This window comes from Acidimicrobiales bacterium (assembly GCA_040219085.1).
In the GTDB taxonomy this organism is placed as follows: Bacteria; Actinomycetota; Acidimicrobiia; order Acidimicrobiales; family JAVJTC01; genus JAVJTC01.
This window is the reverse complement of sequence record JAVJTC010000038.1, coordinates 1-57239: the sequence shown is the minus strand read 5'-3', so window position 1 is coordinate 57239 and position 57239 is coordinate 1. Positions and strand designations below refer to the sequence as shown.

The 57239-nt window shown below is 68.3% G+C and carries 61 protein-coding genes (1 of these 61 running past the window's edge); 38 read left to right on the top strand and 23 right to left on the bottom strand.

Going from position 1 to position 57239, the window contains the following annotated elements:
- The 3 genes in view from RIE08_15995 to RIE08_15985 are tightly spaced (at most 35 nt apart) and all read right to left on the bottom strand, a layout consistent with a single transcriptional unit that may run on beyond the window.
- On the bottom strand, positions 1 to 44 hold the start of the coding sequence (locus RIE08_15995; GenBank protein MEQ8719112.1) for an amidohydrolase family protein. It extends 1144 nt beyond the left edge of the window; 44 of the gene's 1188 nt are visible here — the first part of the coding sequence; the start codon lies at positions 42 to 44; the stop codon falls past the left edge of the window.
- A 35-nt stretch (positions 45 to 79) separates the two neighbouring features.
- Positions 80 to 1270, bottom strand: a complete 1191-nt coding sequence (locus RIE08_15990; GenBank protein MEQ8719111.1) for an amidohydrolase family protein — start codon at positions 1268 to 1270, stop codon at positions 80 to 82.
- A gap of 10 nt (positions 1271 to 1280) precedes the next feature.
- Positions 1281 to 2999, bottom strand: coding sequence for an amidohydrolase family protein (locus RIE08_15985; GenBank protein ID MEQ8719110.1), 1719 nt, complete (start codon positions 2997 to 2999; stop codon positions 1281 to 1283).
- Between the two features lie 321 nt (positions 3000 to 3320).
- Between RIE08_15985 and RIE08_15980 the strand changes: the two genes are divergently transcribed.
- Genes RIE08_15980 through RIE08_15970 form a run of 3 tightly spaced genes read left to right on the top strand, consistent with a single transcriptional unit; the run spans position 3321 to position 6017 of the window.
- A complete protein-coding gene (locus RIE08_15980; GenBank protein ID MEQ8719109.1) occupies positions 3321 to 4763 on the top strand; it encodes a thioredoxin family protein in 1443 nt (480 codons plus the stop codon).
- Positions 4760 to 5302, top strand: coding sequence for a UGSC family (seleno)protein (locus RIE08_15975; protein ID MEQ8719108.1), 543 nt, complete (start codon positions 4760 to 4762; stop codon positions 5300 to 5302). Before RIE08_15980 ends, RIE08_15975 begins: the two co-directional genes overlap by 4 nt.
- Before the next feature lie 4 nt (positions 5303 to 5306).
- Complete coding sequence (locus RIE08_15970) at positions 5307 to 6017, top strand: SDR family NAD(P)-dependent oxidoreductase (protein ID MEQ8719107.1); 711 nt, start codon at positions 5307 to 5309, stop codon at positions 6015 to 6017.
- Here RIE08_15970 and RIE08_15965 read toward each other — a convergent pair.
- Complete coding sequence (locus RIE08_15965; protein MEQ8719106.1) at positions 6011 to 7309, bottom strand: amidohydrolase family protein; 1299 nt, start codon at positions 7307 to 7309, stop codon at positions 6011 to 6013. The two genes, RIE08_15970 and RIE08_15965, sit on opposite strands and share 7 nt — an antisense overlap.
- A 218-nt stretch (positions 7310 to 7527) precedes the next feature.
- Here RIE08_15965 and RIE08_15960 point away from each other — a divergent pair, with 218 nt between their 5' ends.
- The 18 genes from RIE08_15960 to RIE08_15875 all read left to right on the top strand — a co-directional run bounded on the left by RIE08_15960 (position 7528) and on the right by RIE08_15875 (position 24161).
- Positions 7528 to 8301: a glucose 1-dehydrogenase gene (locus tag RIE08_15960; GenBank protein MEQ8719105.1), complete on the top strand. Its 774-nt coding sequence runs from the start codon at positions 7528 to 7530 to the stop codon at positions 8299 to 8301.
- A gap of 170 nt (positions 8302 to 8471) precedes the next feature.
- Positions 8472 to 9305: a mycofactocin-coupled SDR family oxidoreductase gene (locus RIE08_15955; protein ID MEQ8719104.1), complete on the top strand. Its 834-nt coding sequence runs from the start codon at positions 8472 to 8474 to the stop codon at positions 9303 to 9305.
- 323 nt (positions 9306 to 9628) lie between these two features.
- A complete protein-coding gene (locus RIE08_15950) occupies positions 9629 to 10399 on the top strand; it encodes a hypothetical protein (protein MEQ8719103.1) in 771 nt (256 codons plus the stop codon).
- The gene (locus tag RIE08_15945) at positions 10396 to 11361 is read left to right on the top strand and encodes a fumarylacetoacetate hydrolase family protein (protein ID MEQ8719102.1); all 966 of its coding nucleotides are present in this window, start codon (positions 10396 to 10398) and stop codon (positions 11359 to 11361) included. The genes RIE08_15950 and RIE08_15945 overlap by 4 nt, the downstream gene beginning before the upstream one ends.
- A complete protein-coding gene (locus RIE08_15940; GenBank protein MEQ8719101.1) occupies positions 11358 to 12269 on the top strand; it encodes a thiamine pyrophosphate-dependent enzyme in 912 nt (303 codons plus the stop codon). The genes RIE08_15945 and RIE08_15940 overlap by 4 nt, the downstream gene beginning before the upstream one ends.
- Complete coding sequence (locus RIE08_15935) at positions 12262 to 13260, top strand: transketolase C-terminal domain-containing protein (GenBank protein MEQ8719100.1); 999 nt, start codon at positions 12262 to 12264, stop codon at positions 13258 to 13260. Before RIE08_15940 ends, RIE08_15935 begins: the two co-directional genes overlap by 8 nt.
- A complete protein-coding gene (locus tag RIE08_15930; protein MEQ8719099.1) occupies positions 13250 to 13504 on the top strand; it encodes a biotin/lipoyl-containing protein in 255 nt (84 codons plus the stop codon). The genes RIE08_15935 and RIE08_15930 overlap by 11 nt, the downstream gene beginning before the upstream one ends.
- Positions 13501 to 14223 carry a 2-oxo acid dehydrogenase subunit E2 gene (locus RIE08_15925; protein MEQ8719098.1) on the top strand — a complete coding sequence of 241 codons (723 nt, stop codon included), beginning with the start codon at positions 13501 to 13503 and terminating at the stop codon, positions 14221 to 14223. The genes RIE08_15930 and RIE08_15925 overlap by 4 nt, the downstream gene beginning before the upstream one ends.
- Positions 14220 to 15470, top strand: a complete 1251-nt coding sequence (locus tag RIE08_15920) for an amidohydrolase family protein (protein ID MEQ8719097.1) — start codon at positions 14220 to 14222, stop codon at positions 15468 to 15470. The genes RIE08_15925 and RIE08_15920 overlap by 4 nt, the downstream gene beginning before the upstream one ends.
- Before the next feature lie 30 nt (positions 15471 to 15500).
- Positions 15501 to 16250: an ATP-binding cassette domain-containing protein gene (locus tag RIE08_15915; GenBank protein MEQ8719096.1), complete on the top strand. Its 750-nt coding sequence runs from the start codon at positions 15501 to 15503 to the stop codon at positions 16248 to 16250.
- Entirely contained in the window at positions 16243 to 16950 is a 708-nt protein-coding gene (locus tag RIE08_15910) for an ABC transporter ATP-binding protein (GenBank protein ID MEQ8719095.1), read from the top strand. The genes RIE08_15915 and RIE08_15910 overlap by 8 nt, the downstream gene beginning before the upstream one ends.
- Positions 16947 to 17798: a branched-chain amino acid ABC transporter permease gene (locus RIE08_15905; protein MEQ8719094.1), complete on the top strand. Its 852-nt coding sequence runs from the start codon at positions 16947 to 16949 to the stop codon at positions 17796 to 17798. Before RIE08_15910 ends, RIE08_15905 begins: the two co-directional genes overlap by 4 nt.
- Positions 17799 to 18746: a branched-chain amino acid ABC transporter permease gene (locus RIE08_15900; protein ID MEQ8719093.1), complete on the top strand. Its 948-nt coding sequence runs from the start codon at positions 17799 to 17801 to the stop codon at positions 18744 to 18746.
- Entirely contained in the window at positions 18740 to 19987 is a 1248-nt protein-coding gene (locus RIE08_15895) for an ABC transporter substrate-binding protein (GenBank protein MEQ8719092.1), read from the top strand. The genes RIE08_15900 and RIE08_15895 overlap by 7 nt, the downstream gene beginning before the upstream one ends.
- Before the next feature lie 84 nt (positions 19988 to 20071).
- Positions 20072 to 21130 (top strand): 2-dehydropantoate 2-reductase, encoded by a 1059-nt coding sequence (locus tag RIE08_15890; protein MEQ8719091.1) that lies wholly within the window; start codon positions 20072 to 20074, stop codon positions 21128 to 21130.
- Between the two features lie 48 nt (positions 21131 to 21178).
- Complete coding sequence (locus tag RIE08_15885; GenBank protein ID MEQ8719090.1) at positions 21179 to 21937, top strand: FadR/GntR family transcriptional regulator; 759 nt, start codon at positions 21179 to 21181, stop codon at positions 21935 to 21937.
- A 34-nt stretch (positions 21938 to 21971) separates the two neighbouring features.
- Positions 21972 to 23117: an acyl-CoA dehydrogenase family protein gene (locus RIE08_15880; GenBank protein MEQ8719089.1), complete on the top strand. Its 1146-nt coding sequence runs from the start codon at positions 21972 to 21974 to the stop codon at positions 23115 to 23117.
- Positions 23118 to 23258: 141 nt separating this feature from the next.
- Complete coding sequence (locus tag RIE08_15875; protein MEQ8719088.1) at positions 23259 to 24161, top strand: DMT family transporter; 903 nt, start codon at positions 23259 to 23261, stop codon at positions 24159 to 24161.
- Positions 24162 to 24180: 19 nt separating this feature from the next.
- Here the strand turns inward: RIE08_15875 and RIE08_15870 are convergent, their stop codons facing one another.
- The 4 genes from RIE08_15870 to RIE08_15855 all read right to left on the bottom strand — a co-directional run bounded on the left by RIE08_15870 (position 24181) and on the right by RIE08_15855 (position 26966).
- Positions 24181 to 24591 (bottom strand): hypothetical protein, encoded by a 411-nt coding sequence (locus RIE08_15870; GenBank protein ID MEQ8719087.1) that lies wholly within the window; start codon positions 24589 to 24591, stop codon positions 24181 to 24183.
- Positions 24592 to 24681: 90 nt separating this feature from the next.
- On the bottom strand, positions 24682 to 25173 hold the full coding sequence (locus RIE08_15865) for an AbrB family transcriptional regulator (protein ID MEQ8719086.1): 492 nt from the start codon (positions 25171 to 25173) through the stop codon (positions 24682 to 24684).
- A gap of 68 nt (positions 25174 to 25241) precedes the next feature.
- Positions 25242 to 26042 (bottom strand): aldolase/citrate lyase family protein, encoded by an 801-nt coding sequence (locus tag RIE08_15860; protein ID MEQ8719085.1) that lies wholly within the window; start codon positions 26040 to 26042, stop codon positions 25242 to 25244.
- Between the two features lie 3 nt (positions 26043 to 26045).
- The gene (locus tag RIE08_15855) at positions 26046 to 26966 is read right to left on the bottom strand and encodes an amidohydrolase family protein (GenBank protein ID MEQ8719084.1); all 921 of its coding nucleotides are present in this window, start codon (positions 26964 to 26966) and stop codon (positions 26046 to 26048) included.
- Positions 26967 to 27068: 102 nt separating this feature from the next.
- On the opposite strand from RIE08_15855, the gene RIE08_15850 reads away from it, so the two are divergent.
- On the top strand, positions 27069 to 27437 hold the full coding sequence (locus tag RIE08_15850; GenBank protein ID MEQ8719083.1) for an RNA-binding S4 domain-containing protein: 369 nt from the start codon (positions 27069 to 27071) through the stop codon (positions 27435 to 27437).
- Between the two features lie 9 nt (positions 27438 to 27446).
- Here RIE08_15850 and RIE08_15845 read toward each other — a convergent pair whose 3' ends face one another.
- Entirely contained in the window at positions 27447 to 28361 is a 915-nt protein-coding gene (locus RIE08_15845; protein ID MEQ8719082.1) for a diguanylate cyclase, read from the bottom strand.
- A gap of 143 nt (positions 28362 to 28504) precedes the next feature.
- Here RIE08_15845 and RIE08_15840 point away from each other — a divergent pair, with 143 nt between their 5' ends.
- From RIE08_15840 to RIE08_15820, 5 genes are all read left to right on the top strand, one after another.
- Positions 28505 to 29638 (top strand): glycosyltransferase, encoded by a 1134-nt coding sequence (locus RIE08_15840; GenBank protein ID MEQ8719081.1) that lies wholly within the window; start codon positions 28505 to 28507, stop codon positions 29636 to 29638.
- Positions 29639 to 29730: 92 nt separating this feature from the next.
- Positions 29731 to 30087, top strand: coding sequence for a hypothetical protein (locus RIE08_15835; GenBank protein ID MEQ8719080.1), 357 nt, complete (start codon positions 29731 to 29733; stop codon positions 30085 to 30087).
- Positions 30063 to 31142, top strand: a complete 1080-nt coding sequence (locus tag RIE08_15830) for a hypothetical protein (protein ID MEQ8719079.1) — start codon at positions 30063 to 30065, stop codon at positions 31140 to 31142. Before RIE08_15835 ends, RIE08_15830 begins: the two co-directional genes overlap by 25 nt.
- Positions 31139 to 31867 carry a glycosyltransferase family A protein gene (locus tag RIE08_15825; protein MEQ8719078.1) on the top strand — a complete coding sequence of 243 codons (729 nt, stop codon included), beginning with the start codon at positions 31139 to 31141 and terminating at the stop codon, positions 31865 to 31867. The genes RIE08_15830 and RIE08_15825 overlap by 4 nt, the downstream gene beginning before the upstream one ends.
- Positions 31864 to 32547: a glycosyltransferase family 2 protein gene (locus tag RIE08_15820; GenBank protein MEQ8719077.1), complete on the top strand. Its 684-nt coding sequence runs from the start codon at positions 31864 to 31866 to the stop codon at positions 32545 to 32547. The genes RIE08_15825 and RIE08_15820 overlap by 4 nt, the downstream gene beginning before the upstream one ends.
- A gap of 36 nt (positions 32548 to 32583) precedes the next feature.
- Here the strand turns inward: RIE08_15820 and RIE08_15815 are convergent, their stop codons facing one another.
- From RIE08_15815 to RIE08_15800, 4 genes are read right to left on the bottom strand one after another with little or no spacing between them, the layout of a single operon-like run.
- Positions 32584 to 32835 (bottom strand): DUF1876 family protein, encoded by a 252-nt coding sequence (locus RIE08_15815; protein ID MEQ8719076.1) that lies wholly within the window; start codon positions 32833 to 32835, stop codon positions 32584 to 32586.
- 54 nt (positions 32836 to 32889) lie between these two features.
- On the bottom strand, positions 32890 to 33282 hold the full coding sequence (locus RIE08_15810; GenBank protein MEQ8719075.1) for a nuclear transport factor 2 family protein: 393 nt from the start codon (positions 33280 to 33282) through the stop codon (positions 32890 to 32892).
- Between the two features lie 20 nt (positions 33283 to 33302).
- On the bottom strand, positions 33303 to 34502 hold the full coding sequence (locus RIE08_15805) for an MFS transporter (protein ID MEQ8719074.1): 1200 nt from the start codon (positions 34500 to 34502) through the stop codon (positions 33303 to 33305).
- Between the two features lie 44 nt (positions 34503 to 34546).
- Positions 34547 to 35008 carry a hypothetical protein gene (locus RIE08_15800; protein ID MEQ8719073.1) on the bottom strand — a complete coding sequence of 154 codons (462 nt, stop codon included), beginning with the start codon at positions 35006 to 35008 and terminating at the stop codon, positions 34547 to 34549.
- Between the two features lie 78 nt (positions 35009 to 35086).
- On the opposite strand from RIE08_15800, the gene RIE08_15795 reads away from it, so the two are divergent.
- Positions 35087 to 35857: a dienelactone hydrolase family protein gene (locus tag RIE08_15795; protein ID MEQ8719072.1), complete on the top strand. Its 771-nt coding sequence runs from the start codon at positions 35087 to 35089 to the stop codon at positions 35855 to 35857.
- A 101-nt stretch (positions 35858 to 35958) separates the two neighbouring features.
- Here the strand turns inward: RIE08_15795 and RIE08_15790 are convergent, their stop codons facing one another.
- Positions 35959 to 37374, bottom strand: coding sequence for a hypothetical protein (locus RIE08_15790; protein ID MEQ8719071.1), 1416 nt, complete (start codon positions 37372 to 37374; stop codon positions 35959 to 35961).
- A 155-nt stretch (positions 37375 to 37529) separates the two neighbouring features.
- On the opposite strand from RIE08_15790, the gene RIE08_15785 reads away from it, so the two are divergent.
- Entirely contained in the window at positions 37530 to 38636 is a 1107-nt protein-coding gene (locus tag RIE08_15785) for an iron ABC transporter substrate-binding protein (GenBank protein MEQ8719070.1), read from the top strand.
- Positions 38637 to 38643: 7 nt separating this feature from the next.
- Entirely contained in the window at positions 38644 to 40407 is a 1764-nt protein-coding gene (locus RIE08_15780) for an iron ABC transporter permease (protein MEQ8719069.1), read from the top strand.
- Here RIE08_15780 and RIE08_15775 read toward each other — a convergent pair.
- Genes RIE08_15775 through RIE08_15765 form a run of 3 tightly spaced genes read right to left on the bottom strand, consistent with a single transcriptional unit; the run spans position 40350 to position 42605 of the window.
- Entirely contained in the window at positions 40350 to 41456 is a 1107-nt protein-coding gene (locus RIE08_15775) for an ABC transporter ATP-binding protein (GenBank protein ID MEQ8719068.1), read from the bottom strand. The two genes, RIE08_15780 and RIE08_15775, sit on opposite strands and share 58 nt — an antisense overlap.
- A 49-nt stretch (positions 41457 to 41505) precedes the next feature.
- On the bottom strand, positions 41506 to 41922 hold the full coding sequence (locus tag RIE08_15770; protein MEQ8719067.1) for an antibiotic biosynthesis monooxygenase family protein: 417 nt from the start codon (positions 41920 to 41922) through the stop codon (positions 41506 to 41508).
- Positions 41923 to 41936: 14 nt separating this feature from the next.
- Positions 41937 to 42605, bottom strand: coding sequence for a PRC-barrel domain-containing protein (locus RIE08_15765; protein ID MEQ8719066.1), 669 nt, complete (start codon positions 42603 to 42605; stop codon positions 41937 to 41939).
- A 125-nt stretch (positions 42606 to 42730) separates the two neighbouring features.
- Between RIE08_15765 and RIE08_15760 the strand changes: the two genes are divergently transcribed.
- Positions 42731 to 43954: an alpha-hydroxy acid oxidase gene (locus RIE08_15760; protein ID MEQ8719065.1), complete on the top strand. Its 1224-nt coding sequence runs from the start codon at positions 42731 to 42733 to the stop codon at positions 43952 to 43954.
- Positions 43955 to 44187: 233 nt separating this feature from the next.
- Positions 44188 to 45222: a hypothetical protein gene (locus RIE08_15755; protein MEQ8719064.1), complete on the top strand. Its 1035-nt coding sequence runs from the start codon at positions 44188 to 44190 to the stop codon at positions 45220 to 45222.
- A gap of 96 nt (positions 45223 to 45318) precedes the next feature.
- Here RIE08_15755 and RIE08_15750 read toward each other — a convergent pair whose 3' ends face one another.
- From RIE08_15750 to RIE08_15730, 5 genes are all read right to left on the bottom strand, one after another.
- A complete protein-coding gene (locus RIE08_15750) occupies positions 45319 to 45912 on the bottom strand; it encodes a hypothetical protein (GenBank protein MEQ8719063.1) in 594 nt (197 codons plus the stop codon).
- Between the two features lie 76 nt (positions 45913 to 45988).
- Positions 45989 to 46816 (bottom strand): patatin-like phospholipase family protein, encoded by an 828-nt coding sequence (locus tag RIE08_15745; protein ID MEQ8719062.1) that lies wholly within the window; start codon positions 46814 to 46816, stop codon positions 45989 to 45991.
- Between the two features lie 28 nt (positions 46817 to 46844).
- Entirely contained in the window at positions 46845 to 47921 is a 1077-nt protein-coding gene (locus tag RIE08_15740; GenBank protein ID MEQ8719061.1) for a CorA family divalent cation transporter, read from the bottom strand.
- A gap of 52 nt (positions 47922 to 47973) precedes the next feature.
- Positions 47974 to 49128, bottom strand: coding sequence for an iron-containing alcohol dehydrogenase (locus RIE08_15735; GenBank protein ID MEQ8719060.1), 1155 nt, complete (start codon positions 49126 to 49128; stop codon positions 47974 to 47976).
- The gene (locus tag RIE08_15730; GenBank protein MEQ8719059.1) at positions 49128 to 49808 is read right to left on the bottom strand and encodes a ferritin-like domain-containing protein; all 681 of its coding nucleotides are present in this window, start codon (positions 49806 to 49808) and stop codon (positions 49128 to 49130) included. Before RIE08_15730 ends, RIE08_15735 begins: the two co-directional genes overlap by 1 nt.
- A 92-nt stretch (positions 49809 to 49900) precedes the next feature.
- Here RIE08_15730 and RIE08_15725 point away from each other — a divergent pair, with 92 nt between their 5' ends.
- The 3 genes from RIE08_15725 to RIE08_15715 all read left to right on the top strand — a co-directional run bounded on the left by RIE08_15725 (position 49901) and on the right by RIE08_15715 (position 52490).
- Entirely contained in the window at positions 49901 to 50407 is a 507-nt protein-coding gene (locus RIE08_15725) for a hypothetical protein (GenBank protein ID MEQ8719058.1), read from the top strand.
- A gap of 1 nt (position 50408) precedes the next feature.
- Positions 50409 to 51065: a thiamine pyrophosphate-dependent enzyme gene (locus RIE08_15720; GenBank protein ID MEQ8719057.1), complete on the top strand. Its 657-nt coding sequence runs from the start codon at positions 50409 to 50411 to the stop codon at positions 51063 to 51065.
- Between the two features lie 69 nt (positions 51066 to 51134).
- A complete protein-coding gene (locus tag RIE08_15715) occupies positions 51135 to 52490 on the top strand; it encodes a hypothetical protein (protein MEQ8719056.1) in 1356 nt (451 codons plus the stop codon).
- Positions 52491 to 52531: 41 nt separating this feature from the next.
- Here the strand turns inward: RIE08_15715 and RIE08_15710 are convergent, their stop codons facing one another.
- Complete coding sequence (locus RIE08_15710; GenBank protein MEQ8719055.1) at positions 52532 to 53755, bottom strand: MFS transporter; 1224 nt, start codon at positions 53753 to 53755, stop codon at positions 52532 to 52534.
- Positions 53756 to 53952: 197 nt separating this feature from the next.
- Between RIE08_15710 and RIE08_15705 the strand changes: the two genes are divergently transcribed.
- From RIE08_15705 to RIE08_15695, 3 genes are all read left to right on the top strand, one after another.
- Positions 53953 to 55563 carry an alpha/beta hydrolase gene (locus tag RIE08_15705; protein ID MEQ8719054.1) on the top strand — a complete coding sequence of 537 codons (1611 nt, stop codon included), beginning with the start codon at positions 53953 to 53955 and terminating at the stop codon, positions 55561 to 55563.
- A 39-nt stretch (positions 55564 to 55602) separates the two neighbouring features.
- Positions 55603 to 56475 carry an MBL fold metallo-hydrolase gene (locus tag RIE08_15700; GenBank protein ID MEQ8719053.1) on the top strand — a complete coding sequence of 291 codons (873 nt, stop codon included), beginning with the start codon at positions 55603 to 55605 and terminating at the stop codon, positions 56473 to 56475.
- Between the two features lie 249 nt (positions 56476 to 56724).
- On the top strand, positions 56725 to 57239 hold a 515-nt coding region (locus tag RIE08_15695; protein ID MEQ8719052.1), incomplete at its 3' end, for a hypothetical protein.

Sequence of the window (57239 nt, the reverse complement as noted above, 5' to 3'; positions counted from 1 at the left end):
ATGACGTGATCGTCCGCACTGATGATCGTCGGAGCGTCGGTCACAAAGGCCCTCCCTCGGGCAGCGCTGGGCCGGTCCCCTATGAGGTCGCCGGAAGCGGGATCGAATAGAGATCAGCCGCGTTGTCCTGCATGACCTTGCGGATCGCCTCCTCGGAGAGACCCTCCAGGGCGTCGAGCGTCCGCTCGACGGGCGACGGGTAGAGGCATGTCGGGTGGGGAAAATCCGTCTCCCACATGACGTTGTCCGTTCCCAGATAGTCGATGGCGAAGCGCGCTGTGTTCTCGAACCAGAATGTGGCGTAGACGTTGCGGCGGAACTGGTCCAGCGCTGGAAGACGGTCGGGTGGCTCCACGCCAGGAAGCTCCTCGCGGTAGGAGTAGTCGACGCGCTCCAGGACGTAGGGGATCCAACCGATGCCGCTCTCGACGGACACCCATTTCAGGTCGGGCCACCGCTGCACGATGTCGCTCATGATCAGGTTGGTGATGAAGCGGGAGTTCGCCAACTCCGGGGCCACGGTGTTGACGCTGTCCGCTTCGCGTCGTGGCAGTGACGGCCAGGCCTGGGTCCACTCCTCGGTGGCATCGTGATTCGCCGAGCCCACGTGGATGTTGATCGGCAGCCCCAGGTCGGAGAGCACGGCGAAGAGCGGATCCCAGTGCGGGGTTCCCAGATCCGGCAGTCCACCCATGTCGGGTGAGCCCGGCATCGTCACGCCCCGAAGGCCCAGGCCTTTGACACGTTCCGCCTCCTTGATGGCGTCAGTAATGTTCCAAAAGGGCAGAACGGCCTGGGGGAAGAGCCGACCGCGGCTCTCCTCCTGCATCTCGGCACACGCGTCGTTGTAGATGGCGACCACCGCATAGGCGAGATCGCGCTCGACCCGCTGACACAGGACCGGCGCGAGGAAACCGAGCACGTTCGGGTAGATGAGCTGGGCGTAGATTCCCATCTCGTCCATGAGCGCGAGTCGGGCGATCGGATCGAATGATGCGGGATGCATCTCGTCCATCGGCATCGCCAGGCCGATGTCAGCCATTCGGGTCTTGGAGCCGTCCTTGCGCACGTACGAGAACGCAGCGCCGAAGGTCGGTTCACCGGCGAACACGAACTCCGGGTCACCTTTGGCGTTGATACGAGTCCGGGGGACGTCGTCGGCGTAGCGAGCGGGGGCTCGGCTCGTCCACAGGTCGAAGGGCTCTGTCCAGTGCGAATCGGTGTCGATGACGTACAGATCGGTGAGCCTGTCACTCAACTCGGCCGGCATGATTGCTCCTTCACCCGATCTCCATGCTCTGCAGGGAGGTTGCCGTGTCGCGTCCCGAACGGATCACACGACCGGGCCGGGCGTCACGGAACTCGCCCTTCTCGACGACGGGGACACCGTTCACGACGACATGTGAGATGCCGTTCGGCTCGCCGTAGAGGCGGCCGGCGCCGCCGGGGAGGTCGAATTCTGTCCGTGTCCGGCCGGGTCCGATGCGGTCCGGGTCGAAGACGACGACGTCCGCGTGTGCGCCCTGCGCGAGGATCCCGCGGTCGCGCAGGCCATAGAGCCCCGCCGGGCGACCCGTGAGAAGGTGCACGGCCTGCTCCAACGAAACAAGGCCGCGTTCGCGCACGCCTTCGCCCAGGACGACTGTGGTGTAGGAGAACGTGTCGAGCATGTCGAGGTGCGCCCCGGCGTCCGATGCCCCGACGACGACCCGCGGATCCGTCCACAGCGCGGACTTGGCAGCCCACGACCCCTCGTCGGTTCCCAGAGCCGGCAGGATCAGCGTGGTCTTCAATTCGTCGGCGACGACGACGTCACAGAGCGCATCCCACGCCGTGATCCCCCGGTCGGCGGCGATCTCGTCGACGGTCCAACCGTCGTAGCGCGCGGTTTCCGCCGAATGGGTCTCGAGGCGGTAGCCCCCCCAGTTCGCGGCGATGCGCGCCGGGCTCTCGCATCGGCTCGCCGATTCACCGAGCTCCGCGCGACGCACGGGATCGCGCAGATCGGCGAGACGCTGCTCGACGGGTTGGGCCACGAACCGTTGCCAGTCAGGAAGCATGTCGAGGATGAAGCAGGAGAGGAAGGAGAGCCGCGCACGGATCGCGTCGGGAGCGGTGAGCGCCACGACCCGACCACCCCGCTCGGCCGCGAGATCACTCACGGCCAACAGGTCCGGTATCTGTGGAAGCGTCTCGTCGTACACGACCAGCACGTTCCAGTTGAGAGGCCTCTGTGCGGCGGCCGACATGTCCGCCATCAGCTCGACGACCTCGGGATCGAACGGCATCGTCCCGGGAATGAACTCGAGGCTCGTACCGTCGAACTCACCCGTGACGCCGCACAGAGCCACCAACTCGCGCTTGTCCGCCCACCGAGACGGGACCGGAACACCACGGTGGTCCGAGTGGCTCTGCGACCACGTCGACGAGAAGCCGAGGCCCCCCGCGGTCAGACCGGCCCGGAGCAGTTCGCACATCTGCGCGATCTCCTCGTCGGTCGCGGTCCGCTCCGTCGCAGCGTCATGCATGACGACCCGCCGCAACGCCGAGTGGCCCACGAGGAATCCGGCATTGGGCATCAACGTCCCCTCGATCGCGTCGAGGTACTCGGCAGTCGACGACCACGAGAAGGGAACGGCGGCACTCACCACCTCGAAGGGCATCCCCTCGACGCGAGACAACATCCGCGCCAGGTAGTCCGAATCCTCGTCACTGGTCGGAGCCAGCGTGAACCCGCAGTTGCCCGACACGACCGTCGTCACCCCGTGCAGCGGCGACGGGCTCAACGTTCCGTCCCAGAAGACCTGAGCGTCGAAATGGGTGTGGACGTCGACGAAACCGGGTGCAACGACCTGGCCGGTGACGTCTATCTCCCGGGCAGCCGAGGGAACCTCGTCGCCCATCAGCGCGATCCGCCCGTCGGCGATGCCGACATCGCCGACGCGGCCCGGCGCCCCCGAACCGTCCACGATCAGCCCGTTCCGCAGTGCCAGGTCCATCCGAATCCCCCTTGGTCGCGCTACCAGTTGCTCCGAAACACCCGCGAGACCCACCGCACGGCAACCGCTTCGCACACCCGCCCCCTGCATTGCAGTGCCGGAGCCAGGGACCGCACTGAGCGAGCGCAGTGATGATTTCCCCAAGATCTAACGCAGCACGTCAAGATTGGCCTACGCAACCTTGGACTGTCAAGGGACACGCGGGCCACAGCCAGTTCGATACCTGTCGTCCGACGTCAACTCTCTCAGCGCGTCTCCGGAGGGCAGCCTAGAGTCGAGAGCCATGAAGAGCGAGGCACGCACTGTGAGACGATGGACGCCATGACGCCTCTCGCCGACGGCATCTCGGTGTTCGTGCAGATGGCCTGTCCGACCTGTGAGACCATCGGGCCGGTGGTCGATGAGATCGCCCGACGCCTCGAGGCGGACGGAGTCCCGGTCCGCTACGTGTCCCAGGACGGCCCCTATCGCGACGGGGCCGTCGAGGTCGTAGAGGACCGAGACCTACGGCTGTCGTTCCTGGCGGAGATCGAGGCCGTACCGACCCTCGTCGTCGTCGAGAACGGAGCCGAGAGCGCACGGGTCGTCGGTTGGGAGCGCACTGCCTGGGAGGCCGCCGTCGGTCTCGACGGGCTCGGTGACGGGATCGTCGGCCACCGTCCGGGCTGTGGATCACTGTCGGTCGATCCCACGAGGGTCGCGGGGCTCGAGGCCCGCTTCGGCAACCGGATCACCTCGCGCCGCATCGAGATCGGTGCTGCCGAGGACCCCGTCGAGGCCGCCTTCGAACGTGGGTGGACCGACGGTCTCCCCGTCGTGGTCCCGACCGCCGAACGCGTGGCCGCGATGCTCGCAGGGACCACCCGTGCCGCGGACGAGGTGGTCGCCGTCGTGCCCCCGGACCTCGTGGAGTGCTCCGTGGAAAAGGTCGCCGTGAATGCCGTGATGGCGGGGTGTCGCCCCGAGTACCTGCCCGTCGTGCTGACCGCGCTCGAGGCCGTCTGCACCGAGGAGTTCAACATGCACGGCCTCCTCGCCACGACGATGCCGAACGGGCCCGTGTTCGTCGTCAATGGCCCCCTGGCAGAGCGCATCGGCATGAACTCCGGCGCAGGCGTTCTCGGCCCCGGCAACCGAGCGAACTCTACGATCGGCCGGGCGGTCCAACTCGTGATCCGCAACGTCGGAGGTGGTCGTCCCGGCGAGATCGACATGTCGACCCACGGCAGCCCGGCAAAGTACGGCCTCTGCTTCGCCGAGGCGGAGGCCACCTCGCCGTGGGAGCCGCTTTCGGTCGACCGCGGCTTCGAGTCGGGTGTCTCGACGGTGACCGCCTTCGGCGGCGAAGCGCCCCGGGTGATCGCTGACCAGTTGTCCCGCGACGCTGAATCGCTAACCCGGTCCCTCGCCGCCTGCATCAAGGCCGCAGTCCATCCCAAGGTCGGCCTCGTCCTCGACGCGCTGCTCGTCGTTTCACCCGAACACGCCGCCCGCTTCGCCGCCGCCGGATGGTCCCGCCAACGGCTCACCCACGAGCTCACGACACTGCTCGTCATGGACGGTGACGACATGATCCGCGGAGCCGGAGGTATCGCCGAGGGAATGGCTGATACCTTCGCCGGCCAGCCCGTTCCGAAGCTCCGCCCCGGCGGCCTGCTGATCACCCACGCCGGGGGCACGGCGGGGCTGTTTTCCGCCCTGATCCCCAGCTGGGGTTCGGGTCCCGGCGGCACCCAGTTCGTCACGAAGGAGATCCGCCCATGACAGACACGCCCCGCAGAAACCCGACGCTGCTCGTCGACCCGACCTCCGAACGCGAGCCGGTCCACCGGCCCCGCGCCCGGCGACTCGCGCGTATCGAAGGCGCGACCATTGCGCTCCTCGACATCACCAAGCCGCGCGGCGACATCTTCCTCGACGGGATCGCCAGCGGCTTGACCGCGCGTGGAGCGACGGTCCGCCGGTTTGCGAAGCCCACCTTCACCAAGCCCGCCCCGGTCGACCTGCGCCACGAGATCTCGACCACCTGCGACGCAGTCATAGAGGCCCTCGCCGACTGAGGATCGTGTACGTCGTGCAGTGTGCACGACATCGCCGACCTCGAGTCCCGAGGCATCCCGGGGGTCTTCGTTGCGTCCGCCGAGTTCGTCGAAGCGGCCCGCCACCAGTGTGCGGCGCTCGGGGTCGATCCCGCCCGCGTCATCGTCAGGCACCCGATCCAGGACCGTACCGACGTCGAGATGGTCGAGATCGCCGACGCGGCGCTCGACGAGCTGGTTCGAGCGCTCGTCGACGAAGGGTGACGTCGTGAGGGATCGGGTCGCATTGGTGACCGGCGGGGCACGCGGGATCGGGCTGGCCTGCGCGCAGCGCCTCCGCTCCGACGGCCTGACGGTCGCGATCTGCGATCTGGAGTCCGACGACCTCGCGGCGGCAGCCGACTCGGTGGACTCGACCCACGTTCTCGACGTGACGGACTCGGCCGCCGTCACGAGACTGGTCACCGGGCTGGGCGGCGTGGACGTACTCGTCAACTGCGCTGGTGTCGTCGGCCCGATCATGCCGAGCTGGGAGGTGTCCGACGAGGACTGGGCCCGGACCATCGACGTGAACCTGACCGGCACGTTCAACACGATCCGGGCGGTGCTGCCCGGCATGCGCGAACGCGGGTGGGGCCGCATCGTGAACCTCTCGAGCATCGCCGGCAAGGAGGGCAACCCGAACGTGAGTCCCTACGCCGCCAGCAAGGCCGCCGTAATCGGACTGACCAAGTCAGTCGGGAAAGAGGTCGCCACCGACGGCGTCCTGGTCAATGCCATCGCTCCGGCGCTCATTTCCACCCCGATGAACGCCGATGCCGCGCCCGAGTTGATCGAGCACCTGCTCTCGAAGATCCCCATGGGCCGGTTCGGCGAGGTCGAGGAGGTTGCCGAGTTGGTCTCGTGGCTCGCGTCGGACAAGTGCAGCTTCTCGACCGCCTGCGTCTACGACCTCAGCGGCGGTCGGGCCACCTACTGAGCGGGCACGGTCTCGGATGCCCTGATGCGGCGCTCGAAGTCCTCGACTGCGGACTCGGAGTGCCGGTAGAGCGCACACGCGTTCCGATACGCCAACATGCGCTGCTCGTGCTCGGGCAGACCGCCGACCTCGACGCCGATGGTGTCCTGCGTCACCGGCCAGGAAGTGTCCGGATGCGGGTAGTCCATCTCGAGCATGATCCGGTCGATTCCGACCGTGTGGCGCTCCCGGATACCGCAGTGATCTTCGATCGACGTGAACCAGAAGCAGGACTTGAACACCTCGACAGGCGTTCGGTCGACGCCTCGCCACGTGAGCGAAGAGGACAGGAAGCTCTCGATGCGCTTCAGGCGCTCCTGGATCATCGGGACCCAGCTGACGCCGGCCTCCGAGAGGGCGATCTTGAGGGCCGGGAATCGGACGGGAACGCGCGAGTACACCCAGTCCACGCTCGCGTTGATCCCGTTCACGGGGAACAATGTCGCCGAGACGTCACCCGGCGAATCGGAGGACGGACGCGGGACGGCGGACGACGAACCCACGTGGAGATTGACGACGGTCTCGGTCTCCTCGCACGCCCTGAAGAACGGATCCCAATGGTTGGTGTACAGAGACGGAAATCCCAGTCGCTCGGGATTCTCGGAGAAGGCGACGGCCTTGAACCCCCGAGCGGCGTTCTTTCTCACCTCGTCCGCGGCGATCTGCGGGTCAGGGAGCCAGGTGACCTGCTGGGCGATGAAGCGCTCCGGGTTGGTTGCGACCCACTCGTCGATGACCCAGTCGTTGTAGGCGCGCATCGAGGCGAGCCCGAGTTCCGCGTCCTTCATGCGGTAGAAGCGCTGGCCGGCGAATCCGACGAGCACTGACGGAAAACAGAGTGACGCTGCAACGCCTGCGATGTCCATGTCGAGGAGTCGAGCTCGGGCATCGTAGGAACCGCGGCGCATCTCCTCGAAGAGGACGGGCTCGAGCGTCCACTCCGAAGGGGGACGACCGACGACGGAGATCTGGGCCGTGCGGTTGGGCTCCCTGACATCTTCGAACTGCCAGTACTCGATCCCATCCGCCTCCACTATCTGCGGTGCGCGATCTCGCAGCTTGGTGGGAACCCGACTCAGATACACGTCGGGAGGCTCGACCAGGTGATCATCGACCGATACGAGGGGTAGAGCGATCGGCAACGGCTCCGGGTCGGGCAGCAACGTGTGGCGTTCGCGGCGATGGTTGCCACCGAAGGGGTCGTTCCCCTCGAGCAGCGGGTGTTCCTTGGCCACGGCGGGCTTCGTCGTCATTGGGCGCCTTCCGATCGACAACTGCCCCCCAGACAGTAGGGCTCGACGGGCCAGGGCTTCAGAAGTGACTGGTGGCCATCCGATCGGTGTCACCACCGAGCGGGGTGATCGGCTCCGCACCGGTGGGTGCGCGACCGGGACGACTTTGGATGATGAACTCCCGGTGGAGTCTGACGCCCAGCGTCGGGCGGCAGCCAATTCGAGCGAGGAGTCGTGAGTTGAACAGATTCGAGGACAAGGTCGTCATCGTGACCGGGGCTGCAGGCGGAATCGGGAGGGCAGCCTGCCTTCGTTTCGCAGAGGAAGGTGCCTCGGTCGTCGCCGTCGACTCGAGCGGCGCGGGCGCAGAGGAAACGGCGGCTCACATCGAGACCGCAGGCGGCGCCGCTGTGGCCGTGACGGCCGACGTGACGAAGTCCAGCGACGTCGCAAACTATGTCGATGCGGCCGTCCGGACGTTCGGCGGGGTCGACGTGCTCTTCAACAACGCGGGGATCGAGGGCGTGATCGCCAGCCTCGAGAACTACCCCGAGGAGACCTTCGACGACGTCCTCGACGTCAACGTGAAGGGGGTCTGGCTCGGCATGCGACACGTGGCAGGCCCGATGAGCTCACGGGGCGGTGGCGCGATCCTCAACACGGCCTCAGGCGCAGGCGTCCAGGCCGCACCGTCGATGATCGCCTACTGCGCAAGCAAGCACGCCGTGATCGGCATGACCAAGACGGCGGCACTCGAGCTCGCACCTGCAGGAATCCGCGTCAATGCCGTATGCCCCGGGTGCGTCAACACCAAGATGATGGACAGGATCGAGGCCGGCATGAGACCCGACGAGCCGAACACATTCAGGGAAATGGTCAACGAGATCGTGCCGCTGGGCCGTTACGCGGACGTGGAGGAGATCGCTGCCCTCGTCGCTTTCCTGTGCTCGGACGAGGCGTCCTACATGACGGGCAGCGCACATCTCGTCGACGGGGGCGGCGCCGCGGGCTGACCGCTCCCACCCAGAACGCTCGCCAGCCCCTCCTCAACCCCGCTCGACCGCAGCGAGTAGCGTGCACGACCCGAGGTCGCAAGCGGGCTGGTCGAGGAACCTCGTCGCAACCGCCCAGTCACGGCATAGAGAGCTGCGCGGCTCACGCGCCACACGAAGGGAGTGTTCGAATGGGACGGGTCGAAGGAAAGGTCGCTCTGATCACAGGGGCAGCGCGGGGGCAGGGGCGCTCACACGCCATCCGCCTCGCGCAGGAGGGCGCTGACATCATCGGCGTCGACGTCTGCGCCGACATTCCGACCATCACCTATCCCGGACCGACCGTCGCCGACCTCGAAGAGACCGAACGGCTCGTGACCGAGCTGGGTCGTCGAATGGTGTCCCACGTGGTCGACGTGCGGGACCGCGACGGACTCGCCGAAGCCGCTGCAGACGGTGCAGCGCAACTCGGACGGCTCGACATCGTCTCGGCGAACGCGGGGATCGCCGCCATCGGAGAAGCCGGCGAGATCACGCCGACACAGTGGTCGGAGATGATGGAGATCAACATCGATGGGGTGTGGAACACCGCCTCCGCAGCGCTCCCCATCCTCCGGAAGCAGGGCGAGGGCGGTTCGATCGTCATCACCAGTTCCGTCGGCGGCCTCCGCGGCTACCCGGGCTGTTCGCACTACGTGACCACGAAACATGCAGTCGTCGGCCTCATGAAGTCACTAGCCGTCGAGCTTGCGCCAGAGATGATCAGGGTGAACAGCGTCCACCCGACGAACGTGCTGACGCCGATGATCAACAACGAGGCCACGTTCCGCCGGATGCGGCCCGACCTGGAGAACCCCACTCTCGAAGACGCCACTGAGGTCTTCGCGTCCATCAACGCCATGCCGCTTCCATGGGTCGAGTCGGTCGACATATCCAACGCCGTGCTCTTCCTCGCCTCCGACGAGGCGCGGTACGTGACGGGGATCGCATTGCCGATCGACATGGGTGCGACAGCCGGCGTCTGATGTGGTCCTAATCTTACGTCTTACGTAAGATCTTGACGGGGTCACCCGGTACCGGTAGCGTGACTCACCGAGTAGCGCTCGTCGAGCGGGTCGTCGACGGTCATCCCCCTGACACGGCGACCACGGCCCGCCTCGGACGACTCGATCGATCCGAGGCGGGCCGCACTGCTCGCTCCGACGGGACGACGGAAACCCCGACGCATCAGAGACGAGGACGGCATGCGGCGCAATCGGGTCAGATCGGCGAGACCCCCTTGCCCCTCCCCGAATCCATGTATATGGTTTTCACCAGTGTCACAGGGGAGGCCCGGGGGGGCGACGACATGAGGCCGGATCTCGACGCCGTTGGACGCGCACTCGCTGCGGCATGGGCTGACGAGACTGCATCCGTCGTCGTTCCAGAACTCTCGCTCGCGGACGGCTTCGCCATACAGGCGGCCGTGATCGGTGCCCTCGACTCGCCGGTGGTCGGATATCGCATCGTCGCGAGCAGCGAACGTGCCCGTGGGAGGCTCGGGATCGACGGACCGGTCGTCGGTGTCGTCGTGGAGAAGGCCCTGACCGCACCGGACGCGACCCCCGCCGTCGCACCCCGGATCGTCGAGGCGGAGTTCGCGGTCACCGTCGACTTCCGCATCGACGAACCCTCCACCCCGGCGCTGATCCGAACCTGGCATCTCTCATTGGACTTACCGCGCTCACGGATCACCGACGACTGGGGGACGCTGTCCGCAGGCCAACTGGTCGCCGATGCATGCCTCCTCGGCGATGTGATGGTCGGCCCACCCGTCGACGTCGACACCACGGACAGCGACGGGGTACTCGTCGTCACGGGCCGGGACACACAGGAAGAACACCCGATGCCCGCACCCCACCCGGACACCGCCGCCGAGTACCTGGCGCTCGTCAAGGACGCAATCATGGCGGGAACGCTCCCGCCGCCCGCGACGGCCACGCCCTTCGTGCAGCTCGGAACCGAAACGCCCATCCGACTGGGTGACACGGCCACCGCCGCCCGCTTGACCCACCCGGTCCTCGGCCACCTCGACCTTCCGATCTCGATCGCTACGAATCTCACGGGGGACCACGCATGACAGGCGTTCGAATCTGCCGCTACAGCCGTCCGGACGACGCCGGAATCCGCGTCGGGATCCTCTCCGGCGACGACGACGGAATCGTCGTCGATCTCGCTGCGGCCTGGGCCGTCGGGTTCGACGCTGCGACGTCCGCGCCGGCATCCCCGCTGGAGGCCGTCGTCCGGCGAAACGACCTGCTGGACGGACTCCGCACGATCGAGGAGCGGGTGGTCGGCGGGTCCGACGCTCCCGATGCCATGATCCCCCGCGCCGAAGTCCGCCTGGAGTTACCCCTCGAGCCGACGTCGCTGCGGGACGTTCCCGCCTACCGCGCCCACGTCCTCGACGGCATGAAGGCGATCGGCATGGACAAGACCGAGGACGACCTGTCGAGTCTTCCCGCCTACTACCGGGGCGACCCGCACACCTGCATCGGCCCCACCGACGACGTCATCGCCCCCACCTACGCCGACACGCTCGACTTCGAGGCCGAGCTGGCGATCGTCGTCGGGGCAGAGGCGAGGGACCTCGACGAGGAAGCGGCGAAGCACGCGATCGGCGGCTGGGTCGTGTTCAACGACGTCTCTGCGCGCACCCGGCAGATGGAGGAGATGAAGTCCGGGATCGGGCCCGGCAAGGGCAAGGATTTCGAGACCGGCAATGTCCTGGGCCCCGCCATCCTCATCGACCCCGACCTCGACCTCTCGGCGCTCACCTTCGAGGTCCGCGTGGACGACGACGTCTGGGCGTCGGGCCCGGCCGGCGAGATCGCCTGGAGTCCCGCTCACATCCTCTGTCACCTCTCGGAGAGCCAGTACGTCCGCCCTGGAGATGTCGTCGGGCTCGGCACGTTCCCGACGGGCTGCGGACTCGAGCAGGGCCGCTACCCGGACTTCGGCAGCACGGTCGAGATCTGGATCAGCGGGATCGGACGGATCGCGAACCGGTTTCTCGCCCCCGGATCGGCGTCAGTGTCGTGAGCTCCGACGTTGCCACCTCGACGTCGGCCGTCGACACCTACCGTGCCATGTATACGGCACGGGAATTCGACGACGTCACCATCGCGCTGCAACGCCAGGGCGCCGTCGCCGGTTACGCGCCAGCGCGGGGCCAGGAAGCGTCCCACGTCGGTGTCGCTTCTCAACTCGGACCCGAGGACATGTTGTTCCCGTCCTATCGGCAGCCCGGAGCGGGGCTCGTCATGGGCGTCACCCCCCAGGAGCTGTGGCGGTTCCACGGCCGCTACTCCTACACACCGTGGGACTGGCGACAGCGTCGATTCTTCACCTACACGATCCCCGTCGGCAGCCAACTCGCCCACGCCGTCGGCTGGGCGATCGAACAGCGTCATCGCGGCGCTGAAACCGTCTCGGTCGTCTTCTTCGGCGACGGAGCCTCGTCGCAGGGCGAGGTCCACGAGGCCATGAACATGGCCGGCGTCTTCAGTGCCCCGACAGTGTTCGTCTGTGAGAACAACGGCTGGGCGATCTCCCTGCCAACGGCCCGCCAGACCGCAGCGTCGTCGCTGTATGTGCGGGCCCTCGGCTACGGGTTCGCCGGCCAACGCGTCGACGGCAACGACGTGAGCGCCGTGCAGACAGCGGTCTCCGGGGCGATCGCGCGGGCCCGGGCAGGGTTCGGTCCCACGCTGTTGGAGCTCGAGACGTACCGACTGGGACCACACACGACGTCTGACGACCCGGGTCTGTACCGCTCCGAGGCCACCGTCGAGGGGCGCCGGCTCCGTGACCCCGTCGTCGCCGAACGACGCCGCCTCGTCACCGACGTCGGGCTCGCCGACGACGAGGTCGACGAGATCGAGAATTCGGTCGAAGCCGAGTTGCGCGTCGCCGCCGCCGAGTACCTACAGGAGGTCGGTGATGAGTAGCCGAACCAGGCGACCGGGCCTCACCCTCGCCGATGGGATCAAGGCGACGCTCGCGGATCTGCTCGAAGAGGACGAGCGCGTCGTGTTGATGGGCGAGGACATCGGCCGCGTCGGTGGCGTGTTCCGGATCACGGCCGGTCTCCTGGACCGCTACGGCGCCGACCGCGTCATCGACTCGCCGCTCTCGGAAGCCGGTCTGGTCGGAGTCGCCATCGGCCGCGCCCTCGCCGGCGCCCACCCCATCGTCGAGATCCAGTTCGACGGCTTCGTTCTCCCCGCCCTGAACCAGATCATCGGTCACCTCGCGAAGATGCCCGCCCGTCTGGACGGCCAGGGCACCCTGCCGGTCACTGTGCGGGTGCCCTTCGGGGGGCGGATCCACGCCGCCGAATTCCATTCCGAGAGCCCCGAAGCCCTGTTCGCGCACAGCCCGGACCTGGCCGTCGTGGCCGCGTCCCGGGCCGAGACCGTCAGCGGACTGCTCCGCAGCGTCGTCGAGGCCCGCGAGCCGGCCATCTTCCTGGAACCCAAGCGCGAGTACCGGCGCCGGCGCATCGAAACCGACGCCGTCGTCACCGACGTCGACCACCGTCGGTGCGCTGTCGTGCGCGACGGCACAGACGTCACGCTGGTCGCCTACGGGCCCACGGTCTCGCTGGCCACCGAGGCCGCGGACCAACTCGCCGAGGACGGCATCTCGTGCCAGGTCGTCGACCTCGTCTCGCTCGCCCCGCTCGACACCGAGCGCATCTTCGACCTCGTCGCGTCCACCGGACGGGTGACCGTGATCAGCGAAGCAGTCCGGCGCTGTTCGATCGCGTCGGAGGTCGTTTCCCAGATCGCGGAGCACGCGTTCGCCGACCTGAAGGCGCCGCCCGCCGTGGTTTCGTCGCCCAACCACCCGCCGCCTCCGCCGATCCGCGAAGCGGCCTACTTCCCATCCACCGACGCCGTCTGCGACGCCGTGAGGAGACAGATCGATGCCAAGTGACGACACGAAGACCGTCAAGCTCCCCGATCTCGGCGAGGGCCTCACCGAAGCCGTCGTCGTCGAGCTACTCGTCTCGCCGGGAGACACGGTCGACATGTTGCAGCCGGTCATGGTCGTCGAGACCGAGAAGTCAGTCGCCGATGTCACCTCCAAGTGGGCCGGAACCGTCTCGGAGGTCCACGTCGAGGTCGACCAGTGGGTCGAGGTGGGCGAGGACCTCGTCAGCCTCACGGTGACCTCGTGAGCGACCCCGCCGAGACCGGCGACGACTGGTCGCGACTTCGGCCGGCCGCCGCGCACATGGCCAAGGTCATGGGCGCGGCCGCCGACACGCCGATCGCCGCGCAGTGGATCGACGTGGACGTCAGCGGTGCCCGGCGACTGCTCGCCGGCGACGAGACCGAACTCACGCTGGGCAGTGTCTTCCTGTGGGCCGCCGCCGCCTCGGCCTGGGATGTCGACGCCCTCTGGTACGAGTACGACCTGGCGACGCTGAAGCGGCGCCGCCGAGACCGTCTCGGCGTGGCCATGGCCGTCGCCACGGATAGGGGTCTCGTCGTCCCGACGATCTGGTTCAGCGACCAACCCGACCTGTCGACGACGGCGGCAGCACTTCGAGAAACCGTGCAGCGTGCCCGCGACGGCAAGCTCGATACCGACGACCGCCGAGTCGGCAGCCTCGCGGTGACGAGCATCGGCGGGCTCGGCATCGACGGGGGCCTGCCGCTCATGCGCCCCGGGGAACTCGCGATCTGCGGCTTCTCGTCAGTGAAGCCTCGGCCCGTCGTCGTCGACGGGGAACTCGCAATCCGAGAGACCACGGTCCTCACGGGGACCCTCGATCACCGCTGGGTCGACGGCATGTCACTCGCAGGAATGCTCGTCGCCTCGAGAGACCGCATCGAGTCCCTCGACGCCGAAGGCGTCGGGACCGCACATGATGGTAAGGAGAAGGACCAGTGACAGCAGAGAAATCCATCGCCGACGCATTCCGGACGGAGGGGACCGACAGTGTCACCTTCCTACCCGAGCCGGACCCACGACCCCGCCACTTCCCGATCATCTCGGTGGACGATCACCTCGTCGAACCCCCCGACATGTTCGAGGGCCGCCTCCCTGCCAAGTTCGCCGACAGGGCACCGAAGATGGTCGAGCAGGCCGACGGCCGCCAGGTCTGGCAGATGGAGGGGATGGAGCTTCCCAACATCGGGCTCAACGCCGTCGCCGGTCGACCCCCGGCGGAATACACGGTGGAGCCGACACGCACCGAGGACATGCGCCGCGGGTGTTGGCAGATCGATGCCCGGATCCGGGACATGGACATCAACGGCGTGTACGCGTCGATCTGTTTTCCGTCGATGCTCGCCGGATTCGCGGGGCAACGCTTCTCGGAGCTCGAGGATCACGAACTCGGCCTCGCGACCATGCGCGCGTGGAACGACTGGCACCTCGAAGACTGGTGCGGCGCCTACCCCGACCGGATGATTCCCTGCCAGATCACGTGGTTCAACGATCCCGAGGTCTCCGCCGAAGAGGTGCGCCGCAACGCTGAACGCGGTTTCAAGGCGCTGTCGTTCACCGAGTCGCCACACAAGCTCGGCTACCCGAGCCTCTACTCGGGTCACTGGGATCCACTACTCGCGGCATGCGAGGAGACCGACACGGTGGTCTGCCTTCACGTCGGTTCGTCCTCGACGACACCGGTCACCTCCCCCGACGCCCCACCCGACGTCGCCGCCGCGCTCTTCCCGATGAGCGCGTGGCACGCCGCGGTGGACTGGGTCTACTCGAAGGTCCCGTTGAAGTTCCCCGAGATCAAGATCGTCCTCACCGAGGGCGGGATCTCCTGGGTGCCCGGCCTCATCGATCGGATGAAGCACTCGTTCAAGTACCACGAGTTCTTCGGCACGTGGGTGGGCGAAGACGTCCAGCCCGTCGAAGTACTCAAGCGCAACTTCTATTTCTGCGCACTCGACGACCCCGCCGGGTTCGCACTGCGCAACTACATCGGCGTCGACCACATCCTGGTCGAATCCGACTATCCCCACGGCGACGGCACCTGGCCCGACACCCAGGAGATCCTCCACCGCCAGATGGGCGACGCGACCCACGAGGAGATCGCCCTCATGACACACGGCAACGCCAGCCGTCTGTTCCGCCACCCCGTCGACCCGGCTTGGATGGAAACCCCTGTCGCCGCGGCGTCCTGACCGGAGGAACCGATCACCACACACGAACCCATGACCGGCGACCTCAGCACCGTCCTCGAGGTCCGTGACATCTGTGTCACCTTCGGCGGGTCCCGCGCTGTCGATGGCGTGTCGATGGCGGTACCCGAAGGAGCCATCGTGGGCCTCATCGGGCCCAACGGTGCGGGAAAGACCACGCTCCTCAAGGTCATGGCGGGCCTGGTGCGGCCGGACCAGGGAAGTGTCAGCCTGCGCGGGGTCGACGTCACCCGCAGCGGGATCGCGCGGCGGGCGCGGGCCGGCCTGGCAATGACCTTCCAGGTCCCGAGATCCGTCGCGAACCTGACAGTCGGCGAACAACTCCTGATCCCTCTCGCCTCATTCCGACGATTCGGTAGTCGCGAGAGGCGCGAACACTGGCAGGCACTGGTGCAGCGCGTCGTCGCAGACCTCGACCTTGCGGCACTCCTCGATAGGTATCCAACCGAACTGACCCTTGGCGAGATCCGGCGCTTCGAAGTCGCCCGAGCGCTGATGAGGGAACCGGCCATCCTCCTCGTGGACGAGCCCGCGTCGGGAATGAGCTCGGAGGACGTCGTGACCCTCGCCGGGCAGCTCCGACGGGTCGCTGCCGGTGGGGTCGCCGTCCTGCTGATCGAGCACAACGTCCCCTTCGTGCGCGAGGTCGCGTCCACACTGCATGTCCTCGACCTCGGCCGGCTCATCGCCAGCGGATCTCCCGCAGATGTGCTTGCGAACGACGCCGTCAAGGACGCCTACCTGGGGGTCAGCGGTGCTTGAGGTCCGGAACCTGACGGCGGGGTACGGAGCGGTCACGGCGATACGCGGCATCGACCTCTCGGTCGCAGCGGGCGAGGTACTCGTCATCGTCGGACCCAACGGTGCCGGAAAGTCGACGCTGCTGAAGTCACTGATGGGCGTCCACCGGCAGGTCGAGGGCACCGCTGAGCTCGAAGGTCATGGACTCCTGCACATGAGCCCGCACACCCGCCACAAGCTCGGCGTGACGTGGATCCCCGAAGGACGTGGAATCGTCCCAGAACTCACCGTCGAGGAGAACCTCGACCTTGCCCGATTCAGCGGACGGTGGGCGCGTCTCCACCGGGACCGTTCTCTCGAGAGCTTTCCGATCCTGCGACATGCACTACGCCGTCCGGCCGGATCCCTCAGCGGCGGGGAGCAGCAGATGCTCGCTCTCGCCCGCGCATGGGAAACCGCACCGAAGCTGCTGCTCGTCGACGAGCCATCCCTCGGATTAGCACCGGTCATCGTGGATCAGATCATCGAAGCCCTCGGGAAACTCCGCGAGACCGGGGCCGCGATGCTCCTCGTCGAGCAGCGGGCACATGGTGTTCTGTCGATCGCCGACCACGCAGCGCTGATGAACGACGGCCGGGTACGCGACATACCCATGGGCGACGTTCGAATGGCCGAAGTGTCCTTCGAGTCGTACCTCGGGGTCGAGGAGACACCGCCATGAGGCAGTTGCAGGCCGTCATCGACGGCGGAATGACCGGCTCTCTCTACGCTCTGGTCGCGCTCGCCTTCAGCCTCGTGTGGGCGACGATGCGGACGGTCAACCTCGCCTTTCTCCAACTCATCGCCTTCGCAGCGATCATCGGGTGGGCCTCAGCGGACTTCGGCGCCGCGCCGGCGATCATCTTCGCGGTCCTCGCAACAGCCGGGCTGACCCTCGTGACCCACCTCGTCGCCGTTCAGCCGATGCTCAAGAAGGCGCGTATGGCGCCGATCGTCGCGTCGATCGGCGCCGGTCTCCTGCTGCAGGGGATCCTCTCGGACATCGCGGGGAGTCAGCTCCGGATCATGCCCAACCTCTTCCCCACCGGCGTCTTCGAGATCAACGGGATCTTCATCCGAAAGACCGGGATCGCGGTCGTCGCGGTTGTCCTCGTTTTCGTTGCGATCACGCTCGTCATCTTCCGCTACACGATGATCGGTCTCGCGTTCCGAGCCACGTCATGGGCACCGGAACTCGGATCGGCCTACGGCGTTGCGACGCCTCTCGTTCAGCTCGGATCCGTTGTCGCCGCCGGCCTCGCCATCGGCCTCTCCGGCGTCCTCACAGCCGTACTCGTCGGCTCCGTCAGCCCCTTCATCGGAGCCAACGCGGGCCTCAAAGGCGTGATCGCGATGCTCGTCGGCGGCGCCGGAAACATGACCGGAGCCGTCGCCGGAGGACTACTCATCGGCATTCTCGAGTCCGTCGCCGAGCTGTACGTATCCAGCGCCATGAAGACAGCCGTGAGCTTCGGGCTCCTGCTCGTCGTCATGATCGTGCGCCCCAGCGGCCTCCTGAAGGAACGGTAGATGGGCTACTGGGAAGCAGTCCTCGCTCTCGCCCTCGTGAATGGGATCGCGGCGTGGTCCCTCGGGATCGCCATCCGCGCCGGAAGCCTCTCTGTCGGCCACGCCGCCCTGATGGGCTTCGGCGGCTACTCCGCAGCTCTCATCGTCCGCGACGGCGGCAGCGACGCGGTTGCCATCCTCCTCGCGATCGCCGTGGCGGCGGGTGCCGGCCTGCTCCTGTCGCTGCTGACGTTGCGGCTCGACCACCTCTTCCTCGCCCTCGCTACGCTCGTCTTCGCCGAGATCTCCCGCATCATCGCCGCAGATCAGGAGCCACTCGGACGAGCGGCCGGACTCGCTGGCATTCCACTGCTGAGCAGCATCTGGCCGGTTCTGGTCGTCGCCGGGATCATCGTGGTCGTCGAGTTGGCGCTCATCCGCCGCACGAGGTCCGAACTCTTCGTCCTCGCCTACGGAGCCGACCCGGTACTCGTCGAGACAGCCGGAGTGCCGGCCTGGCTCGTCCGCACGGGTTCCTTTACGGTGTCCGCCGCCTTCGCCGGCCTCTCCGGCTATTTCTACGGTCGGTTCTTCGGCGTCATCCAGCCACCAGACCTCACCTTCGCCCAGTCGGTCGACTTCCTCGTCTTCGCCGTGGTCGGCGGCGTCTACTCCGGCTATGGCCCGCTGCTCGGAGCGACCGCTCTGACCGTCATCCCCGAGGTCTGGGACTTCCCCCTCGGAGGCAAGACGACGCTATTCGGACTGGTCCTGCTCGTCGTCACGCTCGTCAGACCTGACGGCCTCATCCCCCGTCGACGGCTCCCAGTCGCGCGGATGGCAGCACTGGCGACCGGGCCGCGACCACCTCGAGGACGAAGACCCCGACTCAGAGCCCACGGGACAGCCCCAACCACGATCGAAACAACCGACCATTCAGAAACAACCGAAGGGACAAGCGAATGCTGAAGCAACTTCGCGGACCGACACGACTCCTGTTGTCGCTCCTTGTGATCATGAGCCTCTTCGCCGCCGCATGCGGTGACGACGACGACACATCCGCCGGTGACGACGGCGCAACCACAGACGACGGAACCAACTCTGACGACGGAACAACCACAGACGACGGAACCAACTCTGACGACGGAACCGAGGAGCCCGCCGAGACGGTGACCGTCACGATCGGTCTCATGGAGGACCTCAGCGGCCCGATCGAGCCGTTCGGCCGCAAGGTCGTGAACGGCGCGGTGCTCGCTGTGGAGCAGTTCAACGCATCCCAGGACGCGATCATCGTGGAGACCGTCGAGGAGGATACCGCCAGCGACCAGGCCAATGCTGGCCCATCGATGCGCCAGCTCGCAGGAGATGACAGCGTGCTGGCGGTTCTCGGACCGACAGCGACGACAGCCATCCCGATCGCGAGCCCGCTCGCCGAGGAGATCGGGCTCACGGTTCTCGCTCCGACGTCGACCGGAGCACTCGAAGATGGCGTTCTGAACGAGTGGATGTTCCGGGTCGCGCCCATCACGGGACCATCATTCCCTGTCGCCGTCGGCGAGATGAAGGATCTACTCGGCTTCGAGACCGTCGGGATCTTCTACGACCCGTCCAACGCTTCATCGCAGGGCGAGGTGGATCTCCTCAACGCGAACGCGGAAGCCCTCGGGTACGAGATAGTCGGCACTGAGACCGCGGAAGCCGGCCAGACGGACCTCTCCGGTGTCGTCTCGAACCTGGCGGGCGAGAACCCCGACGCGATCTGGATCAGCCACGCCGACATCGCCGTGATGTCAGCATTCATGATCCAGGCGCGGGAGCGGGGAATCGAGGCCGACTTCATCGGTGCTGCGCCCTTCACCAACGCGGAGATCTTCGAGCTGGCCGGCGATGCGGGCGAGGGTTCGACGACCTTCGTGCCGTTCCTCGCTTCCAATCCGGAGGTCGCAGACTTCGTCGCTGCGTACGAGGAGCGCTGGGGCGAAGCCCCCGACGTCTTCGCCGCCGAGGGCTACGCCGGCACCCAGGTGCTGCTGAACGCCATCGCCAACGCCGCGGAGCTGACCCGGGCCGCAGTCCGGGACGCGGTCGCAGCGACGGCCGGGCTACAGACCGTGATCGGCAGCGTCACCTACGGCGGCAGCCAGGACAACACCACGCCGGAGCTCGTCGTCGTGCGGGTCGAAGGCGGCCAGTTCGTCGCGGTGGGCTAGTCCCCCGTCGAGTCGCGAGGTCCCGGGCCGCTCGGCCCGGGACCTCGTGCCACCAGTTCACCCCGACCACGAGAGGAAGACCCGATGACCAAGATCGTCATAGTGGGATGCGGAGCGATCGGTTCCACGATTCTGGGGTACATGACACGCGGAGACCGCGACATACTCGGCGTCGACCGGTGGTCACAACACATCTGGCAGAGCCAGGACGACGGCTTCCACATGGAGTCGGTCAGTGAGCGCTTCGACGTGCGACCTCGCATCGGCCACCTCGACGATGCCCCGGCAGGAGAGTTCGACGTCGCCGTGGTCGCCGTCAAGGGCTACGACTCGGTCTGGGCGGCCCCGTTCGCCGCGAGCAGGCTGCGCCCCGGTGGAATTCTCATCTCCGCCCAGAACGGACTCCACGAACCGGCGATGATCGACCAGTTCGGGTCACAGGTGGTCGGCTGTGTGGTCCCGATGGCTGTGGAGCTGTTCCATCCCGGTAAACCGCGCCGAACCAGCGGCGACGAGTGGACGTCGCTCATCTTCGGAGAGCTCTCTCCCGGCTCGTCCCGCGAGCGCCCGGATCAACTCGCCGAGCTGTTCAACCCGCTCGGGCCCACTGAGGCGACCGACGACATCTGGGCGGAGCTGTGGGGAAAGTTCACCCTGAACGTGATGTCCAACGCCGTCGGCGGCCTCGCCGACCTGACCACGCTGCACCTGTGGACGGAGCCTCGGTCCGTCGACTGCATCGTCGCTCTGGGCCACGAGGTCGCTCGTGTGGCCGAGGCCGAGGGTCAAGCACCGACGCCGGTACTGAAGTCCATCAGCCACCGACTGCTGATGGACGCCGCCGATTCGACGACGGGCGCATGGGATGAGGTCTCCACGACACTTCACGCTCTCGGAGAGAGCCGGGCCGGAGCACGCGAGAACCTCCCCTCGCTGCTTCAGGATCTCCGCAAGGAACGGCGCACCGAGATCGACTACCTCAACGGGGTCGTCGTCGAGAAGGCGCGTCACCACGGGATCCCGGTTCCCGTCAACGAGAAGGTGGTCGAGATCGTCCACGAGATCGAGCGAGGACACCGACCACGAGGTGCCGACGCACTCGACGAACTGCATACCATCGTCGCCGATGCCTACATGCCCTGATCGTCGGACACGCGGGGCCACAACGCCGCGCGCACGGACCCGACACCTGTGACCGAGACGGCGGGACCCCGCCAAGGCCTCGAACGACCGAAGAAGACGGCGATCCTCGTGGCGGAGCGGATCGTAGAGTTCATCACGTCCGGGGGCTACTCCGTCGGTGATCACCTCCCACCGGAACGGGAGATGATCGAGACCTACGCTGTGGGACGCCCCACGCTGCGAGAAGCCCTGCGCTATCTCGAGCTCCAGGGGATCATTCGGCTCAAGCCCGGGCCCGGCGGCGGCCCGGTCGTGACCGAGCCGGGCGGCCAGTACCTCGGCAGCACCATCACGCTGCTGCTGCACGTGAATCATGCACCGTTTCGAGCAGTCGTCGAGGTGCGCGAAGCGATCGAACCACACTCCGCGGCACTGGCCGCTCTCAACGCAACCGATGAGCAACGGGTCCAGTTGCAGCAGTCCGTCGAAGCGATCCGCGACGTCCACGCCGATCCGGGCGCCTTCCTCGCCGAGAACGAACGCTGGCACGAACTCGTCGCGACCAGCTCACAGAACATGTTGTTCGCATTCCTCGTCTCATCTCTGCACGGCATGACAGATGGAAGCGCCCTCGGCGTTCACTACCCCCTCGCCGAACGCGCCCAGGCCTGCGACATCCACGACCAGATCACGACCGCGATCCTGGCGTCGGATCCGGACTTGGCAGCCGAGCTGATGCGGACCCACGTGGCCAACTTCCGGGCCTTCCTCGAAGAGGAGTACCGACACCTCATGGACGTACCACTCCCCTGGCGTCACGTCGACTGACCCGGCGAGAACGCCCAGACAAGAGACGAGTGTCATGATCGAGCGCAACCTCTACGACGACGACCACGAGCGGTTCCGCGGGTCGGTGCGGACCTTCCTCGATCAGCGGGTGGGGCCCGTCTACGAGGACTGGATCGACGCGGGGAGACCCGACCGCGACCTCTGGTACTGGGCAGCGGAGCTAGGTCTTCTCGGGATCATGGTCCCCACGGAGTACGGCGGTGCGGGCGTCGAGAGCTTCAAGTTCAACGCCGTGTTCACCGAGGAGGCGAGTTCGCACGGATACGCACTCGGCGGCCTGAGAGTGCAGGTCGACATGGCGCTCCCGTACCTTCTCGCCTACTGCACCGAGGACCAGAAGCGGGAGCTCCTGCCGAAGTTCGTGTCGGGCGATCTAGCTGTCGCCCTGGCGATGACCGAGCCCGACGCAGGCTCTGATCTCGGCGGCATCTCGACATCGGCCCGCCGCGACGGTGACCACTACGTTGTCAACGGCGCGAAGACGATGATCTCGAGTGGACTTCTCGCCGACCTCTTCCTGCTCGTGGTGCGCACCGATCCCCACAGCCGCCGCGACGGGCTGAGCATCCTCCTGGTCGACGCGACGACAGAGGGCGTAGAACGGGGTAGGAACCTCCGCAAGATCGGCCTGCAGGCGCAGGACCTCGCGGAGCTGTTCTTCAACGACGTCGTCGTACCGGTCGACCGCATCCTCGGCGAGGAGAACGCAGGGTTCACCTACCTGACCTCGAACCTCCCCCAGGAGCGTCTCTCCATCTCGATCGCGTCACAGGCTGCGGCGTCTGCAGCGGTCGCCATGACCGTCGACCACGTGAAGAACCGGGAGGCGTTCGGGCGACCCATCTCGGCGTTCCAGAACACGCGTTTCGAGCTCGCGTCCTGCTCGACTGAGGTCGCCGCCGGCCAGGCCATCGTCGATCAGGCGATCGAAGCGCTCGACGCCGGGACTCTCACTCCCGCCGATGCCGCGCGGGTCAAGCTGTTCATCACCGAAATGCAGGGACGGGTCGTCGATCGTTGCCTCCAACTGTTCGGAGGGTACGGGTACCTCACCGAGTACCCGATCGCACGCCTGTACTCGGATGCGCGGGTCACCCGCCTCTACGGAGGGAGCAGCGAGGTCATGCGCCTCATAATCGCTCGCGACCTCGGCCTCTGACACCGGGCTACCGACCGACGGCAAACGCCGGACCGCCCCCCGTCCATTCACGACGCCGAAGCCGTCACGACACGCCCCGGCCATCTGCGATCGATGCGCGCAAGCCGGAAGCTGTCTTGCCAAGACAGATAGTGTTCGGGTGTGGCCGCACCCACCGCCGAGACCGCCGAGCAGACCAGAGCCCGACATCTCGGCGTCCTCGGAGTGTTCATCGGATTCATCGGCTTCGCCACGAGCGCCCCACTGGTGGCCGGGTCGGACCTCGAAGGCCTCGCAGTCGGGGTATGGCGCGCGGCAATCGCCTGCGCAGGCTTCGCGCTCCTCTCGGCCGCGTTCGGCAAGCTCAGCTGGCAGGCCTTCCGCCTGACCGCCGCTCCCGGCCTGTCCTTCGGCATCGCCACCGGACTGTTCTTCGAAGCCGCCCAACGCACCAGCGTGGCCAACGCGACCCTCATCGCCGCCATGCAACCCGTCGCCACGGTCGTCGCCGCACGTTTCGTCTTCGGCGAGCGGGTCGGAATCGGCGACGCCGGATGGGTACTCACCGCGCTCGGCGGCGGGACGTTCATGATCCTCGTCGCCGACTCCGGCGGCACGGCCGACTTCACCGGCGACCTCATAGCCGTGTCGTCGATCGCCTTCACGCTCGGCTACTTCGTCATGAGCCGCAAGGCGCGCCAGAGCGTCGACACGGTCCCGTTCATGATGGGGCTGATGTTCTGGGCGGGGATCGTGCTCCTACCCATGGCACTCATCGCAGGCCAGGACCTCACACCCGGCGACGGCACGGAATGGTTGCGTCTGGTCGCAGTCGCAGCACTCCCCGGCGGCGGGCACCTGCTGATCAACAACGCCCACCGCTTCGTGCCGTTCCTGGTGATAGGCGTGCTGCAGTTGCTGCTACCGGTGTTCTCCACGTTGTTCGCCTGGTGGTTCCTCGACCAGACCATCAACGCGGGTCAGGCACTGGGCATGGCGATCGTCATCGGCGCCCTCACCGCCCACGCCGTCTACCGCTCACGCCTCACGCCGGTCGGAGCCTGAGAACGGGCGGTTTCCGCCGCTACTCCCGGGCGAGCACCACGTTGATGGCCGACGCGTCCCCACCGCTCTCCGCGTACTGGCCCTGCAACGTGCCGTCGACGAATCGACCCTCGAACCAGCCGTCGTCGTCCACGATGAGGACCTCGCCGTCCACGCCGACGACACCGTTCACGGCCTCCGTCGTCGGCGGCTCACCCTCGCGCGTGTACTCCTTGAAGCCGGTGAAGCCCTGACCCTCGGCCTCCACGATCACCACCGTCTGGTTCTCCCAGGTGACCGCAACGCCGTTCTCGTAGCCCGCGCCCGTCTGGCTCCAGGTCCCCACGAGATCCAGGCCGGTCGGCACCTCCTCCGGCGAGTCCGAGCCGCAGGCGGCGACGGCGAAGATGAGGGCGGCCGCGATCAATGTGGCGGCGATCGATCGTCTCACGTGTGCTCCTGGTGCTGGACCCGGAGCTGGGTGTCGTCCGAGGTGCCGAAAGCGTACCCACCCCCGGACACCGGGGCGGGGAGGCCACAACTAGGCCGCGTCGACAAGACGCGCGACAAGCGGCGCCGACAGCAGGACCAGCACGACCCGGGTCAGGTGCACGGTGGCGACATAGGCGACATCGGCGTCGAGCGCGTTGCCGAGCGCCGTCATCTGGGACAACCCACCCGGAGACGACGCCAGAAAGGCGGTGGTCCCGTCGAGAACACCCGTACGCGTCAACACGATCGCAACAACGGCACTCACAGCCATCAGCGAACCGACGATCACGGTGATGCTCCACAGATCCGCTCGCAGGCTCACGAGCGTCTCGCGGGTCATCGACTGACCGATCAACCAACCGAGCACGGCAAACGCGACGAACCGCGACCAACCCGGGAGCGTCGCCGCCCCGGCCGTGACGGCGATGTTGTACGCAGCGACTCCGACGAGTGATCCGATGAGCGCGCCCGCGGGAACCCTCAACAGCTCGAAGACCGCTGCTCCCACCAGGGCGACCGCCATCGTCTGGAGCATGTTCATCGGGTCTCTCCTCGGTTCGGGGCCGAGGCGATGCTACGCCCGGGCCCGATCACCGCCCGGGACCACGCTCAACTCCCGGCTGCGGCGATCGCCTCCCGGGCGGACGCAACCGTCTGACGGGCGGCCGCGGTGATCCACGCGACGTCGTTACCGATCTGGATCCAGTCCACACCCATCTCCATGAACAGCCCGACGTGCTCCGGCACGATCGCAGGCAGACCGACGAACTTCCCCGCATCGTGGCACGCGTCGACGATGGCCTTCATCGGTGGGCCGAGACGCTCGTCGCCGTAGTCGAAGAGGACCTCACCGGTCGTGAGCACCGAGTAGTCGACCGGCCCCGGGAACACGCCGTCCACCCCGGCCACCGCGACGATCTCGCCGACCGCAGCGAGACCCTCAGGTGACTCGATCTGGACGATGACCATCACGGCGGCGTTCTGGGCGGCCATGTCGTAGCCGGTGGAGACGGCCCGCGAACCGGGCGCGCCCATCGCCGGACGGACCGGCCCGAAGCCCCGCTCCCCCTCGGGCGCATAACGGCAGGCCCGCACGAACGCCTCGGCCTCGGCCGCCGAGCGGACGTCGGGGCAGATCACCCCGTAGGCCCCGGCGTCGAGGACCCGGGAGATCCAACCCGGGTCGTTGGAAGGGATCCGCACCATCGGCGTGACCCCGTGGGCCGAGGCGATCGCGAACAGCGAGTAGAGGTCCGAGAAGTCGACCGCGCCGTGTTGGAGGTCGAAGCCGATCGAATCGAACCCCGACCGGGCGATGATCTCCGTGGACAGCGGAGAGGGGTTCCACACCCACGCCTGAATCGGATGGGTCCCGGCCCGCACGGCGTCGAGGAAAGGATTGAGCGACACCGTTCAGGCTCCGCCATCGGCGGGCCAGTTCAGCCACTTCGTGGACGACCCCCCGAGAACCCAGCCCTTCTCCTCGTCACTCAACAGGTCTGTGTCGCGCACGAACGACAACGACTCTGCGTAGTTGTGCTTGCCCGGGTACGGGACCATCGCCTCCTCGACGCGCATGGACCAACCGATCCGCCCCGAGAACCGCGACGCGTCGGAGGCCCACATGACCCGGTCGGCGCCGAACGCGTCGACCACCTCACGGATCTGGGGCCAGGTGTCGCGGTAGGGCCACCCGGTCTTGGAGAACACCGGCGACCCGGCGAGCTTCACAGTCACCTTCGGATACTTCGCGAGGGCCAGGACATCGGGGAACTTCGCGTACCAGGGGTCGTCGGGCTCCTCGAGGGGAGGCTGGCGGACCCCGAGATGGTCGATGACCATCGTGAGGTCCGGGTACTTCTCGGCCACCGGCGCGGCGAGTTCCGGTTCCCCCGAGCAGAAGAAGTAGACGGGTAGGCCGTACTTCTCGCAGGCGGCGAGCGCGCGCTCGTTGCCACCGGCCTTGTGGCGGACGACCTCCTCCTCGAAGAACGCCGCGAGGATCCGCACCGCCGCACACCCCGGATCCTCTGCGAGAGCCGCGATCTGGTCCTCGAGGTCGGGCGCGTCGGGCCTGATCGGCAGATCGGGGTCACCGGGCGCATCGGCGGCGGTGACCATCGGCACCCACGCGAAGCGGTCCGGGTGTGCCGCGGCGAGCGACATCGGCCAGCCCCGGTCCTCGAGTGGGAAGATGAGCACCGCGTCCACGCCGACCGCGTTCATGTTGGCGAAGAGCAACTCGGTGAGCAGCGCCCTGCGGGTCTCGACATCGTCCGGCTGCCACTCGCTCACCGGGGCCGGCTCGTGCCACTGCGTGTCCACGATCTTCACTCTGCGTTCCCCCTGGTCGATTCGTCCGAATCATTCCACCACACCGGGGCGCCCTGACCTTCAGCCGCCCACGCGACAGACCACGTTCTCTACGATGACAGCATCGATTCGACGCGCATCGACCGCTGGCTGTGGTCCGTCCGGCTGTACAAGACCCGCTCAGCGGCGTCAGCCGCGTGCCGGGGTGGCCACGTGACGCTCAACGGCTCTGCGGCGAAACCCGCCTCGGCCGTGCGGGTCGGTGACACCGTCGAGGCCCGGGTCGGCTCGCGGCTGCGGATCGCCGAGGTCACGCGGGTGATCGACAAGCGGGTCGGGGCGCCCGTCGCGGCCGAGTGCTACGTCGACCACAGCCCCCCGCCACCGCCCCGTGAGCTCACCGCGCCGGCGCTGACGCGGGACCCGGGGACAGGGCGCCCGACGAAGCGGGACCGGCGGCGCATCGACCGCCTCCGCGGTCGCGACGGCTGAACCGTCCGGTCAACGACCGGCGTTGCGCGATTTCTTGTCGGCGTACATCGCCGCGTCGGCCTTCTCGAGCAGGCTCTCGGCCGTCGCGGTGGGCGAGCTGCGGACCACGCCGATCGACACCCCGACGGTGACCGCGCGGTCGCCCAACTGGAAAGGCGACTCGATCGAGATGCGCATCCGCTCGACCACCATGTCGACGTCGTCCTCGGCGAGGCCGGCGAGGATCACCACGAACTCGTCGCCACCCAGGCGGCCGACGAGATCGACGCCCTCACGGGCGATCCGGCGGAGTCGTCGACCCACGGCGGCCAACAACTCGTCCCCGGAGGCGTGGCCGAGGCGGTCGTTGACGGGCTTGAACCGGTCGAGGTCCGCGAAGAACACGGTCACCGCACCGTCGAGGTCGGTGTCCCGGCCCAGCACATCGCTGAGGTGGGACATCACACCACGGCGGTTGGCGAGACCTGTCAGGGTGTCGAGCTCCACCTCGCGGGCCAACCGGTCCTCGAGCATCTTGCGGCCTGTGATGTTGACGTGGAACAACACGACGCCGGTGGCGTCGTGGAGCGCAGAGGCCTGCAGCAGGAACCACCGGTCCTCGTGGGGCGAGTGACAGGGGTACTCGTGCTCGAAGCGCTCGATGTCACCTTCGAGAAGTCGCCGGATCCCCACGCCCACCGCGCTCGCATCGTCGACATCGGAGGCGGCCACGTCACAGACGCCGAGATAGCTCGCGCCGACGCCGGACGTCTCGGGATCACCGCCGTTCAGAAGCGAGAACACCGTCCACGCCTCGTTGACGGCGACGATCGTCCCCTCGCCGTTCAACACGACCGCCGGAGAGGGGAGGTTCTCGAACGCGAAGGACCGCCACGCCGAGGGCTCGAGCTCATCCGAGTCGACCTTCATGCCCGTGAGACCCACGCGGCACCACCTTCCTGGTAGCTCATCTATCGGCAGTACCGCCCCGAAGTGCAGTGTCCGCCGGACAATGCCGCCGGGACGGTGCCGCAAGCTACGGTTGCCGCGATGTCGCCCCACCGCCCACGCACTCCATCTCGACGCGTATGAACGTACTCGTCATCGACCAGTCCGTACCGCGCCCGCATCACAACGCCGGGGACCGGGCGATCAGCGACCTCGTGTCGGGCCTGGTGGACCTGGGACACGACGTCGCCTTCTACCCCGACCGCTTCCCGGAGGGATTCGACGCTGACACCATGGTCCCCGATGTGGACCCCGCCGTCGTCGAGCGCCTCGTCGGCCACGTCGGAGAAGGCCCCGAGGGTCTTGCGGAATGGTTCGAGGCGAACCCACCGGACCTCGCGATCGTCTCGCGTCCCGGGACCGGGGCCCTGTACCTGGACCTGCTCGAGACGAGCCCCGCAACAGCGCGCGTGTTGTTCGGCCACGACCTCCACGCCGCCCGCATGGAGCGGGGCGTCAGCTTCGGATCCTCGATGGGGAGGCCGGCCATTCTCGCGATGACCGCGGTCGAACGACGCTGTTGGCGCCACTACGACGTCTCCATCTACCCCTCGCAGAACGAGGCCGACCACGTCGACCGCATCCTGGGCGCCCCGGGAAGTGCACTCGCCGTGCCCATCTACCGGCTCGGCGAGGGGCCCGCCCCGTCGCCCGAGGGCCGCAGCGGTTGCGCGTTCGTCGGCGCAGCGGCCCACGCACCCAACGACGACGCCGTCGCCTGGTTCGGTGCGACCATCCTTCCGCTGATCCGCCGGGATCTCCCTGACACCACCCTCACGGTCATCGGCGACTGGCCGGCCCACCGCCGCCATGAACTGGACGGGGTGACCTACACCGGGATGCTCGACGACGACTCGCTCGAATCCCTCATGTCGCAGGTACGCGTCTCGGTGGCACCGGTGCGATGGGGCGCAGGCGTGAAGCGCAAGGTCGTCGCGGCGATGCACCGTGGGATCCCCGTCGTGTCGACCTCGGTCGGGCTCGAGGGCGTCGACGTGACCACCTCCGACGGGCGGCCCCGGGTGATCGAGGCTGACAACGCCGAGGACTTCGCAGCCGGCGTGACCCACCTCTGCACCGACGACGACGCGTGGCGGATGCTCTCGGCCGCTTCCCACTCGTCCATCACCGACCAGTACGGCGACGACGCCTACCTTCAGGCCATGGTCGGGTTCCTGGACCTGGCCACGGAGAGATGCCGCGCGCGGAACTGACACGCAGGGACAAGCAAGGACAGGCAAGGACGGCAGGGAGGCCCCCACCTGATGTCGCAACTCGACGATCGCTACGAACTGAACAACCCCCGGTGATCGCAGACCTCGTCGACGGTGAAGCCATCGCCATCGATCTCAACTCGGGCATCTACTACTCGCTCACCGGGGCGACCGGCGCCGTGTGGCAGAGCCTCCTGGACGGAGCGACCCCCCGGTCGCTCCTCGCCGAGGGCAGCGACCCCGCCGCTCTCGACCGCTTCGTCGGCGCGCTCATCGAAGAGGGTCTGCTGCGCACGCGCTCCGGTCCGGCCGAGGCCGAACAGGTCGAAGCATGGGACGGCACACAGCTCGGCTTCGAACGGTTCGCCGACATGGAGGACCTGCTCGCTCTCGACCCGATCCACGACGTCGATGAGACGTTCGGATGGCCCAAGGCGCCCGGCAGCTGACCGGCGGCGGCCCCCTCGGCGGGTGGATCGACGCCGCCACGGCCCGCCTCGAAGCCGAACGGGGCTGGAACCAGGCGACGTGGCGCCCCGGCCCCTACGACCTGACGATGTTCGTGCACCACGCGTCGCCCTGGGGGCCTCCACTACGTTCGCTACTGCCGGCGAGCGGCGCGGGCGCACACGTCTCCATGACCGTCCACGCGACCACCGTCGAGCATCTCGCGTCTCTGGTGGATCCGCCCGACCCCGCCTGGGCGCAGCCCGGACGGTCCCTGCGCCAGTCGATCCAGGCCAGCCGGCACCGCCTCGTGTGGGACGGCCACCACGGGCTGATCACGGCGATGTCGCTCGACGGCCGCAGCGGGTTCGTCGCCGCCGCCGGCGAACTACCGGAATGGGAATCGTCGCAACCGTTCCGGATGCACATCCACTGGCTCTCCACCTCGCTCGGCCACGCGATGGTCCATGCCGGCTGTGTGGGCGACGAGCGCGGCGCCGTGCTGCTTCTCGGCAACTCCGGGGCGGGCAAGTCGACAACCACGCTCGCCGGCGTGGCCGCAGGGATGGCGACATGCGGGGACGACTACACCCACGTCGCCCCCGACGAGGACGGAACTCACGTCGCGCGCCCCATCTACGGGGTCGTGAAGACCCGACTCGACGCGGCGGTGCGCGCCGACGCTCTCCTCGAGGGCGCGCCCCGGCGCACCACTGTGTCCAACCTCACAGCAATCCACGAACTCCACGCCGCGCGGTCCTCTGCCTTCGCCACGGAGATGGCGGTGCGTGCCATCGCCGTAGTGTCACTCCCACGCTCCGGGCAGCCTCCCGGCCACGCCCCTACGTCTCCGATCGCCGCGGTCATGGCCGCAGCGCCGTCGACGATCGCGCAGACGCCCTACGAACACGACGCCTCGATGCGCTTCATCACCCGGCTCGCACAGAACGTCCCCTGTTACGAGGTCAGGCCGCCGCGCGACCTCCCCGCCACGGCCGCGCTGATCGACGCCCTACTCGACGAAGTGACCCGGGCGACCCACGGAGCCAGAGCGTGAACGCTCCGATCGACCACGCAGTGAGCGTCGTCATCCCGACCTACTCGGGGGCACGCCATATCGCCGCGACCATCGACAGCATCGCGGCCCAACCCCACGTGACCCTCCAGATCATCGTCGTCGACGACGCCTCCCCTGATGGGTCCGCCGACATCGTGAGGGAGATGAAGGCCGGCGGCACCCCCGTGGAGCTCGTGAGTCACACGGAGAACCGTGGTGTCGCCGCAGCGCGCAACACCGGTCTCGCCGCAGCGCGCCACGACCTGATCGCATTCTGTGATCACGACGACCTGTGGGCGCCGGACAAGCTGGCCCTACAGATCGCGGCGCTGGAGCAGACCGGGTGCGACCTCGTACTCGGCCACGTCGAGCACTTCGTCGAGCCCGGGATCGAGGTACCCGCGTGGTTCCAGCAGCGTTGGGGGGAGTCAGCGCACCCCGCCTGGTTCCTCAGCGCGGCCCTCGTCCGCCGCCGGGTCTTCGAACGGGTCGGGACGTTCGACGCGACGAAGCGCAACGGTGGCGACGACGTCGACTGGTTCGCGCGCGTGAAGATGGCCGACGTGGAGATCGTGGTGCTCGACGAGGTCGTTCTCCACCGGCGTGTCCATGACCAGAACCTCTCGGCGATGACCCGCCAACACAACGCGGAACTGCTCGAGGTGATCAGGGCCGCGGCCGCCGCCCGCTCGGCACGCGGCCTCGGAGAGAGGATCGACCCGTGACCACCGCCCGACCCGGACCCGTCACTCTCGACGTCGTGATGGCCGCCTACAACCGTGCGGACACGATCACCGCCGCACTCCGATCGGCACTCGCGCAGCGAGGCGCAGACGTGAGGGTCACCGTGGTCGACGACGCCGGCGACGACGACACAGCGGACGTCGTCGTCGCCCTCGACGATCAACGCGTGCGGTACCTGCGACGCGAATCGAACGGGGGGATCGCCGCCGCCCGCAACACCGGACTCGACGCGTGTGACCGTGAATGGATCGCGTTCCTCGACGCCGACGACATCTGGCCGCCGGACCGCACGGAACAACTCGCCCGGGCGCTCACCGGCGTGCCCGGGCCGTCCGTGGCCGTCGGTCTCGTCGAACACTTCGGCGAACACGATGCGCTCGAGTTCGATCCCACGCCCACCCGCGGTCTGCTCGCGGGCGGGATCCTTCTGCGACGCGGCGACTTCGACCTGGTCGGCCCGTTCGACCCGTCTCTGCGAACGGGCGAGTTCGTCGACTGGTTCACCCGGGCACGCGAGTTCGGGCTGACCGAGATCGACATCGACGAGATCGTCCTGCGGCGAAGAGTGCACCCGTCATCCACGGCCGCGAGCCGCCGGGACCTGCGCACCGACTATCTGGACACGGTGCGGGCCCACCTGTCCCGCGTCCGCGGCAGCTGATTCAACACCCGCCCGGACGCGTCGGCCGAGGCTGGCTCAGGACCCGTGCTGTTCGATCTCGCGCCAGGCGTCCTCTGCGAGGTGGTTCGCCAGGTCGTGCAGGGCGCGCGCCGCGGCGAGCTCCTCCCCGATCTGGGGAACCGTCGGATCGGCGGGGTTGCGGCGCGAACGACCGTAGCCACCCATCGAACGGTCGCCCGCGTCCAGGTGGGCCTTGACCTCACAGTGCTCGGTGTCCTCGGTGAACTCGAGTGTGAGGATCCATTTCGTCGGCTCGAGTTGTTCCATGGGCCCATGGTGGCCCTACCGCGCCGGGGGCGGTCAGGGGCCAAGGTCCCCTGACTAGAGGTCACCCCACTGCGACGACGCCCACTGCAGGCCCGTCTCATAGAGGGTCCACGTCTCGGCGATCAGCCCGTCGGCGATGCGGTGCTGTTGCATCCAGGTGACCGCCATCGTCTGGTGCGTCGCGACCGCGACCCGAGTGCTGGAGATGCGCGTCCAGACGTGATCGCCGGCCACGTCGAGCGCGTCGATGTTGACGCTGACCGGCTTGGACCGGTCGAGCGCGTCGGCGATGCGGTCGCGGTACTGGGCGCGAGGCAGCGACTGGGAGCCCTCGACCCAGTGGCGGATGTAGGGGTCGGCGAGGAGCTCGTCGACCAGATCCACCTCGCCGCGCAACCACACCCTCCCCCAGAAGGTGCGGACCAGGTCCTCGGGATCACGGTTCACGCGCTGTCCTCCATCATCGGTCACGGCGCGTTCAGCGCCGGTCGCCGCAGTTTCGGTATCACCGCCGTGTAGGCGGCCATCGCGACGAACGCCACGATTCCCATCCCCGCGATCGTCTCACGGATACCGACGGCATCCGCGAGGATCCCCATCGGCAGCGCGATGAGGCCGAAGCCGCTGAAGCTGAGCATCAGCAGCGACTGCATCCGCCCGTGGTACTCGAGATCGGCGATGGTCAGCACGAGGGAGCTGTTCAGCGCCTGGAACGCGGCCGTCGCGGCACCCACCACGACGATCACCGCCAGGGCTACCGGGTAGGTCGGCGCGAGCGCGAGGCCCACGAGTGAGACGGCCAGCGCGATCCCCGCGACAGCCTGACGTGACCACAGCAGCGAACGCGCGACGTTGGCCAGCGAGAACGACGCGGCGAGAGCGCCCACAGCGCTCGCCGCGGTCAGGACGCCGTAGCCGGTGGCACCGACGTCGAACAGATCCTCCGCGATGACCGGCAGGAAGACGATGTAGGGGAACGTCACCATCACGACCACGAAGGACACGACGACGAGCGCGCCCACCGCAGGCCGGCGCCGCACGTACGCGATCCCGTCGGCCACGTCACCGAGCGCCGTCCGCTGCACGCGATTCGGCCGGGGGTCACCGGCGGGAAGACCGAACGCCGCGAGGACCCCGAACACCATGAAGGCCGACGCGATGAGATAGACGCCACCAGCGCCGACCGCATTCACGCCGATGAGGACGCCAGCCACGGCAGGGCCCACCATGCGGGTCGAGTTGAGGCTGATCTGACCGAGGAACACGGCGTTGGGGAGCTTCTCCGGCTCGACGAGCTCGGCTGTGAAGGCCAAACGGGCGGGCCCGAGATAGGCGAGTACGACGCCCTGGATCACGCCACCCACGATGAGCATCCAGTAGTCGAGGACGCCGGTGACCTCGGCGACACCTATCGCCGCGGCGGTGAGAGCCTGGACGCTCTGGGTGATGGCGATGATCGTGCGCTTGCGCACCCTGTCCGCGGCTGCGCCGCCGAAAGGCGTGGCCAGCAGCGACGAGACCCCGAACCCGATGAACACCCCACCGAGCGCCGTCGAGGTCCCCACCAGGTCGAATGCCAGCCAGGCCCGTGCGACCAGTTGCATCTGCAGCGACAGGAAGGCGAACGAACCGCCGATCCACAGGCGCCGGTACGCAGGAGTCCGCAGCGACTCGAGCCGACCGCCCTCGATCGGCGGACGTGCCGGAGCGTTCAGTCGAACAATCCGTCGATCTCGTCGATGACGGCGCGCTCCTCATCCGACACCCGGTCCCGGCTGCCTCCCAGACGCGGCCGGGCGACTGCGGCGGCCGTCGCGGCACCGACGTTGAAGACGGCGAGGCGGAACGTCTCGAGGTCCTCCGGGCTCAGAATTTCGCGGGCCGTCTCGACCGCTGCCACGACGTGGCCTCGGGCGTGCGCCGGGTCGAGCTGGTCGCCCCCTCCCGTAAGGACCGACAAGACACCGGGCCAGCGATCCATTGCCAGATCGAAGACCGTCCGCAGGGCGCTGCCCTTCTCGGCGGCGAGCTGGAACGTCTCCAGCACGTCCTGAGCGGACTCGGATTCCCAGACCTCGCCCACCGCGGGGCCGTGCACGGCACTGACCTCGACCATCGCGGCGATCACGCCGTCGGCGATCTTCTCGGCATCGGATCCGTCGAGCTGTGTCACCGGGACCTCCTCATCGGCCACTCCCCCGAGGACGCTAGCGGCACTAGGGTCCGCGTCGAGCGACATCGAGGAGCCACGGTGAACATTCCAGGAGCGGTGACCGACCCCGACTCGATCGACGGAGGTGCGACGACCGTCGACACCGACGACGGCCGACTCGGCGGCTACATGGCGCGCCCCGACGGCCCCGGGCCCCATCCCGGTGTCGTCATCGTGCACGAAGCCTTCGGGCTGGTGGAACACGAACGGGACCTCGCCCGCCGATTCGCGCAGGCCGGCTACATCGCCCTCGCGCCCGACCTCTACTCGCGCGTCGGCCCGCCGGACATGGCCGACATGGCGTCGGTCTTCGCCACGATGCTCTCGCTGCCCGACTCGCGTGCGATGGCGGACCTCGACGCGTGTTGCACCACCGTGAGGGCCGGCGACACATCGAACGGCCGGGTCGCGATGATCGGCTTCTGCTCGGGCGGTCGCCAGACCCTGCTCCATGCGACGTCGTCGGGTGCCGCCGACGCCTACGTCCCGTGCTGGGGCGGGTTCATCGATCGCGCGGGACCCGACGACGAGACGACCGAGAACCGGCCGGACAAGGTGATCGACCTGGTCGCCGACATCACCGCACCCGTCTTCCTCGTCGGCGGGGCCGAGGATCAGAACCCCTCACCCGCAGTCCTCGCCGAGGTCACCCGGCGCATCGCAGAGGCGAACCACACCGTCCAGACGAAGATCTACGCGGATGCCGGCCACGCATTCCTCGCGGACTACCGCGAAGGCCACTGGCGGGAGGCCCCTGCACACGAGTTGTGGGACGACGTGATGGCGTTCTTCGCACGAACCCTCGGCTGACCCGGCCGCAGCAGATTCCTCAGAATCGACAAGTGCCCGGCGCCTGTGGCGCCGGGCACTTGCGCGTTCATGGATGAATGGACGCCTCGGCGTCGCGGCGGCTAGCTGATGTTGGTGAAGTCCGTCGCGCCGGCGCCGTTACCGGCCAGGGTGACGAAAGTGGTCGTCACCGTCCCGGACGCACCACCGGCCTCCGCCTGGATTCCGTAGTCACTGTTGCCGGCGAGGTTGGACCAGCGGACGTTCGCGGTGAGGTCACCGTCGTCTACCTCTTCGAGTTCGAGCCCGTCCTCACCGTTGCCGGCGAGCGTCGAGAAGCGGACATCGGCGGTCAGGGTCCCCTGGTCCTCCTCGACCAGCTTCAGACCGGAGCTGTCGTGACCTGTCGACACGAGCCGCCGGGCCTCGACGTCGAGGTCCCCGTCGCCGAGTTCCTCGAACTCCACCCCGTCGTTGTCCTGACCGTTGAGCACCTGGGTGTTCCTGAGTGAGGCGACCAGCGAACCGCCGTCCTCCTCGCTCGCCTTGATGCCCTCGTCGATGTTGCCGTTCGCGGTCACGCCGGTGAAGGACACGTCGATGCCCTCGCTGCCGGCCTCGTCGAAGTCGAAGCCCTCGTCGTAGTTGTCGTCAGCCGAGGAGTATCTCACCGTGCCGCTGATGGCGCCGCCGTCGGCCTCGTCGATGTCGAAGCCGTCGTCGAGGTCCAGCTCGTCATCCTCGACGCACTCGGCTTCCTCGGACCCGCTCGGGTTCTCGGGATCGACGCCGATGCAGTAGTCGCCGTTGTCGTTGAAGTTGGAGGCGAGAACATCGAAGAAGACCGAACCGGCACCCCGCTCGTCGAGCTCCACACCATCGGCACCGACCCCGATGAAGTTCGACCAGCGTGAGGTGAAGGTGATGTCGCCGTCACCGGTCTCGTCGACGCGGATGCCGTCACGATCGAACTCACCGAATCCCACGTCCTCGACCAGCACGCCTGTTGCGGAGACGTGGACCGACGCCGAGGAGCCGTCGTTGTCGTCGATCCAGATGCCGTGGCCGCCGACGCCGCGCACAGTCACGCCGTTCAGGGTGACGTCGACGGTGCCGGTTACGCCGGACGGGACGATCACGTGCACACCGGCCGTCCCGACCTCGGCGCCGAGCGAATAGCCGCCTCCGTCGTCGAAGGTGATGCCGAACAGAGCGAGGTCGACGCCTTCGCTGATCTCCAGCAACGTGTCTTCGAGGCCATCGCCGTCGATCGTCACGCCGTTCCCGTAGACGCGTAGCGCCTCCGTGCCGTCGTAGACGAGGGGAGCGTCGATGAAGATCGTGCCTACGGCGTCGTCGATGACGATGGTCGTCTGACCACTTTCGAGGGCGTCACGGATCGTGCCGGGGCCCGAGCCGCTGCCGTCGGAACTCGTCACGACGTAGATGCCCTGGGCGCCGGCGGGCGCCACGGTGGCGGCGAAAAGGACGCTGGCGAACATCGCCAGCGACGCGAGGACGAGCACGCACTTCTTCACAAGGGGGCCTCCTGAGACGTGGACACCCGCACCTTAGGACCCGAAGGGAAACTCCGAATGAACTCGGAATGAATCACTGCGATGTTGCACTCCCGGCGGAGAGTTAGGTATACCTAACACCGTTCGGAAGGTCACCCGAGTCAAGGAAGCCCTGAATGTCCCGCCTCATCAAAGTCCTGTCAGCACTGATGCTCCTCGCGCTCGTCGCCGCGGCCTGCGGTGACGACGACGACGGCGCCTCATCGACCCCGACGCCCACCGGCACGGCGGTCGCGAATCCCTCACCCACCGGCACGGCCACCGGCAACGGAGGCGACGACGTCTCCGACGTGGCCGAAGGCACCGTCGTCGTGTACTCCGGACGCAGCGAGGAACTCGTCGGCCCCATCCTCGAGCGCTTCACGGAGGAGACCGGCATCGAGGTCGCCGTCCGGTACGGCGACACCGCCGAGATGGCCGCCACCATCCTCGAAGAGGGCGGCAACTCCCCTGCAGACGTCTACTTCGGCCAGGATGCCGGGGCGCTCGGAGCGCTCGCCGCCGAAGGTCGCCTCACGACTCTTCCCGACGAGATCCTCGACGAGGTACCGGTCGCGCTGCGGTCGGTCGACGGACAGTGGGTCGGCATCTCCGGACGCGCCCGGGTCGTCGTGTACAACACGGACCTCCTCGACGAGTCCGATCTCCCCGACTCGATCCTCGACTTCACCGACCCCGAGTGGGACGGCCGGATCGGCTGGGCGCCCACCAACGGCTCGTTCCAGGCCTTCGTCACGGCACTGCGGGTCCTCGAGGGCGAGGACGGCGCCCGGGACTGGCTGGAAGGGATCCGTGACAACGGCGCCACCGAGTACCCCAACAACACCACCGTCGTCGAAGCCGTGGCAGCCGGCGAGGTGGACGTCGGGTTCGTCAACCACTACTACCTCTACCGCTTCCTCGCCGAGGACCCCGACTACCCCGCCGCCAACAAGTTCTACTCCGACGGGGACCCGGGAGCCCTCATCAACGTGGCCGGCGCAGGCATCGTCGACTCCTCTGACGAACCCGAACTCGCCGAGACGCTCATCTCGTTCCTTCTCGGCGAAGAGGCCCAGACCTACTTCGCCACCGAGACGTTCGAGATCCCGCTCGCCGCAGGCGTCGAACCGGCCGAGGAACTTCCCGATGTGAACTCGCTCACGGTGCCCGACATCGACCTCGCACAACTCGAGGACCTCGCCGGCACGCTCGAGCTCCTCTTCGACCTCGGGATCCTGTAGCCAGCCGTTGGCCGCGACCACCACACCGGTCCCGACGGGACGAGACGGCCCCGGCCTGCGGGCCGCCGTCAACGCTCGTCGCCGCGGCGCGCCCGTGCTGTCACTGCTCGCGCTCGTCGTCGGGGCGGCCGCGGCCCTCCCCCTCACGTACCTCGTCATCCGCTCCTCAGAGATCGGACTCGGCCGTTCACTCGAGATCGCCACCTCCGAGCGGGCCCTGAACCTGCTGGTCGACACGACGCTTCTCGCCGTGGCCGTGACCGGGTTCTCCATCCTGCTCGCGGTCCCCCTCGCATGGCTGACCGTGCGCACCGACCTGCCCGGACGCAGGACGTGGGTCGTCCTCACGGCGCTCCCACTGACAATCCCGACCTACGTCGGCGGCTACGCCTTCATCGCGGCGATCGGACCCCGCGGCTTCGCGCAGGGCTGGTTGGAGCCGCTCGGCGTCGACGAGATCCCATCGATCTACGGCTTCTGGGGCGCCTGCCTCGTGCTCACGCTCTTCAGCTACCCGTACGTGCTACTGACCACACGCGCGGCGATGCGCCGGATCGACCCGAGCCTGGAGGAGGCGAGCCGGATGCTCGGGCGCGGCCGACTCGAGACCTTCATCCGGGTCGTGCTGCCACAACTGCGGCCGTCGATCACCGCCGGCGGCCTGCTCGTCGCGCTGTACACCCTGAGCGACTTCGGCGCCGTCTCGCTGTTGCGCTTCGACTCGTTCACGAGAGTGATCTTCGTGCAGTACCGGGCCTCGCTGGACCGCTCCACCGCCGCCGTGTACGGCCTGATGCTCGTCGTGTTGACCCTCGCGGTACTGGCGGTGGTGCAGCGCACCCGCGGCCGCGAACAGATCCACCGGCTCCACGCCGGGGGTAGCCGCACCGCGAACGTCGTGTCGCTCGGCCGGTGGCGCTGGCCCGCGTTCGCCGCGTGCAGCTTCCTCGTCCTCATCGCGCTCGTGATACCGCTCGCGGTGATCGTCTACTGGCTCCAACGCGGCATCGACGCCGGGGAACCACTGAGGCTGACCACCGACCTGGTGGTCAACAGCCTCTGGGCGTCACTGCTCGGTGCGCTGTTCGCCGTGATCGCCGCGTGGCCGGTGGCCGCCCTGTCGGTGCGACACCCGGGGCGCCTGTCGCGGCTCGTCGAAGGGATGTCATGGTCCGGCTACGCCCTTCCCGGCGTCGTCGTCGCCCTGTCGCTCGTGTTCTTCGGTGCCAGGGTGGCGACGCCCTTCTACCAGACGATGGCGTTGCTGACATTCGCCTACGTCGTGTTGTTCCTGCCCCAGGCGATCGGCGCGATCCGCTCCTCGATGCTGCAGGTGACCCCCTCGGTGGAGGAGGCGTCACGCCTTCTGGGGGCGAGCCCGTTCATGACCTTCCGCCGCATCGTGCTGCCGCTCACCCGGCCCGGCGTCAGCGCCGGCGGCGCACTCGTCTTCCTCACCGCCATGAAGGAACTCCCGGCGACACTGCTCCTCGCGCCGACGGGCTACGACACGTTGTCCACCCAGGTCTACAACGCGACCGTGGAGGCCTTCTTCGCCCGGGCCGCGGCACCGGCGCTCGCACTCGTGGCGCTGTCGGCGCTGCCGATGGCGTTCATCGTGGCCAGGGAGGGCCGCGAGGCCGGCGGGGCGACGCGCTCCCGGACCAGCCCGTCAGCTGCATCGGCCGCCGAGGGCGAGGGAGCCGGGCCGGCTCAGCCCCCGCGGGTGAAGGCGACGGTCGGCGCGGCCGACGGCGTCACCGCGACCTGATCACCCCGTGAGACCCGGGGCGGCCCGGTCGAACGGATCCGCGCCTCCTGACCGTCGTCGAAGCGGACGATGGCGATGTGGTCGTGGCCGTAGAACTCGACTGCCTCGACGACGGCGATCGAGCCCGGCTCCTCTGCACCCGACCGCAGGGCCACCGCGAGCTGTTCGGGCCGGAACAGCACGTCGCAGACACCCTCCACGGGACGCCGCAGCGTCACCCGGCCCAGACGCGTCCGCGCGGCCTCACCATCGCCGTGCCCATCGAAGAGATTGGCCTCTCCGACGAAGCCCGACACCCACTGCGACACCGGTTCCTCGTAGATCTCGGCGGGCGTCGCCTCCTGGACGATGCGCCCCGCGGTCATGACCGCCACCCGGTCACCCAGGACGAACGCCTCCTCCTGGTCGTGGGTGACGAAGACAGTGGTGATGTCGAGACCGGCCAGCAGCCGGTGCACCTCGGTGCGGACCTGCACCCGCAAGGTCGTGTCGAGGTTGGAGAACGGCTCGTCGAGCAGGAGCGCCGTCGGACGCGGAGCCAGAGCACGCGCCAGCGCGACGCGCTGTTGCTGGCCACCCGACAACGTCGAGGGCATGCGGTCGTCGAAACCACCGAGACCGACGAGATCGAGCGACTCGGCCACGCGACCGGAACGTCGCTCGTCGCGGCTCAGGCCGTAGCCGACGTTGTCCGCGACGCTGAGGTGAGGGAAGAGGGCCCAGTCCTGGAAGACCATTCCGATCCGTCGCCGCTCGGGCGCCACGTCGACGCCAGGGCCGACCACCACCCGCCCGTCGATGCGGACCACACCCTCGTCGGGACGCTCGAGGCCGGCGATGGACCGCAACAGGGTGGTCTTGCCACAGCCGGAGGGGCCGAGCAGCGCCATCATCGAGCCGCGTTCGACCCGTAGGCCCACCGAGTGCAGAACCGGCGCCGCACCGAAGGACTTCGAGACCCCCTCGACCTCGAGGGTGGCGGGACCGGAGGCCGGCGCGGGCTCGGCGTCGGCGGCGTCGGTCGCCGTGCCGTGGGTCGTGTTGGCCACGGCCCCACGATACCGACGGGCCACAGCGGGACACCGACCGGTCAGGCGTTCAGAGCCTGCTGCGGATGCGGCCCACGAGACCGTCGAGCACGTCGCGGGCACGGGAGACGCCGGTGAGGACGGTCTCGGTGAGACCGGCGGGACGCTGTCGGGTGCCGACGTCGTACCACCAGGTCTCGCCGACGGACTCCTGGAAGGAGTCCAGCCGCGCGCGAGTTTCGGTGAAGGCCGGGTCGTCGTGCCAGGCCTCCCAGTCGGCCCGGCTCTCCCAGGTGCCCTGGATGACCCGCGCGGCCCGCTCGTCGAGCGGGAAGAGGATCTGCGCGCCCTGAAACCCCCGCCTGTCGGCCGCGTTGGCCAGACGCTCGGCCATCGCAGCTTCCCAGTCGGCCTCTCGGCCCTCGAGGACCCGCACGCGTGTCATCACCGTCTTCATCGCCGGCACACCCTTCGTCTCGAACTCCATCTCGGCTCCGGGTGTCACCGCGGGGCCTGCGACCGATCGAAGTGTTCGAGCGTCGCCGCGCTGACCGCGAGCGTGACGCGGTTCTGATCGATCCCGCGCACGATGTGGGCCGGGAGCAACTGCTCGCTGCGGAACCAGCCGGGATCGACGCGCACCCCGACGAGACGTCCGGCCTCGTCCAGGTCCACCTCGGTGACCTCGCCGACCTCCTGACCGTCGGAGGTCACGACGCTCGAACCGACGTCGATGATCTGGGTACCGGCCGGCACGTTGCGGGTGGTCACCTCTTCGGTGGCGGGGTACATCGGATACTGCGGCGAGCCGACGGGCGCGATCATCGGAAAGCCGAAGATCAGGGGAATCCAGCCACCATCGGGCTCGACACGGCGGCCCGTGTCCTCGTCGGAGATCACGTAGTGGGTCTCCTCGAACTCGGGAAGCTCGTCGGGGTCCACGCCCGGCTTGAGCCTGACCGTGTGGGAATTCGCCCTCTCGACGACGTCGATCGGGATGACCCGTTCGGTCTCGAAGAACAGTCCCTTCGATGCGACGACGTGGGATACGACCGACGCGGCGGGATTCACCACCATGCGCTCGACGTCACCGAGATGTTCACCGTCGGCGGCGAGCACTTCGGCCCCCTCGCGGAACTGCATCGTGGTGGTCGTGGTGGTCGTGGTCATCGTCGTCTCGAATCCTCTCGTGGTCGGGTGCGGTGACACTCGGTCGTGCCCCGTCCGTGTGGCTACCCGTTCCGGCCGCACGGGAAACGCCGGCCCACCATCCACAGCGGTCCTAGGCTCGCCGCATGCAGGCGATCGAGACACTGCGGTCGGTGTTGAAGTTCCGGCGATTCGAGCGCAACGGGGCGAAGCGTCGCCTCGCCCGCGCCGCCGACGTCGGTGATCTGCGCCGCGTCGCGCGACGACGACTCCCCAGCGGCGTTTTCGACTACATAGACGGCGCCGCCGAGGACGAGGTCACCTGCTCCCGCAACGTGGCGTCGTTCGCAGACCTCGAGTTCGTCCCCCGGATCCTGCGCGACGTATCGGACGTGGACACGTCCACCACGATCCTCGGACGGCACGTTCCGCTGCCGCTCATCCTCGCCCCGACCGGCTTCACCCGCATCGCCGACCCACAGGGCGAACTCGCGGTCGCCAGGGCGGCCGCGCGCGCCGGCGTGCCCTACACACTGTCCACCCTGTCGACGCGGTCCATCGAGGACGTCGCCGCGGTCAGCAGCGGGGACCTGTGGTTCCAGGTCTACGTGTGGCGCGACAAGGCGATGCTCGCCGACATGGTCGAACGCGCCGCAGACAGGTACCGCACCATGGTCATCACCGTGGACACGGCCGTCCTGGGTCGACGCGAGCGTGATGTGCGACGCGGCTTCTCGCTTCCACCGAAGATCGGACTGGACACTCTCCTCGACGGCGCGCTGCATCCCGGCTGGACCTGGGCGTTCATCAGAGCCGAACCGATCCGCTTCGCCACCGTCGCCGGCGGCGCCGCCGGCGACGGCACGGACGCCGTGTCACTGGCCGACTACATCAGCGAGCAGTTCGACCCCGCTCTGTCCTGGGACGACATCGCGTGGTTCCGCGAGCGCTGGTCCGGCCCGGTGGTTCTCAAGGGTGTCCAGAGCGTCGCAGATGCCCGCCTCGCCGTGAGGGCCGGCGTCGACGCTGTCGCCCTGTCCAACCACGGCGGACGCCAACTCGACGGCGCGCCATCACCTCTCGAGTTGATCGCCCCGGTGCGCGACGCGATCGGCGACGCCGCCGAGGTGTACTGCGACGGAGGCATCCGGCGCGGCTCCGACATCGTCAAGGCCGTCGCGTCCGGCGCCACGGCCGCCATGGCGGGGCGCGCCTATCTGTACGGACTGGCTGCCGGCGGTGAGGCCGGGGTGGATCACGTGCTCGAGATGCTGCGCGCCGGCGCACAACGGGCGATGGCCCTGTCGGGACGGACGTCGATAGCCGCCCTGGACGCTGAACTGATCAGGCGGCGGCCATACGCCGGCTGAACCGGCTGCGAACGCGAAGCGACCCGGGTGAGGAGGGAGGGCCCGGGTCGCTTCTGAGTTCCGACCGCCGTCGTATTCCCGTCGGCCGGGACATGTACTGACAGAATCGCCCATCGCGGTCCGTTCCGAAAGGGTCAAAGGTCAGCTGAGCCTGTTCGATCCCACCGGCGCCGAACACGGGGGGCGGCGCGCCGGTAGTGTCGGCGTCGCCGCCACCGTCGACCCGGGACGTCATGACGAACGAGTCACCGCCCAACCGCTTCGCCCGGCCGGCCTCGCTGCCGGTCTGGGCCCTGCCGGCCGCCGGCGCGCTCGTCGTCGGGTTCGTGATCGGCATGCTCGTCGTGGCCGTCACCGACGACGACGGCCCGGAGATGGTCGCTGTGCCATCGGATGACACAGCGACCGAGGAGACCGTTCTGCCACCCGGCACGTCTCTGCTCAGCGGCACCGTGTTCGAGGACCTCGACGGCGACGGGGTCCGCGGGAACGACGAGCCCGGCCTGTCCGGCGTCGACCTGGTGGTCCGCCTCGGTGCCGGCGCTCCGCAGGTCATCACGAGCGGGACCGACGGGCTCTGGCTGTTCGCCACACGGGCCACGGTGCCCATCACCGTGGAGGTGGACCTCGCCTCGCTCCGCACCCCTGTGGGCGAAGCAGCCGTCGTCACCACCGCAGCCGGACCGTCGTCGTTCGAGATGGCGCCGGCGACCACCGCCGGCGCCGACTTCGGCATCCGCTACGTCGAAGACGACGGCGCAATTCCCGAGACGACACCGACGCCCAGCCCCACGACGACCGGGACCGCCAGCCCGACTCCCACCCCGACCCAGACGGCCACACCCACCCCGACACCCACCGCCACACCGACGCCCACGCCCGAACCGCTGACCCCCACCTCCGGGACCTGGGCGGTGACCAACAGTCCCTCGACCGCCGACTGTGGCATCGCATCGGTCCCCATACCCGCGTCAGGACCGAACCAGGGAACGCTCGACGTCAGCGCGGACGGTTCCAGGATCACCGCGTCGGGGTTCCGCGACGAGACCGGCAACATCGTCGCGACCCGGAACTCGGGTTCACCGGGGGAATCGGTCTACATCGGTGTCGCCGCCGCGACGATCCCCAACCTCGGGACCATCGACCTCACGTTCGCGTTCTCCTTCACCGGGCCAGACGCCCTGAACGGGACGGTGAGCAGTTCCTTCACCGTCCAGGGGATCGACTGTTCCGTATCGGCCGACTTCACCGCGACACGGGTGGGCTGACGCCGGACGCGCAGGGGGGAGGGTGCGCCACCACGCACCCTCCCCCGTGATCCGTCTCCGGTGAGCCCGGAGGGGAGAGACGTTCCCGGAGCCGGATCAGCCCGTGACGGCCTCGTCGACCGTCATGACGCCGTTGACGACCACGCCGAACACGGACACGGGCGTGTCGGTCCACGTCACGCCGTCGGCGACGGTGAAGGGAGCAGCGACCATCTCGAGAGCGAAGCCCTGCAGTTCGATGGCGCCCGCTCCGCACTGGGGCGGGTAGGACTCGGCGAGGGCACCGCACAGGTACGTACCCGTCGCGTCGTCGAGGATGAAGCCGGTCACAGCGATGACACCAGCAGCGGGGCCCATCGCGAGGGCCTCTTCGGGTGACAGACCGCCGTCGGCGAGCATCCCGGTGACCGGCTCGACGCTCTCGTCGCCGGGCTCGAGTTCGGGCCCTTCGAGATCACCGGGGGTGTCATTGCAGTCGACGGTGCCCTCGAGACATGCGCCTGCCGCCGGGGGCAGAGACTCGTCGTCCGCGACGGGCAGGGCCGCCTCGTCACCGGGCCCGGGTACCTGATCGGAGGTGTCGTCACCGCCGACACCCACGTCGGCGTCGTCGTCGCCGCAGGCGGCCGCCACGAGTGCGAGGGCCGCGAGCAGGGCGACCAGGAGAAGGAATGGATTGCGCTTTGTCATCATCGTCCTCGTCAGTAGGGGTAGACACACCTCTGACGTAGCCACCAGGCGATCCGGTTCCCGCCCCGCGAGAATTTCACGGAAGGTACGTGGGAGGACCCATGGGCGCGGCACCCGCCTCGAGCCAGGCGGCGGTCTCCCGCCGTGCCGCCGCCATGAGGTCCCCGGACCGGGAGAAGTCGAGGGGCGAACGGCCCGCCATGCACGGGGACGGCAGGACGCGCACCTGTGACCGCCGGGCGGGCGACAGGGCCGCGAGCTCGAGCGCTAGCCGCTGGTGGACGAGCGAAAGGGCAGCGCTGGTGGCAGCTGCGACGGCCCCGCGACCCGTCTCGACGGGACACCCCCACCCTGCGGCGAGAACCCACACGTCGTCGGCGCCTGCCACCAGGGCCGTGCCGATGGATGCGTTGTCGGCGAGTCCACCGTCGACAAGGGTCCTGCCGTCGATCTCGACGGGCGGGAACACCCCCGGTATCGCCGACGACGCCATGAGGGCCTCGACGGCCGGGCCCGAGTCGAGCGCGACGGCCGAACCAGTCAGCGCATCGGTGGCGATGACCGTGAAGGGGATGGGTGCGTTCTCCAAGGCAGCGAATGCCAACTGGTCGGTCACGAGGCGACGCAACCGCCGTGGTGCCACGAGATGGCTCCGCCGACCGGACAACGCAGCGATGACGCCGACCGGGTTCAAGGGGAAGATGTCGCGTCGATGGAGCTGCAACCAGCGTTCCTCGAGCCCGACGAGCGGCCGCCTCGCGGCCAGCCACGCCCCGTTGAGCGCCCCGACCGACGTACCGACGACGAGGTCGGGGGCGATCCCCGCCTCGGCGAGGGCCGCGGCCATCCCGACCTGGACCGCTCCGAGGTTGGTTCCACCGGACAGTACGAAGGCAGTGGTCACAGCGACCCCCGGCCCGACGCGGTCACGGTCAGCTCTTGCGAGAACCCGGACGGCGCAGCATCGCGAGAGGCACCGCCGGGATCTTCGCCGCCGACGCCAGGCCACGCACGATCGTACGGGGCGCCTCCCGCACCCGGGGCCCGCGCACGAAACCCCGTCGCGCGAACTCGATCCAGGCGGCGACCGCGGCGACGACCATTCCCGCCGTCACCCACAGCCAGCCGAGATCACGTCGCAACCCGGGCAGGTCTTCGAAGTTCATGCCGAAGTAGCCGACGACGAGGGTCATCGGCAGCAGGATCGCGGCGAAGACGGCCACCAGCTTGGCCGCCTCGGCCTGGTCCTCGGCCATCGCGCCGCGGTAGGTGTCGATCACGTCGGACATCAACATCCGCGACGCCAGTACCGACTCGACGAGTTGGACGTGGACGTCCTCGGCGTCGGAGAAGCGTCGCTTGGCGTTGTCGGGGATCGGAATCGTGCCGGTGCGCATCCGGGTGAGCATCTGGCGCTGGGGACGAAGGATCCGGCGCAGCGTCATCTCCTCACCACGCAGCACACGGACCTCCAACAAGACGTCTGGGTCCCCCTCGAGCGCACGGTCGGCGAGGTCCTCGATACGCAACTCCAACTCGTTGAGGATCCCGAGGAACCGACGCCCCGTGACCTCGGCGAGACCGGCGAGGACCCCGGCGGGCCCGGCGTCGGCCAGACCGGGCTGCCGCCGGGCTGCCCGCCACAGCCAGTCCACGCTGACGACCTCGGTAGGTGCGACCGTCACGAGCGCCCCGTCGGTGACGATCGCGTCGATCTCGACGGTGTCGACACGGTCCACGGTGGCCGCCAACGAGTGCAGGACGACGAAGATCTGGTCGTCGTAGTCGTCGATCTTCGGGAGGAGTTCGAGGTCGTCGAGCAGGTCGTCCACGACGAGCGGGTCGACATCGACGATGTCGGTGATCTGTGACACGGTCGCCGGGTCCGGTGCGGTCAGGTCCAGCCAGACCAGCGGAGCGTTGCCGAGATGGTCGGCGAACGAGGCGGCGTCGACCTCCCGCGCGGGCCCGTCGAGGTCGTCCCACACCAGCAGTCGTGAACGGGACATGACGCGATCCTACGACCCACGGTCACCCATCGACGGGACCGTCGGCGGACGCTCACATGGAGTTGACGAGCACCGCCCGGCACCCCTCGGGGGTGCCCTCGATCGGGTTGTTGCGCAGGAGATAGGACTTCATCGCGTCGTCGACGATGCGCTCGTGATCCTCGGCGCGAACACCCGAATCGCCCAGACGCGTCCCCATCCCGATCCGGTCGTTGAGCGCGGTGATCGTCGCACCGGCGAGCGCCGCGGCGCCCTCGTCGTCGGCGTCGTCCACCCCGAAGGTCCGGGCGACCCACGCGGTCTTGGCCATGACAGCGGACCGGTTGAAGTCCAGCGTGGCAGCCATCAGTGCGGCGCACAGATAGCCGTGGTGGAGGTCGTAGACGTAGCCCAACGGCATGGCCACGGCGTGGAGGATCCCCAGTCCCGACTGCTCCTTGGCGAGCCCACCGAGGGCCGACGCCACCGTCATCGCCGACCGAGCGTCGATGTTCGCCCCGTCGTTGACCGCGGTCTCGATGTTGTCCGCCACGAGGCGCATCGCCTGTTCGGCGAGGGCGTCGGAGAACGGGTTGGCCGCCCTGCCGAGGTAGGCCTCCAGAGCGTGGGACAGCGCGTCCATCCCGGTGGCGGCCGTGAGCCACGGCGGCATCCCGACCATCAACTCGGGGTCGAGGACCGTGATCCACGGAGTGGTGCCGGGACCGAAGACGCCCTTCTTCTCGCCACTGACGTGGTCCACGAGGACCGAGACCTTCGCGGACTCGGCACCCGAACCCGCCGTGGTCGGCACGGTGATGTGGGGGACGCCGGCGGTGGTGATCGCCTGCGCGCCGGACATGAAGTCGGCGGCCGAACAGTCGTTGGCGACGGCGGCGACGATGATCTTCGCGGTGTCGATGGGGCTCCCGCCGCCGACCGAGATGACCGCACCCGCTGCGGCGGAGCGCAGAACCGCGGCCCCCGCGTCCACGTTCTCGACCGTGGGGTTGGACTTCACGTCGGCGAAGGTCGTGACCGTGACACCGGCCGCTGCGAGCGGAGCGGTGACCATGTCCACCAGTCCGGCGCCGGCGACGCCCTCGTCGGTCACGATCAGGACGGAATCGACGCCGCGCGCGGCGAGTCGCTCCGGGATCTCGGCGCGTCGGCCCGGCCCGAAGACGAACTCGATCGGTGATGCGTACTGAAACGCTCCGAAGCCCATCAGATCAGCGGGGACGGGTCGTCGACGTCGCCGAGGCCGAGTTGGGACATGCGGCGGTTGTACGCGATCCGCCCCGCCTGTTCGAGCTCGAACGTCTTCATCGCCCGGGCACGCACCCGCTCCTGGGCGTCGTCGGTGAGCGCGTAGCGCTCGATGAGCTGACGACCGATCTTCATGTGGAACTGCTCGTCGGGGATGATCCGCTCGAGTGTCTTCACCACGTCGTCGGGTAGCCGGGGTTTGAGATCGAAGAACGCCTGGCAGGCGCCGAGTTCGCCGGTGACGTTGTGGGCAGCGACCCGCTCGAGGGTGTCGTCGCCCGACGGGTACCACTCGGTCACCCACGCCTCCCACTCGGGCTCGGGCTTCCAGTTGTCGAGCGAGGTCACGCCACGGCGCTCGAGGGCCCGCATGCAGTACTCGTAGTGGAGTCCCTCGTCCTCGACCTGCTGCGCGAGCAGGACGAGGGCGTCGCGTTCGGGGGTGTCGGCGAGCCAGCCGCCGATGAACTTCGCCGCGTTCAGCTCGTACCAGGCCTGGAACGACAACCACTCGATGAGCTCCGGTTCGCTCATCGGCCGGGTGAAGAACGTGGCGCCGTCGTCGTCGCCGAGAGCGGACCGCTTCGCGTCCAGCTCGGCCATCAGGTCGTCGTAGAACTCGGTCGGCGTCATCGTCATCGGTGGAACCTCCGGTCTCCGAGTGTGCCACGGACTGACGCCGGGGAGGAATATGATCGGCGCCTGTTCACACGGCGTTGACGGGAGAACCGATGCTCGACCACGCGGCCGCCGAGGCCCTGGCGGGAATGAAGGAGGCGGGCATCGACTTCGTCTCCGGCCTGCCCGACGGATGGCAGCGGAATCTGCACGAACTCGTCGAGGACGACGATGACTTCACCTACGTCCCCGTGTGCAACGAGGGCGTGGGGTTCTCGCTGTGCGCCGGCGCGTGGCTCGGCGGGAAGAAGAGCGCTCTCATCATGGAGAACTCGGGGCTGCGGGTCGCCTCGGAGTACATCGCCCGTATCTCGCTCGGAACCGGTGTCCCCGTCGTGTTGATGCTGTCGTACCGCGGCGACGTCGGCGAGACGGAGCACTGGGGGATCCCCCACGGGATCGTCGTCGAGCCACTGCTCGACGCGCTGCGCATCCCGTACCTGATCGTGCGACACGTCGAGGATCTGCGGAAGTCGATCAAGCGGGCGCACCGGATCTCCGAGGCCCAACTGCACCCCGCTGCGGTGCTGGTGTCCGGCGACTGCGTCTGGGAGGACTGAGATGGCCATCGACCGCCACGAATGGCTCGGGCGCCTCGCCGCGGCCCTACCCGAGGACTCGCTCGTCATGGCCACCTACATCGGCGCCGTCGGCTTCGAATGGTCCCACCACACCGACGAACACCCGCGGTCCGCGATGCTCGGCCAGATGGGCGACGTGATCGCGATGGCCACCGGCCTCGCGATCGCACTCCCCCACCGTCCGGTCGTCTGTGTCGACGGTGACGGGTCGGTGCTCATGGAACTGGGCCAGCTCGTGGCCATGGGTCAGGCCGCACCGGCGAACCTGTCCGTCTTCGTCGCCGACAACGGCGTCTACGAGTCCATCGGGTGGGGCGACAAGGGGCGTCGACCGACCGCAACGGCGTCCACGGCGAACCTGGCGGCGATGGCCGCCGCTGCCGGCGTGCCCCACACCGCCGATGTCGAGACCTTCGACGACCTCGAGACCCAGATCACGGCCGCCTTCTCCACGGGCGGGTGCCGGTTCGTCAACGTCCGCACCGAGGTCGGCCACGCGAAGGTTCCACCGCGTCAATCCGACGGCATCGAGGACAAGTACCGCTTCGTGCGCCACGTCGAGAAGACCGAGGGGATCCGGATCCTCGGGCTCGCCCGCCAGGACCGCAAGCTGATGCGGACGCCCCCGCCGGATTGACCATCGCGGACTCCGGCATCGTCCTGCAGTCGCCACCGGGAAACCACCGGCCCGGGCTAGTTTCGATTCGTGGCCGAACCCCTGACACGACTCGGGCTGGCCTCCACGGCATTCTTCCGGTCCGAGCGGGCCGGCTCGAGCCACTCGATCCTCACGATGGTGCTCCTCGAGGGTCCCTGTGACATCGACGCTCTCAGGGACGCGATCGCGGCACAACTCGACGCGACCCCGCTCTTGCGATCGCGCGTCGTCAACGATGGCGGACCCATCTGGAAGCGCTGGGCATGGTGTGCGGATGCCCAACCCGTTGCGCCTCGCGTCACCGACCTGCGCGCAATACCCGGCTGCGACGACCTCGCTGGGGTCGTCGACCACATCTACGACAGGGGTAGACGGGCGCGCAACCTCAGCCTCGAACAACCGGCCCGTGTAACGGTCGCGCTCCTCGACGACGACCGGACGGTGCTGGCGCTGGAACGACATCACGCCGCTGCCGATGCCACCGTGACATACGGGTTCGTTCGCGATGCGCTCGCCCGATACCACCGGTCCGCTACCGGTACGGACCCTTCATGGGCCGACATCCCGGTCATCCACTCCCGGGCGGGGCCGAGCCCTCGTGCCGCCGCGTCCCGCGCGGATCTCGTGCGGTACTCGCGCGTGCTACAGCAGACCTACCCCGGCGAAGACGTCGCCTTCTTCGCCGGCACTCCGAGCCCGCACGGCGAGCAGATCACGGTCCGGGCACCTCGGATCGACCTCGACACGACGTCAGCCCTCCGCCGACGCGCCCGGGCGGCGGATGGATCCACCATCACCGACCTCGCAGTCGTCGCCGCGATGCGCGCTCTTCATGCCTGGAACAGTGAGAAGGGGGCATCGGCGCTGGTGCAGCGGCACAGCCTGCCGGTGGCTCAGCGACAGGCGTCGAGCACAACAGAGCCCAACGCGCTGTCGCTCATCACCGTCGGGTGCCGCAGCGACGAGTTGGCCGAGCGCGCAGAGCTCCTTCTATCGGTCAGCCGCCAACGCGCAGACGCGCTCGGGGCCGGCATCGACATCGCTCTGGCCCGCGTGCTCGGACGGCTCACGCCACTATCGGGGCTGGACCTATGCGCACGTCTCGCCGGACTGACCGCGGAGTCGGCGGGCCGTGCCGTCAGCTGCATCACTACGAATCCCGGCATCTTGTGGCCCGAGACCGTCGACGGTCGCCTGACCGGTGACAGCGCGCTCACCGAGGTGGGCGACCTCCGGGTCATGGACACCCTCAGCATCTTCAACGGACTCGGCGGCAGCCTCCGTCTGACGACGTTCCGCAGCGAACTCCGGCTCGACTTCGCTGCGAATACCGAGATCATGAGCCGACAAGAAGCCACAGAGATCAGTCAGCTGATTCACGGGGAACTGCTCGGGTTTCTCTGACCGGGACGCACCCGCAGCACGGGCCCGCACGAGGCACCGGCTCACAAGGCGCTCACCACCGCCTCCGTGCGGGTCGCTGTCCAGACGATGACGACGGCGGTGAGGCCCGCATAGACCACCGCACCCGTCGCGAACGGTGTCACCGTTCCGTCGAATGCGGCGTCGACGACGGCGCCCAGGAGCGCACCCCCACCTGTGGCGAGGGTCCCGAGCGCCGCCGCCGCCATCCCCGCCACGTGGGGCACCGGCGCCATCGCCGCGGCGTTCCCGGTCGGGATGATCACCGCCACCCCCGGCAGGACCGCCGCGACCATCACGCAGAACGCCCACAGGGGTGGCTCGCCGTCCATCGCGACCGCCACGAGGAAGAAGATGGCGGACGCAGCCGCGAAGTGCACCGCCGCGCCGATGATCACCGTGCGGACACCCAGGGTGGCCACGAGTCGGCCACTGAGCAGGGAGGTCAGCCCGAGAACCACGGCGATGAGACCGAACAGGAGCGGGAAGAGCTCGTCGCGGTCGTAGACCGTCTCGATGATCGTCTGGATGCTCGCCACGTAGGCGAACATCACGCCGTAGGCCAAGGTGATCCCAAAGCCGTAGGCGACGGTCTCCCTGGTGGTCACCACCACCTTGAACGCCCGCCCGAGCGAACGCGGCCCGACCGACCGCCGATCCGCAGCCTTCAGCGTCTCGGGCATCCGCAGAAGCCACACCGAGACCAGCCCGGCGCCGACGACCGGGATCCAGAAGACGATCCGCCATGGAGCGAACGTGAGGGCGAGCGCGCTGAGGGACGGGACGAAGACGGGGACGAGGATGAAGACCGCGATGATCTGCGACATCGCCTGGGCCATCCGATCGCCCTCGTAGGAGTCCCGCACGATCGCAACGGCCAGCGAACGTGGGGCGGCGGCCCCGAATCCCCACACGAACCTGAAGGCGGCCGTCGCGGCGAGCGACGTTGCGAAGGTCGCGCCGATCGCAGCGACCATGTAGATGCCCAGTCCCAGATACAGCATGGGCTTGCGCCCGAAGCGGTCCGAGAACGGCCCGTAGAACACCTGTCCGAGCGCCAGGCCGAAGAAGAACGTCGTCAGGACGAGAGAGATCTCGTTCGAGTCCGGTGCGAGACCGAACTCCGCGCGCATCTCCGGGAACGCCGGCAACATCACGTCGGTGGAGATCGCCGCCATCGCCATGCACGTGGCGATGATCGCGATGAACTCGCGGCCGTCCGTGCTGATCGTCGAGCGGGATCTCACGACACCGACCAAGCGACGCCGCCGGAGACGTTCTCGAAGGGGACCTGCACCGCGAACACGTTCCCACACCGTCGTCCGCGAGAACGACATCGCAGGCCTCCCCGAGAACGACACGGAAAGGGCCCCATGGCCGACGACACGAAACCGGTGTCGTCATACGGTCGAAGTCGAACAGAAGTCCGATGAGGGAGTTCGCCATGTCGACCCCGGCCGCTTTCCCGCAGAGCCTCCGATTCCACGAGGGAGGTCCCCTCGACACCGCTTCCCGCAGGGTGCGCGCCGCCGCGGAGCGCGTAGCCCGGAGCCCACGCCTCCCCTCCGTCGCGATCGGAGCCTTCGCCGCAGGAACTGCTCTCGGTTGGGGCGTGCTGACCGGTTGGCTCACACCACGGGGACCGTTGACCACCTCGGCTGCGCTCACCTCCATCGTCGTCAGCGTCGCCGTCGGCGTCCTGGCGGGAGCAGCCCTCCGCAGCCGCTGGGCGATCCTCGCCGCGCCGGTCGCCTTCGCGATCGGCGTCGAGGTGACCCGCCTCGGGGTCGACGGTCCGACCGTGGACGGCATCCACACCTCCGAGTACGGCCTCATCGCCCTCGTTGTCGGACGGGGCTTCCACGCGCTCGTCGCGCTCGTGCCCCTGGCACTGGGTGCCACGTTCGGCGCCGCGCTCGCCCGGCGCCTCCTGACCCGCGGTGAAGCCTTCGATACGCCCAGCAGGAAGATCGCGCTGTGGACACGACGCGGTGTCGCCACCGCCGCGGCCATCGCGCTGACAACTCTCGCCGTCGGCCTCGCCCGCCCTGCGCAGACCGACGCGATCACGGGCCCCGACGGGGAGAAGGTCGCCGGCAGCATCGCCGAACTCACCTCCGTCGAGATCGGCGGTCACGACCTCGCGATGATGATCCGCGGCCATGACGCGGACGCCCCGGTGCTCCTGTTCCTCGCGGGCGGCCCGGGCGGCTCGGAGATGGGTGCCATGCGCAACCACCTCCCCGAACTGGAAGAACACTTCGTCGTCGTCACCTGGGACCAACGCGGCACCGGCAAGTCCTACACGGAGCTGGATCCCACCTCCACCCTCACGCTGGAGGGCGCCGTCTCCGACACCATCGAGGTCACCGAGTACCTGCGGGACCGTTTCGACCGTGACCGGATCCACCTGGTCGGCCAGTCCTGGGGATCGATCCTCGGCGTGCTCGCCGCGCAACAGCACCCGGAGATGTACGCCTCGTTCACCGGGACGGGCCAGATGGTGAGCCCCCTCGAGACCGACACCATCTTCTGGGAGGACACGCTCGCCTGGGCGCGCGCGAACGGGGACGACGGGCTCGTAGAGGAGCTGACGTCGATCGGACCACCGCCATACGAGAACTTCCTCCACTACGAGACCGCGCTGTCGCACGAACACGAGGTCTACCCCTACGACCACTCGCAGAACTCCGAGGGTGAGGGCGGCTTCTCCGAGAACCTCCTCGAAGAGGAGTACACGCTGACCGAACAGGTCCACCTGCTCGGCGCGTTCATGGACACCTTCACCACCCTCTACCCGCAGATCCAACACATCGACTTCCGGCTCGACGCGCCGAGCCTGGACGTCCCGGTCTTCTTCGCCCAGGGGACCCACGAGGCCGACGGCCGGGCCGAGCCGTTCGCGCAGTGGTACGAGATGCTGGACGCGCCGGTGAAGGAACTCGTCGTCCTCGACACATCCGGTCACCGACCGCTGTTCGAACAGCCCGACGAGTTCGTCGACTTCATGGTGGATGTCGTCCTGCCCGCCACCGGCGGCGGGGGCGACACCTGACCGGCCGGCCACCTCGGCCCGCGGGCTACGGTCGGCCTCATGGCCAGGATCGACGACCGCCACCCGGACACGGCACCGGGCGACTGGTTCGTCGACGACCGCTGCATCGACTGCGACGCGGCGCGCCACGTGGCGCCAGGACTGGTCGGCCGGAACCCCGCCGACGGGAACTCGGTGTTCCTGCGCCAGCCCGAGACGCCCGCCGAGATGGAGATGGCATGGCGGGCGGTGCAGGTCTGTCCGACCCGCTCGGTCGGCCACGTGACGCTGCGCCGGCCGGACACGCCCGTGTTCCCCCAGGATCTCGGTGACGGCGTGTTCCGCCTCGGCCACAACGCCCGCTCGTCGTTCGGGGCCCACTCCTATCTCGTCGTGCGACCGTCCGGGAATCTGATGATCGACGCGCCCCGCTGGACACGCGAGGTCGCGGGGCCACTCGATTCACTCGGCGGGGTCGCCCACGTGCTGCTGAGCCACCGTGACGACGTCGCCGACGCGGACCGATACGCGGAGCGCTTCGGTGCCCGGGTGTGGATCCACGCCGACGACATGGACGCGGCGCCGTACGCGTCGGACCTCATCGAGGGTGTCGCCCCCGTGGCCGTCACCGACGGCGTCGTGGCCTTCCCGGTGCCCGGTCACACGAAGGGCAGCGTGCTGTACCTCGTGGACGACCACCTGTTGTTCTCCGGCGACTCACTGTCGTGGAACCCGCGACGCGAGACGCTGCACGCGTTCCGCAACGCGTGCTGGTTCTCGTGGCCCGAACAGACGGCGTCTCTGGGGAGGTTCGCCGCGAGCGGCCTGAGCTTCGACCGCCTCTTCTGTGGTCACGGCTGGAGCCACGACGCCGAGGCGGCCACGTTCCAGACCCATCTCGTCGACCTCGTCGGGCGCATGGCCACGATGTGACGCCCCACGCGGTCAGCTCGCCGGCGCGCCACCGCACACGGGTTGGGCGAACTGCTCTGCCCCCATCGGCCGCATCCTGCTCGAGCATCTTGGCTCGCCACCGGAACAGCAACTATATTCATCTGACCGAAGTCGAGTGTTCGCCGAGACCCGCCTTCCTCGCCACCAACCGGAGAGGAACCTGACACACGACCGTTCCCCGCGTAGCTGCCCTGCTGAAGACCGGAGAGAGTCGAAATGAGAAATCGCTTGAAGTCCGTTGTCGCGGTCGCCGCGACGGTCATGGTGCTGTCACTCGTCGCCGCACCTGCTGCATCGGCGTGGATCTTCGAGAACAGCTGTGCTTCCTACAACGGCTGGACCCTGTTCCAGCGCGGGACGGCCACGTGCTCGACCACCGAAGGCGGCAACTTCGCGCTCGCACTCGACGGTGGTTCCGCCACGGCGACCGATGGAACCGGCAACCGTGCCATCGCCCTCGACGGCGCCGCCACCGCCACCGACGGGAGCGGCAACCGCTCCGTCTCCATTCGGGGCGGCGCCAACCTCACCGGCGGCGACGACAACCGCGTGGTCGCGATCGACGGCAGCGCCAGCGTGACCGACGGCGACGACAACACCGCCTTCGCCATCCGGGGCAGCGCCAACCTGTCTGACGGCGGCAACAACAACACCGTCGTCGCGATCGACGGCGGCGCGAGCGTGTTCGACGGCGGCAACAACAACACCGTCGTCGCCATCGACGGCAGCGCCAGCGTGTTCGA

What these genes read in the sequence shown, in the direction of transcription:
- RIE08_15765 (MEQ8719066.1), bottom strand. Translation starts at nt 42,605, where the DNA reads ATGACCACGACCACCACGACCACCACGATGCAGTTCCGCGAGGGGGCC.
- RIE08_15725 (MEQ8719058.1), top strand. Translation starts at nt 49,901, where the DNA reads ATGCTCGACCACGCGGCCGCCGAGGCCCTGGCGGGAATGAAGGAGGCG.
- RIE08_15830 (MEQ8719079.1), top strand. Translation starts at nt 30,063, where the DNA reads ATGGCCCAAGGCGCCCGGCAGCTGACCGGCGGCGGCCCCCTCGGCGGG.
- RIE08_15730 (MEQ8719059.1), bottom strand. Translation starts at nt 49,808, where the DNA reads ATGACGATGACGCCGACCGAGTTCTACGACGACCTGATGGCCGAGCTG.
- RIE08_15915 (MEQ8719096.1), top strand. Translation starts at nt 15,501, where the DNA reads ATGACCGGCGACCTCAGCACCGTCCTCGAGGTCCGTGACATCTGTGTC.
- RIE08_15945 (MEQ8719102.1), top strand. Translation starts at nt 10,396, where the DNA reads ATGACAGGCGTTCGAATCTGCCGCTACAGCCGTCCGGACGACGCCGGA.
- RIE08_15770 (MEQ8719067.1), bottom strand. Translation starts at nt 41,922, where the DNA reads ATGGAGTTCGAGACGAAGGGTGTGCCGGCGATGAAGACGGTGATGACA.
- RIE08_15905 (MEQ8719094.1), top strand. Translation starts at nt 16,947, where the DNA reads ATGAGGCAGTTGCAGGCCGTCATCGACGGCGGAATGACCGGCTCTCTC.
- RIE08_15990 (MEQ8719111.1), bottom strand. Translation starts at nt 1,270, where the DNA reads ATGCCGGCCGAGTTGAGTGACAGGCTCACCGATCTGTACGTCATCGAC.
- RIE08_15935 (MEQ8719100.1), top strand. Translation starts at nt 12,262, where the DNA reads ATGAGTAGCCGAACCAGGCGACCGGGCCTCACCCTCGCCGATGGGATC.
- RIE08_15755 (MEQ8719064.1), top strand. Translation starts at nt 44,188, where the DNA reads ATGACGAACGAGTCACCGCCCAACCGCTTCGCCCGGCCGGCCTCGCTG.
- RIE08_15890 (MEQ8719091.1), top strand. Translation starts at nt 20,072, where the DNA reads ATGACCAAGATCGTCATAGTGGGATGCGGAGCGATCGGTTCCACGATT.
- RIE08_15895 (MEQ8719092.1), top strand. Translation starts at nt 18,740, where the DNA reads ATGCTGAAGCAACTTCGCGGACCGACACGACTCCTGTTGTCGCTCCTT.
- RIE08_15700 (MEQ8719053.1), top strand. Translation starts at nt 55,603, where the DNA reads ATGGCCAGGATCGACGACCGCCACCCGGACACGGCACCGGGCGACTGG.
- RIE08_15735 (MEQ8719060.1), bottom strand. Translation starts at nt 49,128, where the DNA reads ATGGGCTTCGGAGCGTTTCAGTACGCATCACCGATCGAGTTCGTCTTC.
- RIE08_15760 (MEQ8719065.1), top strand. Translation starts at nt 42,731, where the DNA reads ATGCAGGCGATCGAGACACTGCGGTCGGTGTTGAAGTTCCGGCGATTC.
- RIE08_15955 (MEQ8719104.1), top strand. Translation starts at nt 8,472, where the DNA reads ATGGGACGGGTCGAAGGAAAGGTCGCTCTGATCACAGGGGCAGCGCGG.
- RIE08_15720 (MEQ8719057.1), top strand. Translation starts at nt 50,409, where the DNA reads ATGGCCATCGACCGCCACGAATGGCTCGGGCGCCTCGCCGCGGCCCTA.
- RIE08_15785 (MEQ8719070.1), top strand. Translation starts at nt 37,530, where the DNA reads ATGTCCCGCCTCATCAAAGTCCTGTCAGCACTGATGCTCCTCGCGCTC.
- RIE08_15750 (MEQ8719063.1), bottom strand. Translation starts at nt 45,912, where the DNA reads ATGACAAAGCGCAATCCATTCCTTCTCCTGGTCGCCCTGCTCGCGGCC.
- RIE08_15880 (MEQ8719089.1), top strand. Translation starts at nt 21,972, where the DNA reads ATGATCGAGCGCAACCTCTACGACGACGACCACGAGCGGTTCCGCGGG.
- RIE08_15900 (MEQ8719093.1), top strand. Translation starts at nt 17,799, where the DNA reads ATGGGCTACTGGGAAGCAGTCCTCGCTCTCGCCCTCGTGAATGGGATC.
- RIE08_15980 (MEQ8719109.1), top strand. Translation starts at nt 3,321, where the DNA reads ATGACGCCTCTCGCCGACGGCATCTCGGTGTTCGTGCAGATGGCCTGT.
- RIE08_15840 (MEQ8719081.1), top strand. Translation starts at nt 28,505, where the DNA reads ATGAACGTACTCGTCATCGACCAGTCCGTACCGCGCCCGCATCACAAC.
- RIE08_15965 (MEQ8719106.1), bottom strand. Translation starts at nt 7,309, where the DNA reads ATGACGACGAAGCCCGCCGTGGCCAAGGAACACCCGCTGCTCGAGGGG.
- RIE08_15815 (MEQ8719076.1), bottom strand. Translation starts at nt 32,835, where the DNA reads ATGGAACAACTCGAGCCGACGAAATGGATCCTCACACTCGAGTTCACC.
- RIE08_15985 (MEQ8719110.1), bottom strand. Translation starts at nt 2,999, where the DNA reads ATGGACCTGGCACTGCGGAACGGGCTGATCGTGGACGGTTCGGGGGCG.
- RIE08_15705 (MEQ8719054.1), top strand. Translation starts at nt 53,953, where the DNA reads ATGTCGACCCCGGCCGCTTTCCCGCAGAGCCTCCGATTCCACGAGGGA.
- RIE08_15950 (MEQ8719103.1), top strand. Translation starts at nt 9,629, where the DNA reads ATGAGGCCGGATCTCGACGCCGTTGGACGCGCACTCGCTGCGGCATGG.
- RIE08_15740 (MEQ8719061.1), bottom strand. Translation starts at nt 47,921, where the DNA reads ATGTCCCGTTCACGACTGCTGGTGTGGGACGACCTCGACGGGCCCGCG.
- RIE08_15930 (MEQ8719099.1), top strand. Translation starts at nt 13,250, where the DNA reads ATGCCAAGTGACGACACGAAGACCGTCAAGCTCCCCGATCTCGGCGAG.
- RIE08_15865 (MEQ8719086.1), bottom strand. Translation starts at nt 25,173, where the DNA reads ATGAACATGCTCCAGACGATGGCGGTCGCCCTGGTGGGAGCAGCGGTC.